Origin of the sequence: Rheinheimera metallidurans (assembly GCF_036983985.1) — a bacterium.
Classification (GTDB): domain Bacteria; phylum Pseudomonadota; class Gammaproteobacteria; order Enterobacterales; family Alteromonadaceae; genus Alishewanella; species Alishewanella metallidurans.
In genome coordinates this window covers 1-57,671 of the sequence record NZ_JALAHQ010000005.1, presented here as the reverse complement: position 1 = coordinate 57,671, position 57,671 = coordinate 1, and the positions used below count along the sequence as shown (strand labels likewise).

Genomic DNA, 57,671 nt, shown 5'->3' with positions numbered 1-57,671 from the left:
TAGCCAAGCTGGCATATAACAATAATGCTGGCTCACCTTGCTGAGTTAACTCAAACCAACCCTGACGCAGTGATAAGCCATTACTGTTATTTTGCTGCTCTAAGCGCTGCTGGGTAAGCAGCAATGGGTCTTGTGGTAACGCATTGGCTAATAGTGGTGCCGGGCTATATAGCCGTTGCCAAGCGGCATCAACTAAGGGTTGATACTGGCCTCTGCGCAGCAGTTCTAACTGCTCTGGGCTAGCTAATAATGCTTGATGTTGCTGATACAAATTTTGTAATTGCTGTAATGCCACGCCAGGTTCAAGCCAATGCAATTGCGGTGGTGGCTGTGCTAACAGTTGCGCAGCGGCTTGTTGTAACTCTGGCAAGCTAGCACCGCTAAGCAAGAGGCTGACATGACGGCTACTATTGTTTTGTTGTATTAACTGCTGCTGCCACGCTGTACCTGTACCCGGTATGGCCGCAGTAATGTTACTGCTCCAATGTGCCGCGGGTATTGCCATTACTAAGTATGCCAGTACCACAACGCCGGCTAGCAGCCACAAGTATAAATAACCCTTATTTGCTAAACGACTCACTGCGCAACTGCTTCTGCTTGCAGCGTAATAACTGTGCTATTGCCATTTTTTTCTTGCAGGCTAAGCTGACTAAGTTTGGTTTCGCCGCATAAGGCTATATAACTAAATAACTGATCTAACGGCGCCTGCTTTGGCTCTAATAGGGTGCAATGTGCGTCACCCTGCCGTAAGTTAAACTGCTGTTGAATAAACTCTAAGTTTTGCTGCAATACCGCCAACATTAACTGGCCAACAAACTCACTACCAGTAACAGCGATATATTCTTGCTGCTGCCACTGACTTACGCCCATGGCCGTAATCAACAATTTGCTTTCTACTGGTGTAGTGGTGTGCCACAACATTTGCGCAGGTGCAATATCCAGATAACCACTACTACGCAGCGGTACCGGCAAACCCTGTAGCATTTTAGCTTGGCTAAACATTACTTTGCCTTGTAACGGCGGCCACGGCAGTAAATTTGCACTAGCCTGAGCTAGCGCAGCAAACAATCCGCATAGCAACATCACAACAAGACGCAGGGTAATCATGGCTTAGCATATCCAAGCTTTTCAAACAGTATGGCTGGTGATTCAAAACACATTTGCCGCGTTGCTATATCAATAGCTACCTGAATAGTGCTGGCTTTAGTCAGTTTTTTACCAGTAGCAATATCAGTGATTAAATAATCAATACGTAAGCGGTTTTCCCACTCTTTTAGCGTTGCGACCACTTTAATTTTATGAGCAAATAACGCTGAGCCCACGTATTTTAGTGACATATCAACAATAGGCCACATATAGCCAGAGTCTGACATGTCGGTGTAGTCATAATTAAAACTGCGTAATAACTCGCAGCGTGCTACTTCTAAATATTTCACGTAGTTACCATGCCAAACTACCTGCATGGCATCAACGTCAAAAAACGGCACATCAATAATCACTTCAGCCTGCTTTAAGGCGACATTATGCATCTGCAGCCTCCTGATATAACGACCACTGTTGCTGCTGGATCTGGCCAATTAGCTGACGCAAGCTGTGCTCTAAAGGCCGGTCTTCTTGCAGTAATGGATAGTCGTGCTGCAACTGCTTTAGCATCTGCTGTATGTCAGCCGTTAGGCTAGTATTGTGTAACTCACCTTGGTTAATTCTTAACTGCACGCCTTGCTGTACCGCCAATAATGAGGCGGCTACCACTTGCTCGGTTAACTGTAATACCCGCAAACAATCGCGCGCCGCTATCGTGCCCATACTCACTTTATCTTGGTTATGACATTCGGTTGAGCGTGAAAACACACTGGCTGGCATAGTTAATTTCAACGCTTCGGCGGTCCAAGCACTACAGCCTATTTGTACGGCTTTAAAACCATGATTAATGTAGCGGCGGTCTTCGGTTGCGCCCGACAGGTTTGATGGTAAGCCGTTGTTAAATTTAGTATCCATTAACAATGCCATTTGTCGGTCATGTAAATCTGCCAAGTTAGCGACGGCCGTTTTCATGCTATCCATGACCATAGCAATATGGCCGCCGTAAAAATGGCCACCGTGCAACACACGCTCGCCAATACCGTCAATAATTGGGTTGTCATTGGCACTATTTAGTTCATTTTCGATGGTTTGTTTAAACCACGGTAAGGCGTCACGCAACACACCAATAATGTGCGGTGCACAACGAATAGAATATCGGTCTTGTAAGCGATCTGAGTTACGCGGAAACTCATGATGGTTTAGATCAGTTCTGATCCAACTAGCCACTTCATTTTGGCCCAAATGCGGCTTTACACTAAATAGTACTTCATCAAAATGATTACTGTTACCCTGCAACGCCAAACTAGCTAAGGCAGTAATACGACTAGATAAACGGGTTAAATATTCAGCACGTTGGTAAGCCAAGCATGCCAATGCTGTCATAACAGCAGTGCCATTCATAATGGCTAAGCCTTCTTTTGGCCGTAATTTAATGGCCGTTAAACCCTGCTCTGGTAATACCTCGGCTATCTGGCGCACTTCACCTTTGTAATACACCTCGCGCTCGCCAATTAGGCTGGCTGCAACATAAGATAAGGGTGTTAAGTCGCCGCTAGCACCAACACTACCTTCTTGTGGGATGCGCGGTATAATATCTAAATTCAAATAGCTGGATAACTGACGCAACAACGGCCAACTAACGCCCGAGTAACCTTGAGTTAGTGAACATAAGCGTGTGGCTAGAATAGCTCGCCCCTGCTCTGGGGTAAAATAATCACCTAAACCGCAGCCATGAAAGCGCGTTAAATGAATAGGTAACTCATGCACTTGCGATAATGGTACTTTTACCGTGCAGCTGTCGCCATAACCTGTAGTTACGCCGTAAATAACCCCATCTTCTTGTAGCAATTTATCCAGAAATGCGACACCAGCATCAATCTTGCTCTGAAACAGTGGGTCATCACTTAAGGCAACACTTAAGTGATGTTGGGCTACGGCGTTAATTTGTTCAATACTAATTCGACCATTGCCAAAGATAACCGCAGTGGAGGATAAATACTCAACAGGGTCAGTTACTGCTGTTGTCACCAGAATGTTCCTTGTATTGTTCGGCACCTGGAAGCTGCCAGAAATCATAAAAATTAAACCATTGTAATGGGTAGCGGCATGCTATCCGCTCTAATATTTTGGCATAGCGTTGTGCGTGTTCAGTAATAATAAGCTGCCTTTGCTTACGCGGCATACTAATACACTCAGAAAAAGGTTCAAACATAAGGCTATAACCATCTTGTTGTTTTAAGCAAAACATCAGATGCACAGGGCATTGCAGCACACTGGCTAGCACCCAAGGGCCAATCGCAAACGGAGCGGGGTTACCAAGAAAGCTTGCCCACACTGTGCGATCTGGCGCTTGTGCGGAAATACGGTCGCCAACAATAACGACTAATTCACCACGCTCAATACAATCACTTAGCATTACACTAACTGCTGGCGTTAACTCGGTTACTTCAATTAAGCGCAAATCAACATCGCTACTGCTTTCTTTTAAAATACGATTAAATGCTGCAGTATGCTGGGTATGTGCCAAAATATTAATACGGATAGGATACTTACTGCGAACCAAAGCCCGACACACTTCTTGGTTGCCCAAGTGGCTACCAATTATCAACGCGCCTTTGCCTGAATGTGCAATATTTTCAAAGGATAAACTCCCTCCATAGGTTACACTGCTTTGCGGGATACGGCCTAACCAGCCATCAATCTTATCCAGTGCCGCCAACGCAAATTGCCAAAAATGCTGATAACTTTGCCAATAACCAGGTTTACGCTTAAACGGGCTTTCTACGCCTTTGAATTGATGAACTCGCTGCAAAAACTGCATTGAAGCGTTGCGGGCACTGCAGTCTTTCAGAAAAAAATACGCCAGTACCGGAGCCAAACACACTACGATTAACCATTTACCACCGAAGCGATATAAGATTAATAATATGCGGATGGCCATGTAACTACCGTTTTCGGTCTTTTTCGCCCAGTGCGTTTGCTTAGCCTTCATATTTTACCCGCTGCTTACGCGTTAACAATTGAGGCACACGCCTTAACATGCCGAAAAACAATCGGGTATGCATCTTACTAATCAGCCAATTGTCACGCAGCATCTTAAAATTTGAACGGCCGCCAAGCGGATAAATAACCCTTGTGGCAATAAAGTATACCGGTACATCGTGCCAGAATAGTCGCACCATAATATCGGTGTCAAAGTCCATTCGTTGGCCAATAGTGTAACGCTGCATAATATCGACGCAGTGTTTTAGCGGGTAAACGCGAAAACCGAGCATGGAGTCTTTAATTTGTAGTGATAGCGTTTCAATTCGCACCCAAAAATGCGTAATTTCTCGGCCAATTTTACGCCCCAACGGCATTGAGCTGTCGTATATGGGGGCGCCACTAATAAGCGCTTCTGGGTGCTGCGCCGACTTTTGCCAAAACAGTGGAATATCGGCAATATCATGTTGGCCATCAGCGTCAATTTGCAAGCCATGGCTAAAACCACGCTGGTAGGCATGCTGAATGGCTGTACACATTGCCACACCTTTACCCGAGTTGTACGGTAGCGTTATCACCTCAACCAGCTGATGCTGCGACGCTAATTCAGTCAACACCTGTTTCGTTATTGTATCCGAACCATCATCAGCAATAATAACAGCATAACCAAATGGTAATAGCTGCCGCACCGTATGCGCTATGGTGTCGTGGTGGTTATAGATCGGAATAAGAAAACAGTTATGCATTGCCTTTAAGCGCCCACTTCAAGCGGCCAGATGCCACTTTTTGCTGTTGCTTAAAATAACTAAATTGCGTGGTGCTTTCGCCACTCAATTCAAGTAACAAGGTTAAGCTATCGTGCGGGCGAATCATCACCTGAAACTTTAATACTTCAACAGACACTATATCGAGCAACTGAGGAAAATATTGTTTGCAATATTCTGCCACCCAATGCAGTTGAGTAACACCAGCTAACACCGGAGCTTGCGGAAAATGGCCATCAAAATAAACAATATCGGGGCTAATGCCCAATTGCAATTCAATCTTGTTATCGCTGTGTTGTAAAACTTGTACCGCAGGAAATAAGTTAGTCATGATAAAACAGGGCTTCCAGTTGCATCAGCGGTAATTTACCCAGCTGATTGTAGGGTAACGCCGACACATAGCGAAATTTTCTCGGTAGCATTACTCGCTCAAAACGTTGTAGCAAATGCTGCTTAAGTTGTTGGTTTATAGCAATCTTACCCTGCTGTTTTAACACCCTATCACCAACGTCTGTTAGCACTACAGCCAACGCCAGCTGAATTTTGGGCTGCTGTAAAACTACAGCAGCGACCTCTGCTACCAAAGGGCTAGTAAGGCAGTATTGTTCAATTTCAGGTAACGATAAACGTTTTTCTTCAATTTTAACAATGCGGTCTAACCGGCCTAACAAACGAAAGGTATTATCGCTTATTAACTGAACCTGATCAGATGTAGTAAAGCTGCCCGTGCCATCAAGATAGGGCGATGCAACCTGTAACGCTTGCTGATCATTCTGGCTGATACTAATACCAGAAAACACTTGCCAAGGCGCATCAACAATATTACGTTGGCGAAAAGCAATTCCACCGGTTTCAGTACTACCAAATACCTCAGTCGGTGCTTGTTGTATGGCTTGAATATAGCGTGACGGAATATCATCTGCTAATGGGCCACCCGAGCTAAATATGCGTAAACAGCGTTTAGCAACTGGAGCAAGAGTTGCAATGTCATCAAATCGCGCTAAATGAGCGGGGCTAGCAATAAACACCAGCTGATAACGCTGCAGCAAATCCTGCCACTGCTCTAAATAACTTAGCTGCTGCCGGTATTGTAAGTAGCCAAAACATAATGGCCAGAGCATGCGAAATAGTAAGCCGTATATATGTTGATAAGATACGGTACCAGCAAACAAGATGTGCGGGTGAAAGTTAGCGGCAAACTGCGTTTGCAACGTTTGTACTTCAAGTAATAACTGCGAAAGCTGTTTAGTAACAAGTTTAGGTTGGCCGGTAGAGCCTGACGTAAAAAAGCTAACTTTAGTTGCACTACTTAGTTGTATTGCACAGCTTAGTTGTAATGTGCTCTGAATTGCGTCGTTAGCCTCGCTAGGCTCAGGATAAGAACTAGGTGCTTGCCAATCACAATGCTGCATTGCCAACCGTAACGTAAGCGCCTGGTTATCTGGCGCCAGCACAATATGCTTACCCAGCTGGCACAACGCCATAAACCACAATGAAAATAGTACGCTATCGCCCTGATACAGCAAAACTGTATCGCCTTGCTGAGTCGCTATATAGGCTTTAACTTGCTGTAGCTGCTGCTGCCACTGCTGTACAGTGATAATATCAACACCGTTGGTAAATAGCGGGTGTGTTATTGATGGCCAGCTTAACTGCCAATCACTATTTTGCTGTTTTAACAACGCGCCGCACCTGCCATTCAACAAACATCAGTAAACCCATTAATCCGTATGAAATACCACCATTATATAACAGCCATAGATCCCAATTACCCAACATAGCGGTTATAAAAGCTATACTACCATTCAGTAGAAAAAAACCGCACCACACTTGCGTTACTTTTCGAGTATAAGCAATGGCTTTTTGATCAAGTTCGCCATCCATCAGTCGAGCAATTCGCTCAACGACGGTTGGCGGATAAAACAATGAGTAGCCAAACAGCATCAGCATTCCGGCATTCATCCACACTGGATAATACAACAATACGTGCTCAGACTGGCCCAGCAACATTGCCAACACTAAACCAATACAGGTTAGCGAAAAAAAACTGCGAGTAGCTAACCCAGCGCCACCGGTAAATGATTTAAGCAGTGCAATACCAGCAACAGGCAACAATGCCGCTGCCGGATGCCAATGGCTTATTGCCCACCAGACGTAAACGGGGTAAAGCAGTAATGCGAGTTTTAAACCATTATCTAACAATGCCTTTAGACGCATTACGCCTCAATTAAAGCGTAAACTGCATCAACCACGTCGCCAACTGTGCGTACAGTTTTAAATGCTTCAGGTTCTATTTTCTTACCGGTTAATTCTCGCAGTTTTACCACTAAGTCTACGGCATCAATACTGTCTAAATCTAAGTCTTCATATAGGTGTGCATCTAAGCTAATTTGCTCAGCATCAAGCTCAAACTCTTTTACCATCAACTGCTGCAGCAGATTAAACACATCTTGTTTAGTTTTCATTGTTTGCTCCAGTTACTGCTGTTGGCTAACATACAATGCCAGCTTATTCAGGCTGGCAAAATGCTGTTTATTTTGTTCAGAGTTTGCATCAGGTTTAATGTTATATTGTTTTTTTAATGCTTGGCCTAATTCCAGCGCATCAATTGAATCTAGCCCTAAGCCGTCAACAAATAACGGTGCGTCATCATCTATGTCATCTGGAGTAATATCTTCTAACTCCAATGTAGTAATAATCAGCTGCTTAAGTTCGAGTTTCAAAGAGTTCATGTTGCTTTACTGCCTGTTGATAAAAAATTTGTAAATCCCTAGTAAGCTGACGTGCAGCTAACGAAGGGGACTGAATAGTTTCTAAATTATCGTCTAGTTGAATATCTTTCAAATACTGAATGCTCAACCTAGGCTTTGTTGCCGGTACCTGGTACCACTTTTCTTGTTTGGTGAGGGTACTTGGCTGACAACAAATATACAATGCTAGATATCCACGCCTTGCTCGCAGCCCGATATTGGCTGCCCCGCGTTGAAAAAACAACTCAGCTCCTGGTGTAGTACGCGTGCCCTCTGGAAAAATAATTAAATTATTGCCTTTTTGCAAAGATGCAGCGCAATCATCTAATAATTTATCCGGATCGGAGTTACTAATATAGCCAGTGCTAGTAATCACACCTCGCATAAACGGGTTACGAAATAGCTGCGCTTTAACCACGCAGTCGGCTTGCGGAGTCATCGCAATTAATGCAACCACATCAATTAAGCTAGGATGGTTAGCAATAATAATCTGACCACGTGCCTCACGCAGTTTAGTTGCCGCAGTTAAATTAAAATTAAAAATGCCAACAAACCGCATTAAAGCAATAAAGCCTTTAAAGGTAATATGCACGGTATTGCGGGCTTGAAATTTACGTTGCTCCACATCGCGAATAAACAAACGCTGTAGCGGAAATACCGTGATAGATAGCAACACGCCGCCAACACCAAAGGATACAAAGCAAAAGCCCGTAGCTAAAATACGATACCAGTGATTTAATCTTTGCATTAGCTCACCTTACGCCACAACCATTGCCGCAGATGCCCAGCCAACTCTAATTGATTTTGTTCACCTTGTAAAAACGGCACTAATTTAAACGCTTGATCAGACTCAGCTTGGCTAGCTGCATTACTTTGCATAATAAACTGCACTAATTGCCCTTCGCTACGATGCAATAGCAGTGCTAGCGCAATTGGCATTGACGGATCTTGGCAAAATTGCTGATAAGGTTCTGGCACAGGCTCATCAGCATACACAACTAATAGCTGGGTTAAATCTGGCTCGCTACTAAAGCGCGCTGCTGCTTCTAATACGGCATAATGCAAAGTATCTGCGCCTGCTGCAATCGCATTACTGTCAGCTTGATTCTGGCTATACATACTAAATTGACCACTAATAGCGTTATGTACCGATAAAGCAAACTGTGAGGGCGATAATTCTTCTTGGCGACCAAGCTGCTGCAGCAACATTAAGGTTTTATGTAAATCGCCATGGCGCGAAGCAAAAATAGTGGGTAGTGCAGCTTTATCTTGCTGCGCACTGGCTTGCAGAGCAACATCAAATGCCAGCTTGGTTAGCTTACTTAAGCGTCGTCTAGCCATAGCAGGAACCTGAGTTAATGCAGGCTGTGTAGCTGTATTTGAATTGGCCTCATCGGCATCGTTGTTTGGCGACGGCATCCAAATTGCCCACGATTTTATATATAAATCCATATAAACTTCTGCCTTACAGAAAACAACACCATCAAAAACGGCGTATCATATATAAAGTACTCATAAAAACAAATTAAAAATATTCTATATTGATTGAGCCATAGGGCAGTTAACGTGCAAAATCCGTAGCCTTATAAATTGAACGGACCAGCTTAACAAACTGGTTTCTTCGGTGTGCGATCCCTGACAACAGGCTGACAACATTCAGGTTGATTGTCTTGCTGTAAAACCTGTTACACCCTATCCATTCCCTTGGCCTTTTGTCTGCTTTTTTACGGCTTTCCAGAAACAGTATTACAAGTTCCGCAACCATTCCTCGTTTTTTGCAAAGCCCATTGGCGCAGCAGTTGTTGCATAATACCCCTGTGGACACCTTAATTGGCTGCCGCTTTATGTGGTTAATAGCGCAAGAAAAGGTTAAAACTCATTTAGAATAACTACAAGCCAAATTGATCGAACTCTATCGCAGCAACAAACCATTGTCACGATTGGTAACAGTTAATCTATAACGTATAATTTTAATTAGTTTGGCTATACAAAACAGGGTGTAAATATGATTTGGCTAGGTTACCGGTTACAACTACTGCCCTTAATGCAGTGCCGCGAGTACCTAACTGATATTGAATGGCAATATGCGCAAACACTAAGCACCAAAAGAGCCCAGCAATTTTGCAATGGTCGCGCCCTAGTTCGCAAGTTATTGCAGCAGTATCATGACATTAGCTGTGACAACATAATAATTGTTCTGCCAACCGATAAAGCGCCAACTTTAAGTATTTTAGGCGAACCATGGCAGCTATCTATCAGCCATTCAGCACAGGCAGTAGCGGTGGCAGTAAGCCAAAGCAATCAACTGGGCGTAGATATTGAGCAAATTAAAACGCGAAACATTATTGAATTTTCCGCTGAATATACTGCACTGTCTGGGGCCGAAAATTTAACTGAATTTTATCAACGTTGGACAACAGCAGAGGCTTACAGCAAGTATAGCGGTGAGCCGTTACTCAACCTATTGCAGCAATCAGCTAAGCTACAGCAGCCACAGCATCACTTATCATTACAAGGTTATATGTTGTGTTTAATGTATCAATATGTTGATGCTAAACTAGAAATAAACGAACAAAAATAGGCTGGAAATTAAATAGTAGCTTGGTATTTTAATGACTTAATACTAGGCTTGAGCTAACTTATAACCAACCACGTTTATAATAAAAAGGATGTTTTATGAATTTTATTTTGTTTTTAATTATCGGTGCAGTAGCTGGATGGTTAGCAGGGCTTATTATGAAAGGCCGTGGCTTTGGCCTTCTTGGTAATATGGTTGTCGGCATTGTTGGCGCGTTTCTCGGTGGCTTTCTTTTCGGCATACTGGGGTTAGCATCTTACGGCTTAATTGGCTCTTTAGTAACAGCAACTGTTGGCGCTGTAGTGTTATTGTTTTTAATTAGTGTAGTAAAAAAGAACTAATAATAACTACCCATCTAACCTCAAAATAAATCTAACGACTCGCCAGCTTGTGGTGAGTCGCTATCTTTTTTACTTTTCGCATTTAACCTAGCTCGGCGCTGCGACAATAATTTTAAAATATGTGCTCGCTCAGCAACTGGCTTTTGGTGCCAGTTAAATCGCTCGTCGCGTGAACGCAAGCAGCCTAAACAGTAACCACGGCTATTGCTTTGGCACACGCCAATACAAGGGTTTGGTAGATCAAACAGTTCTAACTGATCCACACCACTAGGCTCACTAATTTACACATAGTGTAAGTGTACGCTGAGAACTCTTTACCACGCAAACCCAGAGCAGAAACTGACTATTTTTTGTCTAATTGAAAAAACTGTTTGACTTCGGATTGATAGACGGCTATTTCTAATAGTCATTCGGTCTGTGTTGCAGACTACCTAATTAAAAAATATCTAACTAAGTAAATAGGTCAGAATAATATTATGCGTTTAGCTGCCATTCTTAACATTATTGTCCTCGTCGTGGTGATTATTAGTCGCCGCGGGGGCGCGTGTTTGGAAAAAATAAAGTAGCTTAGGCGAATTCCAACCAACCCCCGCTCCGAAAGGACCGGGGGTTTTTTCGTTTTTGGGCATTAAAAAAGTTAACCAGAGCAAGAGGATAAAATAATGAAAGGCGCAGAGTTGGTAATACAGGTGCTGCAGCAACACGGAGTGGATACCATTTTTGGCTATCCCGGCGGCGCTATTATGCCGATTTACGATGCCTTGTATCAAAGCAACGTAAAGCACTATCTGTGTCGACATGAACAAGGCGGCGCGTTCTCAGCTATTGGTTACGCCAGAGCATCGGGTAAAGTGGGCGTTTGCATGGCCACCTCTGGCCCTGGCGCAACCAATATCATTACCTCGCTAGCCGACGCGTTATTAGACTCAGTGCCGGTAGTAGCAATAACCGGGCAGGTGTCGCAAGCGGTAATGGGTTCTGATGCCTTTCAAGAAGTTGACGTTTTAGGCTTAAGTTTAGCCATAACTAAACACAGTTTTATGGTGCGCAGCGTGCAAGAGCTAGAGGCTACCTTGCATCAAGCCTTTGCTATTGCACAAAGTGGCCGGCCGGGACCTGTGTTAATCGACATTCCTAAAGACGTGCAATTAGCCGAGATTGACTACCGACCCAGCCCATTTACCAAGCACAGTGCCACAGCAATCAGCACCTCGTTAACTAATGCAGCTAAAGCGCGCCAGTTAATTGCGGCAGCAAAAAAACCGATGGCCTATATCGGTGGTGGCGTGCATATGGCCGGTGCCATGGCGCAATTACAGCAATTTTTAGCCGACAATCCTATGCCATCTGTTACCACATTAAAAGGCATGGGCTCGGTAGCCAAAGACAACCCACATTATTTAGGCATGCTGGGTATGCACGGCACGCAAGCGGCAAACTTCGCGGTGCAGCAGTGCGACTTGCTGATTTGTTTAGGTGCACGTTTTGACGACCGCGTAACCGGCAACCTGCAAAAATTTGCCCCTGAAGCCAAGGTTATTCATGTTGATATTGATCCGGCCGAAATTAATAAAGTACGCTTTGCTGATGCGGCTTTGTTGGGCGATATGCAACAAATTTTACCGGCAATATCATCTAGCACTAACTGCCCAAACTGGTTGGCACATTGCGCAATGTTAAAGCAGCAACACGGCTGGCGTTATGATCACCCGGGCGAGCGTATTTTCGCGCCCTTAATGTTAAAGCAATTAAGCGATCGCATGCCAGATAACAGCGTAGTGTGCTGTGATGTGGGCCAGCACCAAATGTGGGTGGCGCAACATATGCGTTTTAATAACCCGCGTAACCATTTATCTAGCGGCGGTTTAGGCACTATGGGTTTTGGTTTACCAGCAGCCATTGGCGCTAAATTAGCGCGGCCGCAAGACACCGTTATTGCCGTATCAGGCGATGGCTCTTTTATGATGAACGTACAAGAGTTAGCCACCATTAAACGTTTTCGCTTGCCAGTAAAAATAGTCATTATCGATAACCAACGCTTAGGCATGGTAAAGCAATGGCAGCAGTTATTTTTTAACGAACGCTATAGCGAAACCGATTTATCTGACAACCCCGATTTTGTTGCTTTGGCCTCAGCTTTTGCCATTCCAGGCCACAGCATTACCCGCAAAGATGAAGTAGAAAGCGCGTTAGAAGCCATGTTTACTTGGCCTGGGCCGTACTTACTGCATGTAAGTATTGATGAAAAAGACAACGTTTGGCCATTAGTACCACCAGGTGCCGCCAATGAAGATATGATCACGGAGCAAAAAGCATGAACCACGTATTAAATATCACCACCAACAACACACCGGCCATAGTTGAGCGCTTGCTGCAGGTTACGCGCTATCGCGGTTACGAGTTAGCCGGCTTAGAACTGGCAAGCCACGCTGATGCCAGCAGCTTATGTATAACGTTAACCGTTCGCAGCGATAAACCTATTCAGCTGCTAACTAACCAACTGCATAAACTGTATGACATTCAGCAGCTAGAGCTGGTGTCTGCTGACTTAGCCATGTTAAGAGCTTAAAGCTATTTACCTTTTATTTTATTAAATACACGGAGTACCCTAATGCCAAAGTTAAGATCCGCCACCGTTACTGAAGGCCGCAATATGGCGGGTGCGCGTGCACTATGGCGCGCCACTGGCGTAAAAGACACCGATTTTGGCAAACCTATTGTTGCTGTCGTTAACTCTTTTGTTGAATTTGTACCAGGCCATGTGCATTTACGTGATCTGGGTAAGCTGGTTGCGCGCAGCATTGAACAAGCCGGTGGTATTGCCAAAGAATTTAATACTATTGCCGTAGATGACGGCATTGCCATGGGCCACGGCGGCATGCTGTATAGCTTGCCTTCACGCGAGCTGATTGCCGACTCGGTTGAATATATGATTAACGCGCACTGTGCCGATGCCATGGTGTGTATTTCTAACTGCGATAAAATTACCCCCGGTATGTTAATGGCGGCGCTGCGCTTAAACGTTCCGGTAGTATTTATTTCTGGCGGGCCAATGGAAGCCGGTAAAACCAAGCTGTCAGATCAAATTATTAAGCTAGATTTGGTAGATGCGATGGTATCAGCCGTTGACCCAAATGTTAGCGATGCCGACAGCGAAGAAATTGAGCGCAACGCTTGCCCCACTTGCGGCAGTTGTTCTGGCATGTTTACCGCCAACTCAATGAACTGCTTAGTTGAAGCCCTAGGCTTAGGCCAACCAGGCAATGGCTCGTTATTAGCTACGCATGCCGATCGTAAAAGCCTATTTGAGCAAGCCGGTTTTCGTATTATGGAACTATGCAATCGCTGGTACAAACACGACGATGCCAGCGCTTTACCACGTAATATTGCTAACAAAGCCGCTTTTGAAAACGCCATGATGTTAGATATCGCCATGGGCGGCTCTACCAATACCGTGTTGCATTTACTAGCCGCGGCAATTGAAGGTGAAATTGATTTTTGCATGGCCGATATCGACCGTTTATCGCGCATTGTGCCGCACCTATGCAAGGTTGCGCCGTCAACACCACAGTATCATATGGAAGACGTACACCGCGCCGGTGGCGTAATGGCTATTTTAGGCGAGCTAAACCGTGCTGGTTTATTAAACCCCAACGTACCGCACATTGCCGGTAGCAGCCTTGGTGCAGTATTAGAACAATGGGACATCACCACCACCGCTAATCAGCAAGCTAAACAAATGTATTTAGCCGGCCCAGCCGGTATTCGCACCACCCAAGCTTTCTCACAAAGTTGCCGCTACCCAACACTAGATGATGACCGCGAACAGGGCTGCATTCGCAGCAAAACCCATGCCTATTCGCAAGACGGTGGTTTGGCTGTGCTGTTTGGTAACTTAGCGCCAAACGGCTGTATTGTTAAAACCGCAGGCGTAGAAAAAGAAAGCCTAGTGTTTAGTGGTCGCGCACGTATTTTTGAAAGCCAAGAAGAGTCCGTTTCAGCCATTTTAAAAGGCCACATTGTTGCTGGCGACGTGGTAATTATTCGCTATGAAGGCCCTAAAGGTGGCCCAGGCATGCAAGAAATGCTGTACCCAACCAGCTATTTAAAATCGATGGGGTTAGGTAAAGCGTGCGCGTTGATCACCGATGGCCGTTTTTCTGGCGGCACCTCTGGCTTGTCTATTGGCCACGTTTCACCCGAAGCCGCCAGTGGCGGTGCTATTGCCCTAGTGCAAGAAGGCGATACGATTAATATCGATATTCCACAACGCAGCATTAATATTGCCATTAGCGAGCAAGAGCTGGCAGAGCGTCGCAGCGCTATGGAGGCCAAAGGCAAGCAAGGCTGGAAACCAGAAAACCGCCAGCGTAGCGTAAGCACTGCGTTAAAGGCGTATGCCTTATTAGCTAGCAGTGCCGACAAAGGTGCCGTACGCGATCTAACCATGCTGGAGCAGTAATGAGTAACCTAGCACTAGCACAAGATGACAATACCGATAGCGAGCTAATGCAGCACTATCTGCGCGAAATATTACTCTCGCCAGTATACCAAGCCGCGGTTGAAACACCGCTTGATGCCATGCCCAAGTTAAGCCAACGCTTAGGCCATAACGTGCTATTAAAGCGTGAAGACAAACAACCGGTGCACTCGTTTAAACTGCGCGGTGCCTTTCATAAACTACATAAAGTACAGCAGCAAAACCCAGAGGCGCGCATAGTGTGTGCATCCGCAGGCAACCATGCCCAAGGCGTAGCGCTATCGGCCAGTAAGTTGGGTTTAAACGCCACCATTGTAATGCCTATTACCACGCCAGAAATAAAAGTTGCGGCAGTTAAAGCCTTAGGTGGCAATGTAGTGCTGCATGGCACCGCGTTTGATGAAGCCAATAGCTATGCTATTAACCTCGCTAAAACTGAAGGCGCACAATATATTCCGCCGTTTGACGATGCCGATGTTATTGCCGGGCAAGGTACAGTTGCCAAAGAGTTATTAAGCCAGCATAACCAGCTAAACACGGTGTTTATTCCGGTTGGCGGCGGCGGTTTATTGGCTGGCATGGCGGTATATATCAAAGCCATACAACCTAATGTACGCGTAATAGGCGTTGAACCAGAAGATGCCGCCTGCTTAAAAGCGGCGTTGCATGCTGGCGAACCGGTAACGCTGGGGCGAGTAGGCTTATTTGCCGACGGCGTGGCGGTAAAGCGTATCGGTAACGAAACCTTTAACCTTGCCAAACGGTTTTGCGATGACGTTATCACGGTAACCAGCGATGAAATATGCGCGGCAATTAAAGATATTTTTGATGATTTACGTGCTGTAGCTGAACCCGCAGGCGCTTTAGCCTTAGCCGGTTTAAAAAAATACAGCCAACAACGGCCAAGTAGTGTGCTAGCCAAACCACAACAACTGGCCGCAGTGCTAAGTGGCGCTAACCTTAATTTTGATACGCTACGTTATGTGTCAGAGCGCTGTGAGCTAGGCGAGAAAAAAGAAGCGGTTTTCGCGGTAACGATACCCGAAGAAAAAGGTAGCTTTCGTCGCTTTTGCCAAACCTTGGGTGGCCGCGCAATCACAGAATTTAACTACCGCTATGCTAGTGATAATAAAGCGCATATTTTTGTTGGTATAAAACTACGTTATGGCCAGCAAGAATTAAATACCGTAACCACACTGCTTGCTGAAGCCGGCTACGATTTTCAAGATCTATCCGACGACGAACTTGCCAAGCTGCATGTACGCTATATGGTCGGCGGTATGCCGCCTCGGCAACTAAGCGAACAGGTATACCAGTTTAATTTTCCAGAATACCCGGGCGCGTTAATGAATTTCTTAAACACCTTGGGCGAGCACTGGAATATTACCTTGTTTCACTATCGCAACCACGGCGCCGCTACTGGCGATGTGCTAGCCGGGTTTGAAATAGCCGAGCATGCTGATATTAAACCGCACTTAGAAACACTTGGTTACCAATACCAGCTGGTTAGCAATAACCGCAGCTATCAAACATTTTTAACGGCAGTTTGAAAACTTAATATTAAGCGCTCGGCTTTAACGGCCAGCCGTAGCTTGTTGGTAGTAAGTCTGATTTTGCTACTGAGAAAAAATAGCTAGCGGCAAATACCGCCGTTAAATACCCGTAACCAAAAAATCTATCGCGGTAATAATTTCACCTCGATAAGAGGTTATTGAGCATTCATGTATTTTTAAAAAGCTCGCAGATACACTGGTGATCTGGTGCGTTAACACAGCGTAATCCTTATGCTTTATTTTGATAACCGGGCAAAGATTATTAGGGAAGCTTTTATCTGATGTGCCTGCTGGGGTTAGCGGAATTACAACTCTGCTATTTAATGTATCAAGTAGGCCAGTTTGGATATTAATAAAATAAGGGTACGTTTTATTTGTACCCTTATCAGTATTCACGTATACGTCAAACTGTTTCATTAAAAGGCTCTGTGCTTATCAGCAAAAAGGCCACTATTCTCAGCAAGCTCATTGCAAGCATCGATAGCGTGCTGGTTGTCCTCTAGCCATTGTTTACGCCGCTCGGTACGTATCTTCTCGGTAAGCGCCTGCTCTAGCGTTGCAGATAAATTTATTTTCAAAGCACGAGCCTCAGCCAACAACTCTTTATTGATACTAAGGTTCGCTGGCTTTTTAGCGGTGTGTTTATCAGTTATCGGTTGCATCAGCTTTGCTCACAACATCGGTTATACGCATTGATCATGCGCACTAGCCTAGTAGCGTGCATTTAACAAGTCAAGCAAACCAAGGCATAAATATTAGGTTTTGCTATTGCTCGGCCTTCACCGAGCTAGTTACGCTTTTACGCCGCAGTTTGCTAATTAACAAGTACATTGCTGGCGTAGTGTACAGCGTTAAAAACTGACTTAATAACAAGCCTCCGACAATAGTAATACCTAGCGGCTGGCGCAGTTCTGAACCCTCGCCACTGCCTAATAATAACGGCAATGCGCCTAATAGGGCGGCAAAGTTGGTCATTAAAATTGGCCGTAACCGTTGCTGGGCGGCCAAGGCTACTGCGTCTTTGGCCGACAAGCCTTGTTGGCGCTCGGCTGCCAGTGCAAAGTCGACCAGCAGAATTGCGTTTTTCATTACAATGCCTATAAGTAAAAATAACCCGAGCAAGGCAATTAAGCTAAAATCACTATTGGTAACATACAAGGCTAATACCGCACCCAGCGCGGCACAGGGTAAGGTAGATAAAATAGTTAACGGTTGCAGCAGGCTTTCGTACAATACACCAAGCAGCAAATACACCGCGACAATAACACCGACAACTAGCCAAGTTTGGTCGCTAGAGCTAAACATAGCATTACGCTGATTTGCGCCACTAATTGCGTGTATTGCGCCTGGCACCATTAGCTCGGCTAAAGCTTGGTCTATGGCAGCAGACGCTTCATCTACTGTAACGCCGTCAGCTAAACCATAACCAATATTTACCGAGGCAAACTGGCCGTCGTGCTGCACGCGGTCTTGCACTAAACCATATTGATAACTCGCCACCGCTGATAACGGAATTTGATTGCCGTTTGCCGTTATTATTTGCAGTTGCTGCAACACCTCTGGCTGCGCGGTATAACCCGGCATTAGCTCCATTACCACACGGTATTGGTTTTGCTGATCATATAAGGTAGCCACTTGGCGCTGTGAAAATGAGTTATTCAGCAAGGTAGCAATAGTACGCATATCAACACCTAAGCGCTGTGCGGCTTCACGGTCAATATGCAGTTCTACTTGCTGCGCATCTTCACCACCGGGTGTACTAACGTCGACAAGCTGCGGTATTTCTTGCAGTTTTTCGCCAACTTTTTTCCCCCATTGGCGCAACAAGGCTAAATCATCTGACAATAGCTGCACTTCGTAGTCGCTACGGCTAAATGGTGATGACAAGCGAATATCTTGGTCGACGTTCATAAATAAGATGCCACCGGGTTCTTTCGGGGCGGTGTTGCGCAGGCGATCGACCACGGCACGCGCTGAAATTTTTCGCTCGGCTAATGGCTTTAACCTTACCCGCATCCACGAGTTACTTACGCCGGTATTACCACCCGCAGAGCCGGTAACATCGGCAACCGCTGGGTCTTTAAGCACATGCTGGCGGAATATTTCTATTTTTGGCTGCATCATTTGATAAGAGGCACCATCGTCGCCACGAACAAAACCGTTTAGCTGCCCAGTATCTTGCTCGGGCAATAGCCCCGACGGCACCTTGCTATACAGCCAACCGCCAGCGGCAAATAGCAGCACTAGCAGGAGTAACAACCAACGATAATGGTTAAGACCAATATCGATACTACGCCGATAAGCATTACTTAACCGTGAAAACAGCCCTGGCGATTGCTCAGCTTGCATCGGTTTTAGCAATAAAGCCGACAAACTTGGCGTAAGGGTTAACGATACCAGCAGCGAAATAACCATAGCCGCCACTAAGGTAATAGAAAACTCGCGGAACAAGCGTTCAACCAAGCCACCCATAAATAAAATAGATAAGAAAATAACAATCAGTGCTAGGTTCATACCCAATAAGGTAAAGCCAACTTCAGCCACACCTTGCCTTGCCGCCTGCAATGGCGTTAAGCCACGCTCTAAATGGCGGCGTATATTTTCAACCACTACAATGGCATCGTCGACTACTAAACCGGTAGCGACTATTAGTGCCATAACCGATAAGTTATTTAGTGAAAAATCGCACAGATACATTACGGTAAAAGAACCAATTAGCGCGATAGGTATAGTTAGGCTTGGTATTAACGCACTGCGTAAATTACCTAAAAACACCCATACCACTAACACCACTAAACCGACCGAAATAATTAAGCTTACTTGGGCTTCTTCTAGCGTGGCACGGATCACTGGGCTGCGGTCCATCACTACGGCTAAATCGGCACCGGCCGGGGTTAATGACTGCAATAGCGGTAATTGGGCATAAATTGCATCTATGGTTTCAACAATATTAGCGCCACTACGGCGGCTGACCAGCAAAATAACCGCATCTTTATCGTTATGAAAACCAGAGCTATAGCGGTTTTCAGTAGAGTCGGTAACTAAGGCAACGTCAGATAAACGAATGGCTGCGCCAGCAACGTATTTCACCACCAGATCTTGATAGTCTGAGGCTTGGCGTTGGGTTTCACTGGTGGCTATTTGCCAGCGATGTACGTCAGATTCTAATACGCCAAGCGCCACTGAAGCGTTAGCAGAGCTAATAGCAGAGCGCACTTCGTCTAACGCCACGCCATAGTGCGCTAGCATGCCGGGGTTTAGTTGCACCCTTACCGCAGGTAACGACGAGCCACTAACTTCAACTTCACCAACGCCAGTAATGCGTGATAATTTTTGTGCTAATACCGTAGTGGCGTTGTCATACAGCAGGCTGCCCGACAGATGACCAGAGCTTAACGCTAACGCCATAATAGGGGCTTGTGACGGGTTAAACTTGCGATACACCGGGTTACCGGGCATGCCCGACGGCAGCTGGCCGCGCGCTGCGTTAATAGCCGCCTGCACTTCACGCGCCGCATCGTCAACGTTACGGTCAAGCTCAAACTCTAGCCGTACTTGGGCAGAACCTTGGCTACTTGATGAACTAATACGGCGAATGCCCGAAATACTGCCCAAAGCCCGCTCTAATGGCGTAGCAACTGTTGCCGCCATACTTTCTGGGCTAGCACCGGGTAAGTTAGCACTAACCACAATCATGGGAAAGTCGATAGCTGGCAGTGGTGAAACTGGCAATAGCCGCCAGCTGAGCAAACCCAGCAACATAATGGCAATGGCAATTAGCGCGCTAGCGACTGGCCGCTGAATAAAAGGCTGCGCTAGGTTCATACCGCGCTTGCCTCTGTATCTACTAGCGCTGGGCGCTTGCTTACCAAACGGTCAAACCATAAATACACTACCGGCGTGGTAAAGAGTGTTAGCACTTGGCTAACTAACAAACCACCCACCATAACTAAACCTAGTGGTTGGCGCAGTTCGGCACCAGAACCACTAGCTAGCAACAGTGGCAAGGCACCAAACAATGCCGCTAGGGTGGTCATTAAAATAGGCCTAAAGCGCATTAGTGCGGCTTGATAAATAGCGGCTTCAGGCGTCATACCTTGGTTACGTTGGGCGTCTAGGGCAAAGTCGACCATCATAATGCCGTTTTTCTTAACTAAACCAATTAGTAGCACTATGCCGATAACCGCAATTAAATCGAGCGGTTGGCCAGTAATAAGTAAGGCCAATAAAGCGCCCACCGTTGCTGATGGTAGCGTAGATAAAATAGTTACTGGGTGAATTAGGCTCTCGTATAAAATGCCTAACACGATATACATAGTAACAATGGCCGCTAGTACTAACCATAACGTATTACTAAGCGAGGCACGAAAGGCTTCAGCTGCGCCTTGAAAGGTAAGCTCAACTTCTGGTGGCATTTGTAACTGGTGCTGCACCGCTTCTATTGCCTCAATTGCCTCACCTAAGGAATAACCCTGCGCCAAGTTAAATGACAAGGTTACGGCCGGAAATTGGCCTTGCTGGTTAATAAGCAACCGTGCCGGTCGTTGCGATACGGTAGCCACTGAAGATAAAGGCACACTGGCACCGCTGCTGGTGGTTAAATACAGCTTGTCTAAGGCATCTAGCCCTTGCACCTGCGCTGGGTCAACCTCTAGCACCACCCGATACTGATTCGACTGCGTAAATAAGGTTGAAACTTGCCGTTGGCTATAGGCACTTTGTAACACCGAGCTAATTTGCGACACACTTAGCCCTAAGCGTGCGGCCGCAGTGCGGTCAATATCAATGTAGGCTTGCAAGCCTTGCCATTGTAAGTCGTGCGCCACCTCAGATAATTCAGGCCGCTGTTGCAAGGCATCAACTAATTCTGGCAACCACTGGCTTAGCACCGCATGCTCTGGCGTGCTTAACGTAAACTGATACTGAGTACGACTAACTCTATCTTCAATACTCAATTCCTGCACCGGCTGAAACCAACCTTTAATGCCAGGCACTGCTAGCACCTGCTGTTCAAGCTGGCGAATAATTTCAACCACCGACTGCGAACGCTGCTCGTGTGGTTTTAAATTAATAAGAATACGCCCGCTGTTAATACTGCTATTGCTGCCGTCGACACCAATAAACGACGATAAGCTGCTTACGGCATCATGAGTTAGCATATTTGCGGCAAGCTCTTGCTGGCGCACTGCCATAGCGGCAAAAGAAATATCCTGCGGCGCTTCGGTAATAACCTGAATTACACCGCTGTCTTGCACCGGAAAGAAGCCTTTGGGCACCGCCATATATAAACCAGCGGTTAATGCTACTGTGGCTAGCATGGTTGCCATAGTTAAGCGCTGATGCTGCAACACCCATTGTAATGCTAACGCATAGCGGTTAATTACTCGTTGCATCAGGCTGTTTTCTTGTTCATGTGCCGGCAGTGTAGTAAGCAAGCGCGCACAAAGCATTGGCGTAAGCGTTAATGACACCACCAACGAAATTAAAATAGCCACGGCTAAGGTAGCCGCAAATTCAAAGAATAAACGCCCCACCACGTCGGCCATAAATAACAGCGGAATAAGTACGGCAATTAAGGAGAAGGTAAGTGAAATAAGCGTAAAGCCAATTTCCTTTGCGCCTTTAAACGCTGCTTCATGCGGCGATGCGCCTTGCTCACGGTGCCGTGCAATGTTTTCTAACATCACTATGGCATCGTCAACCACAAAGCCGGTGGCAATAGTTAGTGCCATTAATGTTAGGTTATTAATAGAAAAATCGAGCAACAACATAACGGCAAAGGTGCCCACTAACGATAAAGGCACGGCTAAGCTGGGAATAATAGTCGCCGGAATAGTACGTAAAAAAGCGAAGGTAACTAAAATAACTAAGAAAATAGCAAACAGCAGCTCTTTTTGTACGTCGCGTACTGACGCGCGAATACTGTTGGTACGGTCGGTTAATACCGTAACATTTACCGCGGCCGGCATAGTAGCCGTAAGCTGCGGTAATAAAGCCTGAACTTGATCAGCCACGTCAATAACGTTAGCACCAGGTTGGCGTTGAATATTCAGTAACACCGCAGGTTGGCTATTGGCCCAGGCAGCTAAAAAGCGGTCTTCTGCGCCTTGCTCTACCGTAGCTACATCTTGCAATCGCACGGGTGCGCCGCCACGCCACGCAACCACTAAGTTTTCATACTCGGCCACATCGCGAATTTGATCATTAGCATCTAGCATGGTTGAGCGAAACGGCCCGTCAAAGCTACCCTTTGGCTGATTAGTATTCGCCGCAGCAATAGCCGAGCGTAAGGTGTCTAAACTTAGGTTCATATTGGCCAGTGCCGCAGGGTTAGCCTTAACCCTAATAGCAGGACGTTGGCCACCTGCGAGGCTAATCATGCCAACACCGGGCAACTGCGCCAGTTTTTGCGCCATACGGGTATCAACAAGGTCATATACCTGCGGCAATGGCAGCGTATCTGAGGTTATTGCTAAGGTAAGAATAGGTGCATCGGCTGGGTTAACTTTGCGATAAATTGGCGGTGTGGGTAAGTCAGACGGCAATAACGACGACGCCGTGTTAATAGCGGCTTGCACTTCTTGTTCAGCCACGCCCATTTCAACCACTAGCGCAAACTGCAAGGTAATAACCGAGGCGCCAGCTGAACTGCTAGACGACATTTGCTTTAAACCGGGTATTTGCCCTAAACGCCGCTCTAGTGGCGCTGTAACGGTGCGCGCCATAATGTCGGGGCTAGCGCCGGGGTTAAAGCTAAACACCTGAATAATGGGGTAATCAACTTGCGGTAGCGCCGCAACTGGCAGCATACGCCAGCTAAGAATACCCGCAATTAAAATAGCCAGCATCAGCAAAGATGTGGCAACGGGGCGCATAATAAACGGGCGAGACATGTTCATCGTCTGTTCCTTATTGCGCTGACGCTGCGGAGTCGCTTATTACTTCTACCGCGCGACCTGGCCGTAACCGATCTAGCCCTTCTAACACCACTTGCTCACCACCGGTTAAGCCGCCGGTTACCGCAATCACGCCATTATCTGCCGCGCCCAGCTGTATTTGGCGAATTTGCGCTTTGTTTTGCTCAATAATATAAACATAGGTACCGGCCGAGCCATATTGCACTGCATCTTGCGGTACAGAAATAACACCTTGCAACTGGGCAATATTCAGCCTGACGTTAACAAACTGGTTTGGAAACAGCTCTTCCTGCTGATTAGCAAACTCGGCTTTTAAGCGCAAGGTACCAGTGGCAATATCAATTTGGTTATCCAGTGTTGTTAGCACACCACGGCTTAATAACTGCTGCTCATCTCTGTCCCACGCCTCTACCGTTAGGTTATTGCCCGCGCGCACGGCATCGCGCACCGCAAGCAGTTGCCGCTCTGGAATAGAAAACACCACGTTAATTGGCGCGCTTTGGGTAATGGTAACTATACCTTCGCTGTCATTGGCTTGTACTAGGTTACCTGCGTCAACCCGGCGCAGGCCCAAACGGCCACTAATTGGCGCATGAATACGGGTATAAGACAGCTGTAATTTAGCCGCGTCAATTTGCGCTTGGTTACTTTTTAACGCGCCAGTAAGCTGGGCGACTAAAGCTTGCTGCTGGTTAAACTGTTGGGCAGATATAGAGTTTTGTTTACGCAAGGTGCTGTACAGCGCTAAATCTTGTTCAGCGTTTTTAAGCTGGGCTAAGTTTTGATCTTGCTGGCCTTGGGCTTGGGCTAATTGTATTTGATAATCGGCAGCGTCTATTTGCGCCAGCAACTGGCCTTGCTCAACCTTATCGCCTTCTTTAAAAGTTAGTTGCTGCAACGGCCCAGATACTCGGCTGCGCACTACCACAGTATTAATTGGCGTAACCGTACCTATGGTTTTAACTTGTACGCGTAAATCAGCAAGCTCAGCCTTTACTACCCGCACCGGCACCGGCATGGCCCAAGGGCTCATTGGGCCTCTGGGCCGTTTTGCTGCTGTTGTCGGCTCTGCCGCCGGCCAAAACCAATACGCTGCTGCCACTACAATAACCAAGCCAGTAACCAGTAAAGGTTTTTTTAACGCTGCCATTTGTACTTCCTGTCGCATAAACTAAATTTGTGAACACTATAATGCCATGCTAACCCAGCCTCAACGCAGTAACTGTCAAGATAAGGTAAAGATTGTCGCAGTATCGGCAAAGAGGGGAAATATAGCGGTGAATGGTAAAGCTTAATACACAAATATGCGGCTACGAGATCACAACTCTATACAATTTATAACTAAGAAAATTGCTAAGATAACTCAAAATAAACTTGGCCTATGCATCAGAATTTTAACGAAATGCTTTGCTGCTCGTTTTAGCTATTAGGTAAATATACCACTATCATTCATTACTATATTCAGCCAGTAAGCTTGCTCAGTGGTAGGCTAAACTAGAACTCTCACCCCTTCAGGAGGGAAAAACATGTACAACTCGACAGACTTTACACTACATGGACAGGTTGCCAGTAGTTACTGGCGCAGGTGCGGGTATTGGTCGCGCCATTGCTGAAACGTTTGCTGCAGCGGGCGCCGCGGTAATGGTTAGTGATCTTAAACAAGAAACAGCTAATGCTGTTGCAGAGCAGATTATCGCTAACGGCGGTAAAGCCGCCGCCATTGCTTGCGATATTACGAAAGAAGATGACTTATCTCGTTTAATTAATGAAACAGTTAGCCAACTAGGTAAGCTTACTATTCTGGTTAGCAATGCAGGTGGCGGCGGGCCTAAGCCATTTGATATGCCAATGGCTGACTTTAAGCGTGCATTTGATTTAAATGTGTTTTCTTTGTTTCGCTTAGCGCAACTTGCCGCACCAGAAATGGAAAAAGCAGGCGGTGGCTCAATCTTGGCCATTACCTCTATGGCAGGTGAAAATAAAAATGAACATATGGCGTCGTACGCCGCATCTAAGGCGGCAACAAATCACCTTATTCGCAATATTGCGTTTGATCTTGGCCCGAAAAATATTCGCGTTAATGGCATTGCCCCAGGCGCAACCCGCACCACCGCGTTGCAATCTGTACTTACGCCAGAAATTGAACAAAATATGCTGAAGAAAACTCCGATTCACCGACTCGGCGAACCGCAAGATATGGCCAACCCGGCATTATTTCTCTGCTCGCCTGCCGCCAGCTGGATCAGTGGTCAAATTCTTACCGTATCAGGTGGTGGTGTGCAAGAACTTGAGTAATTTATGCTTTAGGCAAACAGCTAATTTTAGCTGCTGATTAATTCTGCCGCTATCTGATAGCTGGTTTGCCGCGCTATAGGGTTGTGCATCATACTAGTTAACATCAATTCGTCCGGATTATGCTGGGCAATAAAATCGGCAATACCTTGTTTCACTAACGCTGCATCACCTACCACAGAGCATGCAAGCGCAGTATTTACATAGGCTTTTTCATGCGGCTGCCAAATGCTGTCCATGTTAGCCACAGGCGCCGGCAGTAAACCTGGAACACCGCGAGTGAGGTTAACAAACTGCTGCTGTACCGAACTAAACAAGCGTTTGGCTTCAGCCGTGGTGTCAGCGGCAAACACGTTCATTGCCAGCATAAGGTAGGGTTTATCTAACTGCGCTGATGGTTTAAATTGCTGACGATATAACGCGGCGGCTTGTGTCAGCATACCGGGTGCAAAATGCGAGGCGAAGGCATAGGGTAAACCAAGTTGAGCGGCCAATTGAGCGCCATACAAGCTGGAGCCCAGTATCCACAACGGCACATTTAACCCTTGCCCCGGCACGGCCTGCACTAGCTGATTCGGCTTAACCGGCGCAAAATACTGCTGCAACTCAGCGATATCAGCAGGAAACTGCGCTTCGGTTTCAGCCCGATTGCGGCGTAGCGCTCTAGCAGTAGCCTGATCACTGCCCGGTGCGCGGCCTAAACCTAAGTCAATACGGTTAGGATATAAGGTTGCTAACGTCCCGAACTGCTCGGCAATCACCAGTGGCGAATGGTTGGGCAGCATAATGCCGCCAGCACCTAAGCGAATGCGCGAAGTGGCAGCCGCTAAATGACTGATAAGTAATGAGGTAGCCGCACTAGCAATACCCGGCATATTATGATGCTCGGCCAACCAATAACGATGATAACCAAGTGACTCGGCAAGCTGAGCTAAGGCTTTGCTACTAGCAAAGCTATCAGCAACCGTGCTACCAGCCGACACTGGCGCTAAATCTAAAATGGATAAAGGGATCATTAGGGCTCCGCTATGCTTTAAATACACCAATTACATATCAACTGGCATACAACTATGAAGTAGTGGGGCTTAACCACAGCGGTTTCAAGGCTTAGATAATTAGCAATAAAAAAAGCCCTTAATATAAGGGCTTAGAGAGCATTCTTTACAAAAAGAATCTCAGGTGAAAACTATACTTTTGATCAGAACGGGACTATTACACTTCCCGATATGTAAAGACAATTATCTAATAAAATCAGTACGTTTACCAAGAATTACTTCCCGCCAAGCTCAAAATGTAAAGACGCGCCAAAAACCTCAAAACGACTTTACATTTACCTGTAAAAGGCGCAAGAATGCTTGCTGACTTGATATTATCAAAGTGCATTGAATGACATTTTTCAGTCATTTTAAGCTACAACATAACCAAGCGCCCTTAACTTTGCGTTGGCCGGCAGCTACACCAAATATGAAAAAAGGGTAGTTCATTCTCCCAGAATATCACGCTGGCAAAGCATATTTTGATAAGGAAACATGTCAGTTTTTTTAGAAGCTACAGCACATTTCTTGCTTGATACCTTAACTCTAAAACCAATTTTTCTTTAACATTTCGATCCATAATACAGTTTATTTTTGCCAGTTCAGATGAAATCTGATAGAAGAATGAAAGCAGTTTAAGTTGTTTTTTTAGGGAATTCAGGCTCTGAATTGAGCTTAAGTAAATACTCCCGACCATCATAAGGATAAGAAAATGGAATTCGTGATAGGGGCTGTTGTCATTTATTTTTTATATAAACTCGTATCCGGAAAACCTAACCCCAAACCGACTAGACGCGCCACCACCAGCAAACCATCCAAAACTTATACTCAAAGCAGCTACTCAAATAGCAACCGTCCTTCGACTATTCCGACGGACAACAATGATCAGGATGATAATTTTGCAACATTCACAGTCTATACGAGCTATGGCAGAGATGCGGAGAAATCGTCCAATACGCAAAAAGGTCGATGGGTTGAAGAAGGTGAACAATTAACAGTTAACGGTAGGCAAATATCCAAGGGACTGTTTTATTTTGGAGGTGTTTTGAACTCCCTCTCAGGGTATGGGATCGAGCCTTCGTTAGTTGATGAAAGACGTCCTGCAGTTGCCATGTCCGCGTCCATCGGATCTGAATTGTATACTGATGAGTCACTTGGGTACTGGCCAAGTTATGCGACTTTATCTAAAGGTTGTAGAGGCGCCTACCTTGATTTTTTAGCGTCCGATCGCTCTGACTCAACGACACCTATCGGCTATGTATTCATATACTTTTATGGATTTGAGAGACGGATTATTGAAAACCAAGCAAACAAGTTGGTTTCAGACCAAGAGTTTCTTACCATTTTTGACGAGGTGTTGCGCCTTAATAACGTGTTCAGCGCAAACCGTTCTTTTAGGGGATATTCGGCTAACTTCCTCGAACTACTGGCGTTACTCAGACCAGCAGTGCTTGAGCATAGAACGCAAGAGATACCGGAAACGAATAACAGTTTGTCATTCAAAGTTAAACTTGCAACCACTATAGCAAATGGCCAACCTGTTAGCGCAGACTTGGCACTGGACTGGTTAAAAAATACGTTCGAATACTCTCTGAAGACACCCGCCCGCAGGTGCGAAGACGAGTTCAGAAGGCTATTTAAGATAAGGTTTACTGAAAAATTTGGTAACGGCATATCGGTGAAACCAAATAAAACTAAGCTCACGTTGTCTTACCACGCCGCAAGCAATGGCATCCATAATGTTGATTTAAATTTAGAAGATTTACCAGATCCCAGCGTTCTTAAAGCGCCTATAAACAAACTTATTCCTATCGCTGAACAGTGTACAGATGAGTTGAATAGTTACAGCCGATATTTAGGCAAAGCAGATACCTCCAAGCACGATATAGCAGCATTAATGTTGTTGCCCAAAGAGTTGGCAAACGAATCTGACTCACCTGTTATCGAATCATTTAAGCGTTGGGCTGAACAAGTTATCTCTAATGAAAAAGGACTGACAACAGTTAAACAGTTTTGGTCTCACACAGGGATGCCGCTACCAAAAAACCTTAACAAAAAAGAGATTGACCTGCTTACTAATCTCGCGGCGAAGGCGGATATAGGTATTGCACCAGACCAACGCTTTCACCTAACCAAATTCAAAGTTGATGGAAATATCGTCTTGTTTTCGCCAGGTCATGGAGAGTTTTTTGAGTCTAGCCCTGCGTTCCATCAGGTAATGCTCGCATTAAGACTTGGCGCAATGGTGGCAAATATTGACGAGGTCGTTGCTCATGACGAAGAAATCACACTGCGTAGACTCATCGAACATGATGACAAGTTGTCACCAACTGAAAAGAACTCCTTATCTGCATATTTGACATGGCGGTTAAATAGTCCGGCGAACACCGTGGGGCTGGGGGCAAGAATAGAGTTGCTAAACACCAACCAAGTTGAGTTTTTGAAGAAGTTTATAATTTCAATTGCCCTTGCTGACGGTAAAATAGAGTCATCCGAAATAAAACAAATTGAGAAGCTCTACACCTCTTTAGGTTTAGATAAATCGCTCGTCACAAGCGACATTCATCAACTGACTACTACCAGAAAAGCCAATCAGTCACCGGTAGCAGATGCAGAAAAAAGTAACGACGTATTTCAACTGGATGAAGACATTCTTGCGATGCACGAGAGTGACACCAGTGACGCGAAATCAATGTTAGAAAATATTTTTGCAGTGGATGATGAGCCTGAATCAGAGCAAATAATTGCTTCATCCCCTCAGCAAGATAGCCTTGATAAGTCTCATAAAGCGTTGTTTGATGCATTGATAACTAAAACGATATGGCCGCGTAAAGAAGTGCACGAGCTCTGCAGCAAATTTAATTTAATGGTTGATGGTGCAATCGAAACTATCAACAATTGGGCGTACGAAAAAGTTGATGCACCGGTGTTAGATGACGATGGTGAAATCTATGTTGATCTCGAAATTGTTGAAGAGTTAAAGGGGTAAATGATGATTGCTAAGAAAATCCGAGCAAAAGAAAAAGACGCAATTATCCAGTCACTGAAATCAGGTGTGACACCCAAAGTTGGGATCCAACATATTCAGGTGGGCCGGGTGAATGAACTCAGAGCCATGATCCAAGATATTGAACGGATATCCGATGGTGGTTCTGCCTTCAGGCTTATCATTGGGGAGTACGGATCGGGTAAAACGTTTTTCTTGAGTGTTGTCAGGGCTATTGCGCTGGAAAGAAAGCTGGTTACCGTAAACGCAGACCTATCACCAGACAGGCGGATCCATGCCTCTGCTGGCCAGGCAAGAAACCTCTATTCAGAGCTAATGCGCAACATGTCTACTCGTAATAAGCCCGACGGTAATGCTCTAACAAGTGTGGTTGAGAAGTTTATTACTGAAGCTCGCATGGAAGCTGATAGCACTGGAAAGAGTATCAATGCCGTCATTCATGAAAAGCTATCCTCTCTGTCAGAGCTTGTTGGCGGATATGATTTTGCCAAGGTTGTCGAGGCATATTGGAATGGCCATGAGGCTGATGATGAGGCACTCAAAGCAAACGCTATCAAATGGTTACGTGCGGAATACTCAACTAAAACCGATGCTCGTAACGACCTCGGTGTAAGAACCATCATCTCTGATGCGTCATTTTATGACTCGCTCAAGTTGATGAGTTTGTTTGTTCGGCAAGCAGGCTATCAGGGACTATTAGTAAACCTTGATGAGATGGTGAATCTATACAAACTGAACAACACCACTGCCCGAACGTCAAACTACGAACAGATTTTGCGCATTCTTAATGACTGTCTTCAGGGTACAGCAGAGCATCTGGGCTTCTTGCTTGGCGGAACACCTGAGTTCCTTCTCGACCCCAGAAAAGGCCTTTATAGCTATGAAGCGCTTCAATCCAGGCTGGCCGGCAACACCTTTGCTAAGCAAGCCGGTGTCATTGATTACTCCTCCCCTGCATTACATCTAGCAAGTTTGACCCCGGAAGAGCTCTACATCTTGCTTAAGAACTTACGCCATGTACATGCTGAAGGCGATGAAAGTAAGTATCTTGTCCCTGATGAATCGCTAAAGGCGTTTTTGAAACACTGTAGCCAAACTATCGGTGATGCCTACTTTAGAACGCCCAGAAACACCATTAAGGCATTCCTAGATATGCTGGCGGTTATCGATCAGAATCCGAATATTGCTTGGAATAATCTGGTTGCTTCTGTGGCTATTGAAGAAGAAAAACCTTCCGATGTAGAGCTTGATATCGAAGACACCGAGGATGATCTGGCCGACTTTAAGCTATGAGGGACGAGCACGAGAAGCTGGACATCAGAGTTCGGCGTTGGATTTTTCAGCAAGGTTGGTCTGAGCTCAGAGAGATCCAAAGTCTTGCTATAGAGCCAATTTTATCTGCCAAAACGGATGTTCTAATCAGTGCATCAACTGCTGCAGGGAAGACCGAGGCGTTTTTTCTCCCGGCAATAAGTGCTATTGCAGAACAACAGAAAGGGGTTGGTATTCTCTATATCAGCCCCCTAAAAGCCTTAATCAATGACCAAGACAGGCGCCTAGAAAGCCTATCAGACTTACTTGATATGCCGGTTACGCCCTGGCATGGGGATAGCCCTCAGGGCAAGAAAAATAAGCTGAAAACCTCTCCTGCCGGCATTGTCTTAATCACGCCGGAGTCACTTGAGTCACTACTCATTCGTGATGCCGGTTGGGTCAAATCAGCTTTTTCTCTTCTGAGATACGTTGTTATTGACGAATTTCATGCCTTTTTAGGATCAGAACGTGGACACCATCTGCTCTCATTGCTCCATAGGCTTGAACACCTTCTCGGACGATTAAAGTCACCCATTCCAAGGGTGGCGTTAAGTGCTACACTTGGTGAAATAGAGAAAGTCCCTTTGGCTTTGCGCCCTAATCAATCATTACCATGCAAAATCATCAGGGATACAAATGCTGTATCGACACTTAAAGTCCAGGTCAAAGGCTACGTTAATCCTGCTCAGGTAGACATCGAAGAACCCATCGATGCTGAATATAAAATTTGCCAGGATCTCTTTAAATTTTGCCGCGGTGGCAACCACCTTGTCTTTGCCAACAGTCGCAATAGAACGGAAATTATCGCGGCAACGTTAAGCGACATGTGTGATCAACAACATGTACCTAATGAGTTTTTCCCTCACCATGGCTCGCTGTCCAAAGAACTGAGAGAAGGCCTCGAAAAACGGCTTCAACAAGAACATTATCCTACAACAGCGGTATGCACCATGACCCTGGAGCTCGGTATTGATATTGGGAAAGTTAATTCAGTTGTCCAGGTTACGGCCCCTCACTCCGTTTCAAGTCTCCGCCAGAGAATGGGGCGCTCAGGACGCAGGGGCGGCGCCTCTATTCTCAGAATGTTGATTGCTGAAGATGAACTGACTAAAGATTCAAACCCGATTGATAAGCTGCGTTTGGAGTTAATCCAGTCCCTTGCCATGATAAGACTGCTTATCAGTAGTAAGTGGTATGAGCCGGCCGATACATCGCTTTATCACTTTTCGACACTACTGCATCAAATCCTCGCAGTTATTGCACAGTGGGGAGGTATTAGAGCAGATCAGTTGTACAACCTGCTCTGCAAAGAAGGGCCATTCCAAAATATTTCTGCAGCCGACTACAAGGCTATTCTTCTGCATATGGGTAGCTCTGAATTAATTACTCAGCTTGGTAGTGGAGAGTTGGTTTTAGGTGTTTTAGGCGAACGAATCACCGGGCATTACTCATTCTATGCCGTGTTCAAAACCCCTGAAGAATTCAGGATTGTCAGTGGTACCAAAACGCTTGGTACGTTGCCTATCGACTCATTGGTACTCGTTGGACAACACATTATTTTTGGCGGAAAAAGGTGGATAGTCAAAGATATCGACAGCGACAAAAAGACGATTTATGTTGAACGGGCAAAGGGAGGAAAGCCCCCAAAGTTCGGCGGTAGCGGTATGTCAGTGCATGACGTGGTGCGCCAGGAAATGTTCAAAATATTAAGTGATGGCGACTACCGGATCGCTGTTGCTGACCAGAAAATTGACTTTGCTGATGCCAACGCGAGAGAGCTGTTTAGAGAGAGCGTGGCTTTCTTTAACGAGGCAGAGCTGCGACAGAATTCATTACTTCAACACGGCAATGACGTATACATATTCACATGGCATGGTGACAAGGTTGTCAATACGATAGCTGCACTACTCATTATGAATGGGTATGAAGCAGGAGTATACGCGGGTGTTATAGAGGTCAGCAAAACGTCCTTAACCGATGTTGCGGCTTCATTGCGCTCTCTATCGTTGAGAGCATACCCAACCGCGGCAGAGCTCGCTGACAGTGTACTGGAGAAAAGAGTAGATAAATTTGACGAGTTCTTGCCTGAAGAAGTTATCTCGCTGGGATATGGAGCAAAGGTATTTGATATGAATGATGCACATTGCTGGTTGAAAAAGTTCTCATAAATTGGATTAGTCATAATTCCATCTGACACTTTTTATGATCGAGCTTGATCAATTCTGACAGTCAACCCTGTGCCAAAAGCGGACATTTTGCGTTGTGGAAAATGCCTGCTCATCACTCCCTTTATGAGCCCAAACCACTGGTTAAAATTCCATATATCCAGCTTGAGTAAATTTAAGAACAACTAGCGTACTGCCTGTATAAATTTTGTCTGACGCAAATTTACTGATTTTAGAAAAATCTGTTGAAATAGGGGTACATGAACGTTAGTTTGGTATGAGTTGAATTCAGGAAAGAAGGCGTAAAAATTCCGACTTGCGGACGTTTTGCCTTCTATTAGAAAGTTAACTGTAGGGAGGTAGTGTGAAATATTTTGCCTATGGGTCAAACATGTCTCTTCCTATGTTGAGGGACAAAGAGGTCATAGTGAGTGACGTACAAGGCAATTCCTTTGAGGCCGTCACTTACTATGCAACTAACACTGCCCCATCCTTATTGCCTTACTCTTGGTATCTATTCCACGTAATCTACGGAGCAAAAGAAACAGGGGTTCCTTCTGATTATCTTGAAGCACTTGAAGCTACCAAAAGCCAGGAAGACCCTGATAAAGAAAGGGATGCAAGAGAGCGTGCCATATACAGTTAACAAGCGCAGGCGTCGGGACAAAATTTCCGCTGCGCTTCAATTTTTCCCGTGCTGTTGGCATTATAAGCCGATGGAAGTTATGGATAAATTTTAATAGCTATGAATTTTTTTAAGTATTATAGTGCAAATCCTAAAGCAAGCTCTGAAGAGATATTTGCCCCACTTAGATACCATTCTTTGAGGTATGTTTCAGCAGACCAATTTAATGATCCGTATGACAGCAAGTGTTTTTTTGAAACACTTGATGGTAATAGGGATGATTCGTTATCGGATACTATTAACCGGCACCTTAGAATTGCCTGTATGAGTCGAAATCCACACTCTCCGATAATGTGGGCTCATTATGCTACTCATCACGCAGGTTACGTTCTTGGTTACAATTTGGAAAACCTACCAAATAAAGCAGTTGAATATGAAGATATAGAACCATTTTGTTATTCAACAAGTAAAATTAGAGAGGCCATTCTGAAAAAATACCCAGACGTATCATCATCGGAATTGGGTGATGTTATGAAAGAGTATTTACTATCGGATGACTCATATATGCAATACTTAATGGATGCAATTTTTACAAAACACTTAGATTGGAAGTATGAGGAAGAACATCGATTTATTGACTTTAACCAAGAGGGAATGTCTGATAAATATATTGATATAGACATTGGAACAACAAACGTTGAATCAATTCTACTTGGATATAAGTTTGATCATGAAAAGTTAGATTATGAACTTAAGTCAATCATTAAAGATGTTTTTGGCGGCTCTATAGATGTTTATAAGGCTGAGCCTAGCCTTGAAAAGTACGCTATGAAGTTTAAGCCGTATAAACTTTGATAGTCGGCTTATAACAAATAATTGTAGTCGCCAGCAAGCGGGCTGGGACCTCCACTGCTACGCAGTTCCGCCCCCTAAATTAAGCGTTAGATGTCTGCAATTCGCTCATAACTTACTGTCGGGTTGGATTGGAACCTTTCGGCTAAACTGTCAGATCAGATATGAGCCACTACACATAAATACAACTCATTCGCTAATTGAGCTCTACTAGTATTTGCATTGTTATTAAGTACGTTTTAATACCATTAATATTTTCCTTATTCATACAAATACGAATTCTGCCAAGGAATATATTTATAGAGTACATCCTCATCAAAACTGAATGAAAATGTTGCTTCTTCTAAATTTGAAACTTTAATTACTTGCTTAACAATTACGTCCCCCAGCTTATCCCGATATGCAATCATTAGCTTATTTTTGTCATCTTTGTTAATAAAAAAACGAACTAAATTATCTGTATCAAATGAACTTAATTGTTGATTGTCTGCAAACTCAATCTTCGCACGCTTGCTAATTCTAGCGTTCACACCGACTATATTTTCCCCTTTATCTGACATTTCAAAAAAAGATACCAGCCTACTTATCCAATTCAAATTATTAGGTTCTTGAGCCACAAGCCAATTGATAAGTTGAGGGTTTTTATAAATATGATTCATATCAGCTCTAAGAAGTTGATGAATATATGAATCCTCTGAACGAAAGTGAATTCTTTTATTGTGATACTCTGATAATTCAATTTCCATATTTGATTTGACTGCTTGTAGGAAAATTTTATTTGCTAGCAAATTTCTTTTTTTTATCTGAATTTCATCTATTTCTGTCCACCCAAGCCCACTTTCACTTTTAGTCCAAGCTATTGTAGACCACAGGGTTAAATAGTCAGGAAGCCATCCTCTATTAATATTTCTTGAATCGTACAACCTTTGCAAAAACGAATTAAGAACTGGTGATAGAGGGTCTTCATTGGCTACATATTTTGCGAACTTTATTAAATCAATCGAAGGAGTCTGGCTGAGCTTATCTTGTGCAAAGTTTAAGGCGAAAGGTTGTCTTGTGTTTGCTATTATATCAAAAGCCTCTTCTTCTAAACTTGGGATGCGCTGATCTAAAATATGCTTTGCAACACCAACAAGAGAGGTATCATTGTTAAAGGTCGATAGCAGCATTCTTTGCTTTTCAGCTTGGTCTATAAAGCTCAATTTTGCTGTGAATATCTCCTGCAAATCAATTCCCCTATAGTCTCCAGGGAATGTACTCAGTGAAAATGCAAGGGCAGACCTTCCCATCTTGAGAAGATTAAGAATATCTTGGTAATCTTTGAGTGAAGTTTCTGGAGTATTAGCAATCCTAATTAAGTCTGCTTGCTCATTTTTTGTCAGTTTAAATGGATAACTGCGTTCATCCACTCTAGCTTTTAGGTATCGGATAGTTAACGCATCAATAAGATACCTATCGCGAATAGACTTTAGTTCTTTAGTTGCTAAAGAGCCATTTTCTTCAGACAACCATAAGTTAACTCTATTATTCACGAACTGTTTGACCGTCGTTTGCATATCCGAATAGCCAGCAACTGTTAACACTGCAATTAGGAGAGTAATCAGCCCCCCCAATGGCACCAAAATTTTGAAAGTTTTATCAATAGCTCTCTCACTTATACGGCTATTTTCAACTTCAAGTTTTTGTTTTAGCTGCTCAAACTTTAGTTCATACTCCTGTTTGAGGGCCTCTTTTATTAACAAGTTTTCCTTTTCGTCCATCAAAACCTAACCCCCTTCAGAGTATCTCTTTGCGTGCATTTCGGCATACGTTTGTACATTATCCATAAGAGCTTCTAATTTTGACATTCACTATGCCTACTCAATGTACATTTGAGCCGATAACTAAATACTTTTATGCAAAAGCTTACAGCTCGCCTTTCCGTTCCATATGACCCCATATGGGCTCATCATCTTGCCACCAAACCAGGGTTAAAAATTCGTCTTCAAAGTAGTGAAATGCATGTTCGTGTACCACAGTATCGCTGGCTAAATCGTCTCTACACCAAATATTACCGTCAACAATTGTTGGCCCGAGATCCCTGTTTTGGCTCAATAAAGTATGTATTGCCGACCCTACCGGAGCAGTTCGCGGAGGAAAAAAGTCGCCTGGCAAGCTTGGAGAGGCATTAAAATAATTTCTGTTTCCGTTACGATTATAAGATGCAAAAAAGCCCATATAGGTGTCCATCGTTATCAATCTTCTGAGTGTTACGATAAAACTTCCACAAAACTGACTTTTGATATCTCGAACAGTATCAGAGGTGAATGGCCGCCCCTGGATGAGTGTTTTCATCATGAAGCTCGGCATTATCAACTCTGAGGCAAAGCTGTTTGCGACCTTTTCATTGTGCTTAATCCTCTGTCCGCAGCTTTCATCCATATCAGACTTTGAACAGAGATTACCGATTTTGCCTCGGTCTTTAAACCAATGCCCAAGTTCATGGCCTATAGAAAAGTTTTGTCTTTCCTGTGGTGATCGCTCATTAACAGTAATAATAGCCTTACTATCAACGCCTATTATCCGGGCCTCACAACCGCTTAACGGCTTTCGCTTTACGATCGCGTCTTTGTAAAAAGCTATCGCCTCAAGGTCAATTTCACCTGGCTCTGTAATACCTAATTCATAGTAGAGCTTGAATACTTCATTTTGAACTGCCGGACTCGTCATCCTTTACGACCCCCAAATTAATCAGATCTTCCAATATGCTCTCTGCTTCGTCGTCACTGATCTCCTTACCATCTCGAAATGCCATAGTGATCTCTGCTGGCATCCGACCACTATAAACAAGCTCAGCGAGTACCGATCTGATGTCTTTTCCTGCAACTTTTAAACTATCGATAACAGCATTCGCCGAAGACTTTGCGTGGCCTATTTTCTGAGATCCAGCTTTGGCATTTCTTAAACGGGTTTTACGATACTCAAGCGATGGGGCATCCACAAGCTGGCGAAACTCGCTAACTTTTTCATCCACATTGATCCCCATAATCTGCAATTCTGACTCAATCTCATCGTCACTTAACATCAGAATATCGTCGATAATGAAGTCACTGAGGTTTTCATGTGCGCTTTTCCTGCTCATATCTCTGCTCCTTCAACCTTCATTTTAGCTATCCCTCTCATTAACCTTTTCCGCGTGGTATCGTATTTGCCTTGGCTACCACCAAAAGTGTCCTTCACTATGTCCTTTGCTTTAAGTCCCTTCGTTATCGAACGAAGAAGACTCAAGACTTCAGCATCATGTTCAAAAAACAAAAAGATTGCCTTCACTTTCTCGCTAACAGCGGCAACCTCTTGCTCTTCCAGCAATTCGTCTTCAGGTGATGCCGAAAAAACTAAGACGTTTGGCATATCTCCGTCTATCTCATCGGAAACAACTTCTAATTGCCAAGATCTATTAGACGCCGAGTTTACGAGATCGTTTGCAATGCTCTTTATTACATTAGCGATCCCGACGACCAGCGAAACATCCTCCGGAATTCTGCGATCACTCCCAATTATCCTCGTAAGCGCCTCTTGCATTAAATCTTTGGGTTCCAACTGCAAGCGGTAGACATTACGAAGACTGTAGCAAACTCCAACGAGCCGCCTTATGTCTCCATCAGTTAATACCTGGTAGCCCTGTAGAAACTGATCAACAGATAAATACGAATATTCCTTACTCACTACTCATTCCTTAATGACGCAAAAAATTTATTTTCAGGACAATGTCCAGAAAATAAATAACCTCAGTCTTTAGTTAATAAGCACTGATAAAAAAGCTCAGTGCTTATCAATTGATAGTAATCAACTTATATGAGGACACCACAATGTCAAAACGTTTTGAAGTTTTTTTGGGGACGAACAGCCAATATTATTTCCGCCTGAAAGCAGCCAATCATGAAATTATCCTGGCAAGCGAAGGGTATACAACCAAAGCTAACTGCCTTAATGGCGTGCAATCTGTTAAAACGCATGCGCCGTATGATGTCTATTACAGCAAAAAAGTAGCGCGTAATGACCAATACTTTTTCACTTTAAGTGCCAGCAATGGACAGGTAATTGGTGTCAGTGAAATGTATACCACCGAAGCAGCCAGGAACAACGGGATTGCTGCTGTGAAACGTGATGCACCGGACGCGCCGGTTGTCGATTTAACAACTCACAGAGCGTTTAGCTAAGGCTTTATGCCTTAGCTTACTTTGGGGGTTGTATGTTAGAAGTTTTCTCAAATTCCGTGCTGCAAAGTTTTCTATTTTCTCCGCTTATGGGAGTTGTCTTTGGTGCTCTATTCGCCGGCCTGTCAGCGAGACCATCAGCCGCTGCAACGATCACGGTTGTAGAGACTCGCAGAGTTTTTATTGAACGCACCAGGGTCAATAGAAGGAGCCAAAGCGATGGAGGCGAGGTTTTTGGTGTCGCCATTTTAATGGCTTTTGTTGTCTGGAAGTACCTGCAGTTCGCTCCAGAGGTTCTTGCTTATATTCAAATGGCTCTGATTTCGATGACTGCTTTCGGCTTAACGTGTTTCTTTATGTCAGCAATCAAAGGCCATTTTACAAGTAGTGACTGGTTTGTTCGAGTCGCCGTACCAACAGCAATTCTTGTTTTGTGCTTAATGGTTTTGGCTATCGCTAAACAAAAAATAACCCCTGATTTAGTTGCGTTAGCACAGAATAACCACATCACTAAATTCTTTACCTCGTTAACACAATATGGGAGTTACTTAGTCATCTGTCATGTACTAGGCGTGTGTTTGTTGGTCCTTGTGGCGATTATCAACACTCTCAATTTACTGCATTACCTCTCGTTAATGAATCAGCGTAATTACCGCTCCACATCTAACGTGTGGTTTTTTCTAACTCGCATAACGTTTAGGTTTTCCGGTAAAGGGGCTTATATCGTCACTGCATTATTTTTTACTTTATCGTTTTTGCTGGTAAGCGGAAAAATTGCTCTGTGGGTTACTCAGTAACCCCCCTTTAATAGTAGTGAGGCGTGCTTCACCTCAGAGAAATAGATCTAAGGTGGCACACGCAGGACGCAGTACTTTTAAAGTAAATCGTGCCTCGACATGATTTACCAGAAAGATGAAAAATAAAAAGCTGCCAACAAAACCTGTATAAGTATACAGTTTGGTATTCATTAAGGAGCAGGACATAACATGCAAAGTGATGACTATAAAATCAAAATCCTGAGCCTTAACGGCGGCGGTGTTCGTGGATTGTTTACGATTAGCGTATTGGCTGAAGTTGAGCGGATCATTGAAGACAAAACGGGGGCAACCAATGTCAAGGTTGGCGATTATTTTGACCTCATCACTGGCACGTCTATTGGAGGCATTCTGGCCCTAGCTTTAGCATGCGGTAAAAGTGCACGTGAGCTGGAAACTGTTTTCAGAGAAAAAGCTCCTCTCATTTTCCCAAAACGTAACCGTTTCTTTGCTCCAATTAAAGCAATCTTTAGTGCTCGTTATGCGAGTAAGCCGCTAAAGGACACCGTAGAAAGCATGATTGGAGAATCGGTTACATTTAATGACTTAGAGCGGCGGGTGATGATACCGGCCGTCAATTTATCTACCGGTAAGCCCCAGTTTTTCAAAACACCACATAACCCTCAGTTTAATAGAGATGGTCGCCTAACACTAATTGATGCGGCAATGGCCACGTCAGCAGCGCCAACGTATTTTTCTCCGCATTATTGCGCCGATTTAAGTTCTTATTTTGCAGATGGTGGTTTGGTAGCGAATAACCCCAGCTTCATTGGTTTGCTGGAAGTGTTTTTAGATATGCAATCTGATTTTCCAGACGCAAAGATGGAGAACATTCACATACTTAATATCGGCACGCTAGGTGAAGAGTACACAATCAGTCCTTCTTCACTAGAAGCTAAAGACTCCTGGTGGAGAGGTGGTTACTTTGGCCTATGGGGTAAAGGCGAGCGGTTGGTATTGGCGACAATGACTGCTAATCAAATATTACATAAAAGCATGCTAATCAGAGAGCTTAGAACCAGAGGTAATCCTGAAAATTACGTTTATTTGGATGACACTGTTCCAAATGAAGCTGCATCGGATATCACGCTTGATAACGCCAGCGAAGCCAGCCTTAAGAATTTATCAAGTCGTGGTAAACAGCTAGCGACAACAGAGTACACAACTAACACTAAACTGAAGAAATTTTTTGCAAAACCTGCAAAACCCTTTATCCGTAAATCACTATAAATCGCGCGAGGAGTTGAGTTATGACATGGGATTTTCACAATTACTATAACAATTCGAGCGATGGCCTAGTCGCTAAATTAAAGTTAAGCGATGCACAGCATAGCGGATTGAAAGAACTCAGAAAGACGGTTCGTGTACGGATCAGAGATGTATTTGACGAAGCTAAGGCTGTCGTAAAAACGACGTTCGTTATGTCTCTATCAGTTTTTGAGATAAGGCAAAGATTAGCAAACACGAGATTTAGATATTTAACGCCGGCTTCGCTACAAAAGGTAGCAGAGCTGATAAGCAGTATGGATGAGAATCAGCGAAAAGCCTTTCAGAAGTTATCACCTCGTTTTTGGACTCAAGGCAGTTTTGCGTACGACACCCTTAATCTACCGTACACAACTCCACCGCAAGAAATGGACATCGACGACGGCACATATTTGCCGATGGAAATTTTTAATGATCAGCCCGCTATAGGGCATAGCTTGCTTATATTACTTGTCGATACAGCTCTGGAGTCATTGGTAGCAGAAAACAAGGGTTGGCAATTTGAGGCCAAGAACACATGTGGTCGCATCCGAATTCCGTCAATGTATGTCCACATTGATGTGCCTATGTACGCAGTGCCCGAAGACAAGTTCATGATAAATGAAGCTGCGTTGAAGGCGATTCATTTCAACAGTGATATGTATCAAGACGCTCTGTTTTCAGAGGCGAGGGCTAAGCGAGACTACAATTTAGATCCCAAAAGTGTTCACCTTGCCATCCGGGATGGTGTAGAAGCCTGGCGAAAGAGCGACCCTAAAATTGTTGAAAATTGGTTTAATGATGCCTGTATCAGGATCGGTCCGCATTTACGGAAAATATGCCGGATTATTAAGGGATGGCGAGACGCCCAGTGGCCAGAGAAAGGACCATCATCAATATCCTTAATGGCTGCCATTGTAGACATCCTCGATAAACATCCGACTAAAGGCAACGATTTGAATCATGCCTTGAAGGTTGTCACAAACCACCTGCCACAGAAGTTCTTAGCGGGTATTGAGAGTCCAGACAATACAGATAAAGACCTATTGTTTCCTAGCCAGGTAAATCATGGACCAAGGGAAGAAGAAATTGTTGCAAAGCTCTTAGATTTACGAAGTGTGTTATCTACAGCAGAAAGTGCTCATAGCAATACCTATGCGCTGATAGTGATTAATCAAGCCTTTGGGCAGCGTGTAACGAAGCACGAGCTCATTGTGAAGAAGGAAGCTGCGCCCGCATTTTTGCATGAACCACGCAAAGATCCAGCGCCGGCAACTATCAGTTCAACGCTGAGAAGTGGTTAACTAAATTGCAGGAAGATCTTCATTACCATTTACTATGTTTAGGGTTTGAACGCACCAAAGCACAGCATATTCCAGCTGATTCCCCCCTGCTGAAGCATGATAATTCATCAGGCTTTTACGTAAAGGTGTACTCAACCTTAGGGGGAGATTTCAGGGTTGCTCTTCGGTTTTCCGGCGACCCGCATATTCAGTTGCCATATGCCTATGTAATATCTTATCCCGAGCAGTACTCCGGCAAATTAATACCGCATATTAATCACGGTTACTATCTTTGCTACATACAAGAGATGGAGGCTGACTGGAACCCAAACGATCTACAAGGGACTCTGCAGGTTGTCGATCTTCAAATCCAGCAAACACTCGACAGCGCAGTAAATCAAATAAGCGCAACGGCGTTACCCGGCGCAGAGCTTGAGGGAGAATTTGCAGCCTATTGGTTAGCTAGTGAGTCGCTTTATCTGTTGACCGATGAAAACTCAGGACTCATCTGTCGGATAGCGAAAGCCGAAAGCAACGACATCAAGAATACTCAACCAGAGTGGATTGTATCCGCCAAAGACCAGCAGAACGAGCTTAGTCGCTGGATGGAACAGAGAAAGCTCAGCTCAAACGGGAATACTTTTGTAACAGCCCGTATCAAGGTTAAACCGAATAAGCTTTCAGGCGCAGAGTGGCCTCCAAAAACTTTTAAATCGCTGTTGGATTGGCTGTTTCACGTCGATAACGGCGCCTGGTCTCAAGTTATTAGCCATTTTGTTAATGCTCCGGTTAAGAAGCATGCCATTCTTCTGGATGTTCATAATCAGGCCATAATAGCAGCATACGTAGAGCTTGATATAAACGCTATCTCACTTGAACGATTTAAGAATAGGCCTGGAAAAGCACGCAAATCAACTAAGTACAAAGATCTAGCTGTTCTCTTGGGTGGAAGGCAAAGTGTTAAAGCTTTTAAGAGACTCTGCGTCACCAGTGCGGACAAAGGAACAATCCTAAGCCGGAACCGAAAGCGTCCTGAAATTGGAGATCTGGGTAAACTACGCATAGCGTTAGTTGGCTGCGGCACTATTGGCGGTAACCTGGCACCATTATTAGTTCGAGCGGGAGCAGGCTGCGGATCAGGTAGGCTTGACCTTTTTGACGGCGATACTTATATGCCCCACAACTTTAGCCGTCATAGCCTCAATACTGAGCATTTTGGCCAGAATAAAGCGACCAGTCTGAAAGAAGTTCTGCAACGCTCGACTCACTTTGACACTAAGATCCAGGCTAAAGAAGATTGTTTTCCTATCACGCCTTGTGAGCTCGCAAAATACGATATCGTGATTGATGCCACTGGTCGTCCACCAGTATCCAAGAGATTGGCTCATGTTGTGCGCATATTGAGTAAAGAGAAACGACCTGTTCTGATCCACGGTTACAATGATGGAAATGGGCGGGTCTCAAAAGTCTTTGTTGACGATAGCTGCGCCTGCTACGAATGTTTACATACTGATCCGGCTTTTTACCGGAATGGCACTGACTCGAGATTTGTTGGAGTTGATTTGCAATCAGAAAAACGACTGAGTTGTGGTAGTACATTCGTACCATATGACGCATCGGTTAGTGTCATGACAGCTGGACTCATGCAGGATGCAGTGCTTCAGACTTTGGAAAATAAAAGACTTTGGACTTATAACGAGGTTAGACTAGACGGTGAACGCTCTCGGCGCCCTTCAAAAATAAAGGCTGCGACTAACTGTCGGATCTGTAATAGCCATGTCTGAGATAACATACATAGATGATAACGGCCACTTAGTCGTCATCATGGCTAACGTAATAGAGAAATTACAGTCCTACCGGCAGTTATCTCCTGTAAGCCGTGAAGCTGCCGGAGTATTAATCGGTGAAAGACGAGAGAATCATATTGTAATTCATGCGATCTCAGAACCAGGCCAGGGTGACATTCGGAGTCGATTTACCGTCGTCCGAAAAAGTCCCCATCATCAAGAATTGGTCAATGAGTTACACCACACCTCTGACGGAACGATGAACTATGTGGGAGAGTGGCACACTCATCCGGAGAGATTTCCTGTCCCATCTGGTATAGACAAATCCAGCTGGTATAAAGATATAAACTCCTTAGAACCAATGATATTGGTCATTGTCGGGCAATGTGCGATGTGGTGTGGGAAGATAACAGGTAGCAAAATATACGTTTTGAGAGAAATTGAGGGCTACCACTGCTTGAGCAATATAGAGACAAAACCCTTCAATAGTAATTAAGCGTCAGAGTTCCACTATTGGACATCTACCTGCCTATTGAATATATAATTGAACTGGATTTTAGTAAAAAATAAAACCAAGCTACGGCCATGCTACGCCAAGTTTGAGATCAATTGAAGGTTGTTTTCTAAGCCAAAATTACTAACACGGCCATGACAAGCCAGACTTCAAATCAGGATGTCGCTGCTCATCTATTGGCCTCCCAAACTCCAAACGCCAACATTCTATTTGGCCTAGAAGTTTATACGCCGACTTTTGTCTTTTTTTGTCCTTAACTGCAATCCTAAAAAGTAAGGCCCGAAGCTCATTTGATTGACGCGAGTGCAATGTGAACATTCCCGAACTCTGCTCATAGGGCCGACGCTCAATAAACGCTGATTTGAATTGATCCAAAATCCCCTGAGGGACTGGTATGTCTCTAGCGTCGTTGATCAAGTAAAGATTAGCTTGCTGCGCTTCGAACGTTTCAATCGACGCCATAACTTTCGACAAAATTTGCCGGTTTGGCTCGGGTAAATCTCGTTGGCATAAGTCTATAAGACGCGAAAGGATTTCTGCTCTACCTTTAGTTAATTCCTTTAAACGGAAAACCAAAGCATCATGGCGTTGAAGGCGATATTGCGGCTCAAAACCTTTTATATCTGAATCTACAAAGCTTAAGAGAAGTTCACGAGCATGTTGTGTATCAAGAATGGCGAAAGAATTGATGAAGTATTGTTCGAACTGCCTGAAAATCTTTGAATCACATGCCAAATCGTATAACAGGGTAACGGCTGAGTCGGATTTGCTCTCACCAAGAGCGACAATGAGCTCTCGAAGCTCATGTCCTATCAATCTTCTTTGGTCAAGCACTTCGCGTATTTTAGCGACGCCTACTTCTGGAGTTTCGACGAACAGACAAATTATCATCGCCCGCGTTAAAAGTCGTTCATCTCCATTTTGCTTCCATCTCGTAATTCGATCCAAGACAGAATCAATTAGTGTGAATGCGACTGCGGTAGGAAAGATGACCCCTGACATTAGTAGCCGCTCTGCGGTTTCCAAGCATATATAATGGTCCCACATCCCAGGGGTAGAAATAACATCTAGTATTACTTTAGCAGAGCCATAACCGTCAATTGCCGAGAGTGCTTTTGCCAGCTCTTTTAACCCTGCAATGTGCTTCCCTTCGTCATTTAGCTCAATCCGACGGCTGATTTCAGTACAGAGTGCAGTTTTAAACTTGCTATACCGGTGATTGTCACTAGTCCGTTTGGCCTGTTGGGCACGTGCCTCCCAGATCAAATCATAGTGGAACGCTTGGGCAAAAGGATTCTCCGGCTTTAGAGCAAAGTCGCATGCCATTGCCTCCGCTACTTCGACACAATATTCAGGCTCTGGCAAAAGGTCAATGAGCGCCTGAATGGTGTTTGGAGAATCAATATGTGTTAGAGCGTTGATGTGCCGACGAGCACAACTTATCGCGCCACTATTGCCAAGAGGACCATGATCCCCAGCTGCACGCGCAGCTCGACCTCGGCGCACCCGTTCAATATCTGCTCGGAGAAGCCTGATCAGATCAATCAGATCTTCAGGCTTCCCAATCAATGCGATCGCTGAAGCCAGATTGGCTTTTTCCTCTCCAGAGAAGTCTTCAATGCGCAGAATAATATCGATACTATTTTTAAGGTAGTCACGGAGGCTCGCTTTCAAAGCATTATCCGCAATGTTCAACCCCCGAGCATTTGAGTTAAAGATGTTGCTGAGAAGCGAAGTAGTAGCTTTAATATCGGGGAGGTTATCACTTATTTGGGAAGATATAATACCTGTCATGGTTATGTCACAAGGGAGTCGGTTGAATACGGATTCTATCCGGTGCATCGTCTTCGATTTGGTTCCTTTACTCTCAACATCTCGTTGAAGCTCACACAGTCTCTTAAACATTCGTTCAGCAAGTTTGGTGTCTGTAAGTGCAGCGATAACGGCTATTAAGCTGTTACAGCTCCCCCCATCAGGATCTTTAGTTTCAAGCAGCTGAATGTATTTTTCACTCACTTCTTCGGGAAGATCAGTTAAGAATGAAAACCAGAGTTCTCGCTCGTAAAGCGCGCCTTCAGCCATTTGCATAGCGACCCATTCGCCTACCCATACAGGATCCGTTTGGTGCAAAAGCTCAAGAGCCGGTTTTATGTAGTTGAACTCCAAGTCTCGCAAGTTCTCTCTTTTAATTGCGGACAATACATTTTTAACAACACCATCTTCAACTGTTTCAGCTAACTCTATTAAGTAGAGTAGATTCCGCAAACGGGCGTAGTTGTCTTCAGTTGTGTCGACGACCTTTCGAATTGCTGCAATGATTCTGGTTCTGAAAACTGACGGCATACGTTCAGCATACTCGCGCCCGACCTCGTCAAATGCCTGTTCATCCATCGACTCAAGAATAGGGATCAGTGCATCGTCAGATCCAGTCCATATTAATCCGGAGACCGCCGCTTTCTTCACAGCAATGCTGCGATCTTCAGCAGCAAAAGTCGCAACCTTGCTGTCGAAGCGATGATGAAGGATTTCAGAAACGAAATCCTGGCGGGCTTCTTCTCTCCAATTTTGAACCAGTTCAGACCAGTTTTCGCCAACTGACACAGCTTGAATATCTGGCCAGAGCCGATAGGTGCTAAGCCGAGTTTGTTGATCTTCAGCCGACAAAAGCGGTAAAAGGATATCACTGAAATCAGTCTTCCCTGTAGCTAACATTGCTGCAATAGCATACTGCCGAAAGCTACCGTTGTGGCTATCGTAAACCGCTCGGATACCGTGATTAACTGAACCGCGCACTTCACCCCAAATAACCGGCCCACAAAGCTGCGAGAGCTCAGCTGCAAAAACAACATCGACTTCAAGAGCCATCTCAACCAGAGCTCTACCTGCATATGTGTTTTTCTGAGTTAATTCGCTGTCACCCGCCGGCTCGGAAAACATCGCAGCAAGCATACGTAATGGCTCGGCCCATTTCGAAACGTTAATGTAGTCATCAATAAAGTTAGTGTAAGACTCGCTGTTACTCTGAAAGTCAAAGATTCGTGAATGGAGTTCTTTCGCAGCGTAATGTTCTTGCAATTGCTGATGGCCGAACCGATAGGCCTTGTGAGGATATTCAATATGCTCCAGAACATGATGGGCTGCAAGAGTTGCCAGAACCCGTGGAGCAGCAACTTGCTCTATTCGTCCGCGCTCCGTAAGTGCTCTTGAAACAGCTGCGACAACACCACGCGCATCGTTCTCTGATAATATTACATTGCCGCAACGTGTCATCTCAAACGCGAGAGCTTTTAAGTACTCTACATGCTCACCAAAAATGGGGGCTGTTTGAAGTGCGTTTCTGTGTTCGTTCATTTGCTCATGCAATTGGAGAACTTTCTCGACAATACCATTTTTGGTTGACGGAATCTCTATACCAGCTTCTAACAATGAGGCAACTTCTGATAGAACAAGTGGTGTTCTAGTTAAATCATCTAATACGGGATCAATATTAATACGGTGTTTAAACACAGAGTAAAGCTGACCAAGGCGGGACTCTATGTAACTAGCTCTTTGAGCTGGCTGAATTCGCAACAATTTCAGTCTTACGGCACCAGATAGCGGAGGCATTAAATGGTGCGTGCGTGTAGTGATAATAATCCCTGTATTAGGAAAATCACGCTGAAGTTCGCGAACTGCACTGTTCACCTGGGACACATGCGATTCAGCGACTTCATTCCAACCGTTCAATAAAAATACGAAAGGTTCAACCTGCTGAACGCGTGCGAGATCAGATGCAGTAAGTCGCTCAGCTAAAAATGAGGGATTGCATGCAATGTAGTCGAAGATACTCCGGCCAGAAGACATCCATGCGGATAACTCGATAATAAAAGGTGTTGTACAATTAAGCATTCTGAGAGCTAATTGTGCAAGCGTAGTGGTCTTTCCCCCGCCAGCCGGCGCTTCGAGAAAAAGACAGGTGCACTGTGATAGCAGCAGGCCGATATGCTCAAGCGACATAACATCTGTAGACTCGGTGCCATTTGCTTCAAGCCTCACAGCACTCAGATCGATAAGAGATATTCCTTTTGTCTTTTCTAGCCAGCGTTGTACGGTGTTGCTGGCGGCCTTTTTTGTTCTGACATTTAGATCAGTAATAGATGGTTCATTATCAACATAGATGTTGAGAAAGCTTGGCAAGAGCGACTTATTTTCCGGTCTCAACATCTCTATGATGATGTCTTCCCGCTCGATAATATGAAGTACAACGCCGTACTTTTCTGAAATAGTCTCTTCCCATAACTTACGGTAAGCATTACCGATCTTAGCTGGGGTTACGAAGAGTAGCATTCCGAGATCTTGAAAATGTTTCTTGGCAGTTTCTACGTCATCTGAAATCTTCTTCAGCGTTGGCGTGATTGAGGCAGCGAGTCCTTTGCCAATCCTGTCATGCGTTAAACTGGCTGGGATGTAAGCATCAAGGCCGAGATCCTTTTTGCGCTGGCGAGCAGTTAGCTCAGGCCAACGGTTCTTGCCCAGCGCGACCGCCAGCCCCTGAAACCTCATACCCTCTTCTTGAGATATGAGTTCGTCGAGCCCCCTTTCTATGTCAGTTCTCAGAATAGTCATTCTGCGCATGCCTTGATGGTAAACTCCAAAGTCTTGAATGCACACTCTACTCGCTCCTGCCGGAGCGGCACTAAGTTCGGATTATTACACTCAACATGCTAAATCTGGCTTAGTTCATGTAAAAACTGCACTCCATGTTCTTTTCTTCATAAAATACTTCCATGAACTTGAGCCTCGCGTTACTTAGTAGTTCATTTTGATTTAAATAGTCGCCACTGTATCTTCCTGATTTAGCATTAATAGCCCATCCGTCAGTAGTTCTGTGTAACTCACCTGAAATCCTAGCAAATTTATACCCAGTTAAAGTGGGATGCCCGAGCTCTCCTACTTCATGTCCAATTAGAAGTGCTCCTTCTATGCTTATCGCCCAGATCAAATGCTGCCCAACCCCTAGGTCTGGAAACTCCTGCTGAATTAACGGGGAGCTTCGCCCAAAAAATATTTTTCTTAAATTACTGGATTGAGTATGTAGTTGACCATTAAGAGTCTCCTCTGGCTTAAGCCGCAATGGAGCTCTTGCTGCCCCATAAGTTTTATTTAAGTACTCTTCAAATTTAGGAATTTCAGGTTGCAAATAGCGAACAAAGTTGGGAAAGAAATTATCCACACTATTGGCCGGAATAATACTTCCTTCCTTTAAGTTCAGTACGACATTTTTGACAATTTCGAAGTCCTCTTTCTCCAAAACTACTAAGTGAGCAATAGCCTCACCTTGAGGTATATCAGTTGCGTCAAAAGCTATTTCAAATATTGAGTGCGAACTTCCATCCCCAAAAAACCGTGCAACCCACAGAAATCGAGGAGAATTTTTTGTTAGTATTTCGTACCTATTATCTATGCGTGCATCAGAAATAATTCTGTCCCTGAATTCCGCTAATGTAATTAACTTAATGTCAAAAGATATTTTTTCTTCCCTAGAGTGAGTCTGCATATAGTAATGAGAAAACTCTTCAGCAATAATGTCACAAGTGTTAATTATCTTGTTTAATGGTAACCTAATTTTTGGATTTGTTGGGATAATTAAACTGTCTGGAACAAGCATTTCAATAGGCTCAGACCAATGACCTTCTTGGTTCTTATGATGCAGGGTTATAAAAATAGAAGGAAAAATAATGACTCCTTCTGGGTCAGAAAAGCTAAATTTTTTTTCGTTAGTATGAATTATTGCTTTTGCATATGGACCGAACCGATCATCATGGATGTATATAGCCTTCTCATCTGGTGAATTTTTGTAACCAAGAATTGTAACCGCATGACTACCATCAAAAGAATATCCTGATTCAGAATTTGACTCAGATTTAGAATAGACATCACAACCTAACAGCATCGGTATCCCACTATCCAAGTATGGCTTTAATATCTCAAAAAATTTACCTGGGCTATACCTATTTTTATTATTTCCAATTTTATCGAAATCGAATTTATGATTTCTGTAGCTCTGAACATCAATTGCTCTTAGTATTTGTTTATTAGACAACCCTTTATTTGGGAAGCTGTTTGATGAGTTATCTATATGATTGATAGCAGACAGTGTAATTTCGCTTGATGACGGTACTCCATATCTGTCGGTATGCTTTTGGGCGTGAAGTAAGCTCCAAATAGCTGTTGTTGCACATGCAGATACAACTTTATCTTGCTCTTGGAAAGGAATTGAGTTTACAGAGAGCTTTAAGCCAAATAAGTTTACATTGTAGGGCTTGTGTAAAATAAATTTATTTTTATCCTCACATACTCTTGGATATACCTTCAAGCAGGTCTTACCGATGAATGTTTTTGGCAAAGGTTTAATAACCATAAAACCGAGATAGCTATTTTGCAATTCACTTTCGAGATTTTTAGGATCCTGCATTAACCCTTTTTCGATTTGAGAGTGGAGTATTTCGCTAGAAAAAAAATGCAAACGAGCGCATCGTTCACCATAGCGATTAAAACATTTCACATAGTACCTTGAGTAATCCTCAAGATAATCTCTATCTACATATTCAGATTCTAATAGAATGGATGTTGCGTTAAGTTCTTTTAAATAGTTGTATATAAATCCAACTTGCTGCTTTTTTACAATATCAGGGAAGTTGTCACCAAATCGCTCACGAACAAGATTGCTTAAAGTCTCTTTTGCAAACTGACAGATTAGAAAAGGTGAATGCATTCTTAACCCTCATTTAAAATTTGAGTATAAAAAAAGGCAGCCTATGCTGCCTCTTTTGGCTCGTTCAAACTACTATAGATTGTAGCTTCTCGAGTAAAATTTTTCTGACGGAGCCAACTGCTTAGACTCTTCAACGAACTTTTTCTCATAGGCCTTAAGACGATTCTCAAAGCCCAGTGCAGCTTTCTCTTTCTGCTCTTTGGTTTCGGAGAGTTTTCTCAAATCTTTAAAGCTCATGACGGTTCCTTTTTTTTGGCGCGCGTATTTTAATCTGTTTTAGCTATTTCTCAAAGCTATTTTAGCTTAAATTACAAATTCAAGTCTTACTAAAACGGACTAAAATTTAAACTAACATGCTCTCAGATGTTAATTCAAGCTTTCCTCTCAAAAATTTATTAGAAATATATTTTTTTAGAGGGGCTAGAGATTCGTTTTTAAGAGAGTGTTGATTTTAAGTCGCCGATAATCCATCAATTAGAAATTTTTTCTCGCATGAGTGAATTATTTAACGTTACTCTGCTAATACCAAAGTGCTTTGCAACCTCGGTCTTCGTTATCTTAGGATCCAACAACATTGCCGCCGCCTTCTGGATATCGGAATGGCTCATAGAGGGTTTGCGCCCACCCTTGCGTCCTCTCGCTCTTGCAGCAGCTAAACCAGCCAGTGTGCGTTCGCGGATCAGGTTGTGTTCAAATTCTGCCAATGCACCAAATATATGGAACACTAACTTGCCGCCCGCGGTAGTGGTATCGATAGCCTCGGTAATAGAACGAAAGCCTACCTGCTTTGCTTCAAGCTCAGTAATGAGTTCTACCAGATCTTTGAGTGAGCGTGCCAGGCGGTCGAGTTTCCAAACAACCAGTACATCACCTTTACGAAGCATCCGCAGGCAGTTTTGCAATTCAGGCCGCTCTCGTTGCTTACCAGTGATCTTCTCACTGAAAATTTCATCACAGCTGGCCGTTCTTAATGCATCGCTCTGGAGATCAAGTGATTGGTCTTGAGTACTCACCCGGGCATAACCAACAATCATTGCACACCTCTGACAACAGACCCACCTCCTGTGATTTTAGCTCAAACGCATAGAAAAGGTACCTAACCTTTACATAGATTTCTTTACAGAATTTATTTACACGTTTTGAGGTTGAAGTGAGTTGATTTGAGTGTCGGCCAGGAGTGTAAAGAAAACGGTGGTTTGGCTCCAAACGAAACCGAGCGCAGATATTGGCTTGGCTATAAAGATGTGGCCAAAATTAGTTGACCACTACAGATGTAGCCGAGGCCAAGTTGAGGGATTAGAGCTAATTTATGTGGAGTACTTCTTAATGACACTATCCAATCTGGCTCGGGTAAAGTATGTAAGCTCGTCAGTCCACTTCATTTTTTTACCCGCAATATTGCACTCAGGGGATGCGCCAAATTTCTCTCGGCACTCTTCTCTCGTGACACCGGTTATACTCTGAGTATCAGATACAAATGCAGAGCTTATTTACAATAAGCGATTAATTCAGTTTGTTTTCGGTAGTCAGTGGCTCCAAAAACGTCGACAACCCATCATGGACTTTCTCCACCCTTTCCAGCTTTGGATATCGAAGCGTGCCTTTATAATTTATCGTCACAAAGCGTCGTTGTTTGTCTTGCTCAACTTCTAATTGAATCGGTGTTCTGTGGGCGTCTCGTACAGCGCTAATGATGACATCTCGACTGTATGGTTTGCCTGCAACATTCAGGGGTCGTCTCAGAATTCGGAAAATAAAGCACGCTAAGGCGTAGTCACCCCGTGACTCCCCCGCGCCGATGCAGCGAGCTTCGTTCCGTCTTGCAGTGACGCAATCAGCGGGCAGGAAACGTTCCCTTTCCGCGCATGGCAGGCGCACACCAGTTCAGACAGCACGGCCTCCATGCGTGCCAAGTCGGCCATCTTCTCGCGCACATCCTTGAGCTTGTGCTCGGCCAGGCCGCTGGCTTCCTCGCAATGGGTGCCATCCTCCAGCCGCAGTAGCTCGGCGATTTCGTCCAGGCTAAAGCCCAGCCGCTGGGCCGATTTCACGAACCGCACTCGTGTTACATCCGCCTCGCCATAGCGGCGAATGCTGCCATAGGGCTTGTCTGGCTCCGGCAGCAGGCCCTTGCGCTGGTAGAACCGGATGGTCTCCACATTGACCCCGGCCGCCTTGGCAAAAACGCCAATGGTCAGATTCTCAAAATTAATTTGCATATCGCTTGACTCCGTACATAACTACGGAAGTAAGCTTAAGCTATCCAAACCAAATTTGAAAGGACAAGCGTATGTCTGAACCACAAAAGTCTGAACCACAAAACGGGCGCGGCGCGCTCTTCGCCGGTGGGCTGGCCGCCATTCTTGCGTCGGCCTGCTGCCTGGGGCCGCTGGTTTTGATCGCCTTGGGATTCAGCGGCGCTTGGATGAGTAACTTGGCGGCATTGGAACCTTACCGCCCCATCTTTCTCGGTGCGGCATTGATAGCAATGTTCTTTGCCTACCGCCGCATCTTCCGGACTACGCAAGCATGCGAGCCTGGCGATGTATGCGCTGCCCCACAAGCCAAGACGTCGTACAAAGTCATCTTTTGGATTGTGGCTGCGCTAGTTGTCGTTGCACTAACGTTCCCGTATGTAATGCCCCTGTTCTACTAATTGAGGAAAAATCATGAAAAAACTGCTTACCGCTCTTGCCCTTGCCGCTACCTTCGCTGTCCCTGCCTGGGCCGCCACGCAGACGGTCACGTTGTCCGTTCCCGGAATGTCCTGCGCGACTTGCCCGATCACCGTCAAAATGGCGATTTCCAGGATTGAAGGCGTTGATAAAGTTGACGTTACCTTCGAACCACGCGAAGCGGTTGTCACCTTCGATGATACCAAGACCAGTGTGCATGAGTTGATCAAGGCGACGACGGACGTGGGCTACCCTTCTGAACTGAAGAAATAAGGCATCAAATGACGGCGGCGTCGCCAGAGCCAGATAGAGATGTTGTTCTGGCGATTCTACTGTCAGTCATTCCGTGCACAACCTGTAAATGACGTACGGAGCCTGTTCGCTGATGCGAAAAACTGATCCAGTTACCGAGGCGTTGTACGAGTCGGCTTGGGCATAACGGATGAAAGAGAGAGCAAAATGCAAGAATTAAACGAAGTTGGTCTGAGCGTGGCGGGCATGACTTGCCCAAGTTGCACAAAGCACGTTGAGGACGCGCTGCTGGCGGTTCCCGGCGTGATACGAGCGTCTGTCGATTATCCGGCGAACAGGGCGCAGGTCACGGGCAATAGGCTTGACGTATCGGCACTCGTGACGGCAGTGGGGGCACTTGGTTATCGTGCTAAGCCTGCAGACGAAGTGGAAAGCAAAAGGCGCAGTGCTGAACGGCCAGGACTTCTTGGCAGAGCCGCCCAGTGGCTGAGCGGTGACCGCGCGGTGGAGGAGCTGGCCGGTCAGTTACATGTGGCGGTTATCGGTAGCGGCGGAGCCGCTGTGGCGGCTGCGCTCAAAGCGGCGGAAAACGGTGCCCGGGTCACGCTGATCGAGCGCGGGACTATCGGCGGCACCTGCGTCAACGTGGGTTGCGTTCCCTCCAAGATCATGATTCGGGCAGCCCATATCGCTCATCTGCGCCGTGAAAGTCCTTTTGACGTGGGGCTCACTGCGACGCCGCCTGTTGTCTCGCGTGACCGTTTGCTTGTCCAGCAACAGGCGCGCGTGGACGAGCTGCGAATTGCCAAATATGAAAGCATCCTCGAAAGCAATCCGTCAATCAATCTGGTACGAGGCAGCGCCCGTTTCAAGGATGGCCACACGCTTATCGTGGAAGCTGCAGAAGGGGACTGGCACGAAGTGGCGTTTGACCGCTGTCTCATTGCTACCGGCGCGAGCGCAGCCATTCCGCCGTTGCCTGGTCTTGCAGAAACCCCCTATTGGACTTCCACCGAAGCGCTGGTTAGCGAGACCATTCCGAAACGGCTCGCAGTAATCGGTGCCTCAGTAGTAGCGCTGGAACTGGCGCAGGCGTTTGCACGGCTGGGCAGCGAAGTCACGATCCTGGCGCGGCGCACGTTGTTTGCGAGCGAGGACCCTGCCATTGGCGAGGCCGTTACAGCCGCGTTCCGTGCCGAAGGGATCAAGGTATTGGAACACACGCAAGCCAGCCAGGTCGCGCATGTTGACGGCGAATTCGTGCTGACCACCGGGTACGGTGAAATACGCGCCGACCAGCTGCTGGTCGCCACTGGCAGGGCACCGAACACGCGCAGCCTGGCATTGGAAGCGGCGGGAGTCGCTGCCAATGCGCAGGGGGCCATCGTCATCGACAAGGGCATGCGCACCAGTACGCCACACATTTATGCGGCTGGCGACTGCACCGACCAGCCTCAGTTCGTCTATGTGGCGGCAGCGGCCGGCACCCGTGCTGCGATCAACATGACTGGCGGCGATGCGGCCCTGGACCTGACCGCAATGCCGGCCGTGGTGTTCACCGACCCGCAGGTCGCCACCGTGGGCTACAGCGAGGCGGAAGCACATCACGACGGGATCGAGACCGACAGTCGCACCTTGACCTTGGACAACGTGCCGCGTGCGCTTGCCAACTTCGACACACGCGGCTTCATCAAGCTGGTCATCGAGGAAGGTAGCGGACGGCTCATCGGCGTGCAAGCGGTGGCCCCGGAAGCGGGTGAACTGATCCAGACGGCGGTGCTCGCCATTCGCAACCGTATGACCGTGCAGGAACTGGCCGACCAATTGTTCCCCTACCTGACCATGGTCGAAGGGCTGAAGCTCGCGGCGCAGACCTTCAGCAAGGACGTGAAGCAGCTTTCGTGCTGCGCCGGATGAGGAAAAGGAGGTGTTCAATGAGCGCCTACACAGGGTCCCGGCTGGCCCTTGATGCCGAGGTGAGCGTGCATATCGTGCGCGACTACCTGCTGCGCGGATTGCTACGGCCGGTCGCGTGCACCACGGGCGGCTACGGCTTGTTCGATGACACCGCGTTGCAACGGCTGCGCTTTGTACGGGCTGCCTTCGAAGCGGGTATCGGCCTGGACGCACTGGCGCGGCTGTGCCGGGCGCTGGATGCTGCGGACGGTGACGGTGCGTCTGCGCAGCTTGCCGTGTTGCGGCAACTCGTCGAGCGTCGGCGCGAGGCCCTGGCCAGCCTCGAAATGCAACTGGCCGCCATGCCAACCGAACCGGCACAGCACGCGGAGAGTCTGCCATGAACAGCCCAGAGCACTTGCCGTCTGAGACGCACAAACCGATCACCGGCTACTTGTGGGGCGCGCTGGCCGTGCTCACCTGTCCCTGCCATTTGCCGATTCTCGCCATTGTGCTAGCCGGCACGACGGCCGGCGCGTTCATCGGGGAGCACTGGGGTATTGCAGCCCTCACGCTGACCGGCTTGTTTGTCCTGTCTGTGACGCGGCTGCTGCGGGCCTTCAAGGGAAGATCATGACCGCTTCCCAGCCAGCCGAGAGTGGGCAGCTTTGAGCTTCGCTACCAATCTGGAGGAGTACCACCATGAACGCAAACGCCCCGAACACTGCCAGTTGCACCACCTGCTGCGTATGCTGCAAAGAAATTCCGCTCGATGCCGCCTTCACCCCGGAAGGCGCGGAATTGTATAGGCGTAGGTGTCAGTCAGATCCATCCGGCTCGGCATTGGTGTTTGCTTTTTTACCCAACAAGCTGCTGGAAACGAAAAGTAAGGCACCGAGGACAATTGCAATATCAGCCAGGTTGAAGGCCGGCCAATGCCAGTCTCGCCAATAGAAATCAAAGGAATCCACAACATAGCCGCGAAAGACCCGGTCAATCAGGTTGCCCATGGCGCCACCGAGGATAAGACTGTAAGCGATGGCTTCTCCTTTATGACGATTTTCAAGGATCAGCTTGATCAGAAAAATCGAGACCACTACCGCGATTCCGATAAAAAAGTAGCGCTGCCAGCCTCCACCATTCGCAAAAAGACTGAATGCGGCACCGGTGTTCCATAGGTGCACCCAGTTAAAGAACGGGGTCACCGAAACATACTCGCCATAGGCCATTGATTGCTGCACCAGCCACTTTACAGCCTGATCAGACGCTGCCAGCAGGCCCGATATGGACAATAGGGCATACGGCGAGAGCTTTTTGCCAATAATGAGCATTATTTAACCCTTCAACGCCAAAATGCGTCTGGCACCGTTAAGTACAATGCCCCCCGCGATGGTGCCGATAATCAGATCCGGATAATTGGAACCGGTCCACGCGACCAGGGCGCCGGCGGTGATGACCCCCAGGTTGATCACCACGTCGTTGGCCGAGAATATCCAGCTTGCCTTCATGTGCGCCCC

General features: G+C 45.5%; 53 protein-coding genes and 2 pseudogenes (1 of these 55 running past the window's edge). 24 read left to right on the top strand and 31 right to left on the bottom strand.

Features of this window, described 5'->3' with window-relative positions; translation table 11 throughout:
• The 13 genes in view from MN199_RS12975 to MN199_RS12915 are tightly spaced (at most 12 nt apart) and all read right to left on the bottom strand, a layout consistent with a single transcriptional unit that may run on beyond the window.
• A protein-coding gene (locus MN199_RS12975; RefSeq protein ID WP_335739710.1) for an MMPL family transporter crosses the window boundary here: on the bottom strand, window positions 1-580 show its start. 1,688 nt of this gene lie to the left of the window's left edge; 580 of the gene's 2,268 nt are visible here — the first part of the coding sequence; it begins with the start codon at window positions 578-580; the stop codon falls past the left edge of the window.
• A complete protein-coding gene (locus MN199_RS12970) occupies window positions 577-1,107 on the bottom strand; it encodes an outer membrane lipoprotein carrier protein LolA (protein ID WP_335739709.1) in 531 nt (176 codons plus the stop codon). The genes MN199_RS12975 and MN199_RS12970 overlap by 4 nt, the downstream gene beginning before the upstream one ends.
• Entirely contained in the window at window positions 1,104-1,529 is a 426-nt protein-coding gene (locus tag MN199_RS12965) for an acyl-CoA thioesterase (RefSeq protein ID WP_335739708.1), read from the bottom strand. Before MN199_RS12965 ends, MN199_RS12970 begins: the two co-directional genes overlap by 4 nt.
• On the bottom strand, window positions 1,522-3,111 hold the full coding sequence (locus tag MN199_RS12960) for an HAL/PAL/TAL family ammonia-lyase (RefSeq protein ID WP_335739707.1): 1,590 nt from the start codon (window positions 3,109-3,111) through the stop codon (window positions 1,522-1,524). The genes MN199_RS12965 and MN199_RS12960 overlap by 8 nt, the downstream gene beginning before the upstream one ends.
• Window positions 3,092-4,075 carry an LpxL/LpxP family acyltransferase gene (locus MN199_RS12955; RefSeq protein WP_335739706.1) on the bottom strand — a complete coding sequence of 328 codons (984 nt, stop codon included), beginning with the start codon at window positions 4,073-4,075 and terminating at the stop codon, window positions 3,092-3,094. The genes MN199_RS12960 and MN199_RS12955 overlap by 20 nt, the downstream gene beginning before the upstream one ends.
• Window positions 4,065-4,811, bottom strand: a complete 747-nt coding sequence (locus MN199_RS12950; RefSeq protein ID WP_335739705.1) for a glycosyltransferase family 2 protein — start codon at window positions 4,809-4,811, stop codon at window positions 4,065-4,067. Before MN199_RS12950 ends, MN199_RS12955 begins: the two co-directional genes overlap by 11 nt.
• A complete protein-coding gene (locus MN199_RS12945) occupies window positions 4,804-5,160 on the bottom strand; it encodes an ApeI family dehydratase (RefSeq protein ID WP_335739704.1) in 357 nt (118 codons plus the stop codon). Before MN199_RS12945 ends, MN199_RS12950 begins: the two co-directional genes overlap by 8 nt.
• Window positions 5,153-6,511, bottom strand: a complete 1,359-nt coding sequence (locus tag MN199_RS12940; RefSeq protein ID WP_335739703.1) for an AMP-binding protein — start codon at window positions 6,509-6,511, stop codon at window positions 5,153-5,155. Before MN199_RS12940 ends, MN199_RS12945 begins: the two co-directional genes overlap by 8 nt.
• Window positions 6,492-7,046: a COG4648 family protein gene (locus MN199_RS12935; RefSeq protein WP_335739702.1), complete on the bottom strand. Its 555-nt coding sequence runs from the start codon at window positions 7,044-7,046 to the stop codon at window positions 6,492-6,494. The genes MN199_RS12940 and MN199_RS12935 overlap by 20 nt, the downstream gene beginning before the upstream one ends.
• Window positions 7,046-7,294: an acyl carrier protein gene (locus MN199_RS12930; protein ID WP_335739701.1), complete on the bottom strand. Its 249-nt coding sequence runs from the start codon at window positions 7,292-7,294 to the stop codon at window positions 7,046-7,048. Before MN199_RS12930 ends, MN199_RS12935 begins: the two co-directional genes overlap by 1 nt.
• A 12-nt stretch (window positions 7,295-7,306) precedes the next feature.
• Window positions 7,307-7,561 (bottom strand): phosphopantetheine-binding protein, encoded by a 255-nt coding sequence (locus MN199_RS12925; protein ID WP_132586347.1) that lies wholly within the window; start codon window positions 7,559-7,561, stop codon window positions 7,307-7,309.
• Window positions 7,536-8,327 (bottom strand): lysophospholipid acyltransferase family protein, encoded by a 792-nt coding sequence (locus tag MN199_RS12920; RefSeq protein WP_132586350.1) that lies wholly within the window; start codon window positions 8,325-8,327, stop codon window positions 7,536-7,538. The genes MN199_RS12925 and MN199_RS12920 overlap by 26 nt, the downstream gene beginning before the upstream one ends.
• The gene (locus MN199_RS12915; RefSeq protein WP_335739700.1) at window positions 8,327-9,031 is read right to left on the bottom strand and encodes a beta-ketoacyl synthase chain length factor; all 705 of its coding nucleotides are present in this window, start codon (window positions 9,029-9,031) and stop codon (window positions 8,327-8,329) included. The genes MN199_RS12920 and MN199_RS12915 overlap by 1 nt, the downstream gene beginning before the upstream one ends.
• Before the next feature lie 553 nt (window positions 9,032-9,584).
• Here MN199_RS12915 and MN199_RS12910 point away from each other — a divergent pair.
• Both MN199_RS12910 and MN199_RS12905 read left to right on the top strand, forming a co-directional pair.
• Window positions 9,585-10,160, top strand: a complete 576-nt coding sequence (locus MN199_RS12910; RefSeq protein WP_335739699.1) for a 4'-phosphopantetheinyl transferase family protein — start codon at window positions 9,585-9,587, stop codon at window positions 10,158-10,160.
• Between the two features lie 95 nt (window positions 10,161-10,255).
• Complete coding sequence (locus MN199_RS12905; protein WP_335739698.1) at window positions 10,256-10,498, top strand: GlsB/YeaQ/YmgE family stress response membrane protein; 243 nt, start codon at window positions 10,256-10,258, stop codon at window positions 10,496-10,498.
• Window positions 10,499-10,518: 20 nt separating this feature from the next.
• Here MN199_RS12905 and MN199_RS12900 read toward each other — a convergent pair whose 3' ends face one another.
• Window positions 10,519-10,761 (bottom strand): DUF1289 domain-containing protein, encoded by a 243-nt coding sequence (locus MN199_RS12900; protein WP_335739697.1) that lies wholly within the window; start codon window positions 10,759-10,761, stop codon window positions 10,519-10,521.
• A gap of 399 nt (window positions 10,762-11,160) precedes the next feature.
• Between MN199_RS12900 and ilvG the strand changes: the two genes are divergently transcribed.
• From ilvG to ilvA, 4 genes are read left to right on the top strand one after another with little or no spacing between them, the layout of a single operon-like run.
• On the top strand, window positions 11,161-12,816 hold the full coding sequence (ilvG, locus tag MN199_RS12895) for an acetolactate synthase 2 catalytic subunit (RefSeq protein ID WP_335739696.1): 1,656 nt from the start codon (window positions 11,161-11,163) through the stop codon (window positions 12,814-12,816).
• Window positions 12,813-13,067, top strand: coding sequence for an acetolactate synthase 2 small subunit (ilvM, locus tag MN199_RS12890; RefSeq protein WP_132586398.1), 255 nt, complete (start codon window positions 12,813-12,815; stop codon window positions 13,065-13,067). The genes ilvG and ilvM overlap by 4 nt, the downstream gene beginning before the upstream one ends.
• Before the next feature lie 42 nt (window positions 13,068-13,109).
• Window positions 13,110-14,960, top strand: coding sequence for a dihydroxy-acid dehydratase (gene ilvD, locus MN199_RS12885; RefSeq protein ID WP_335739695.1), 1,851 nt, complete (start codon window positions 13,110-13,112; stop codon window positions 14,958-14,960).
• Complete coding sequence (gene ilvA, locus MN199_RS12880) at window positions 14,960-16,528, top strand: threonine ammonia-lyase, biosynthetic (protein WP_335739694.1); 1,569 nt, start codon at window positions 14,960-14,962, stop codon at window positions 16,526-16,528. The genes ilvD and ilvA overlap by 1 nt, the downstream gene beginning before the upstream one ends.
• Window positions 16,529-16,630: 102 nt before the next feature.
• Here ilvA and MN199_RS12875 read toward each other — a convergent pair whose 3' ends face one another.
• The 5 genes from MN199_RS12875 to MN199_RS12855 form a co-directional block, all read right to left on the bottom strand.
• Window positions 16,631-16,948: a CcdB family protein gene (locus MN199_RS12875; protein ID WP_335739693.1), complete on the bottom strand. Its 318-nt coding sequence runs from the start codon at window positions 16,946-16,948 to the stop codon at window positions 16,631-16,633.
• Window positions 16,948-17,193 carry a type II toxin-antitoxin system CcdA family antitoxin gene (locus MN199_RS12870; RefSeq protein ID WP_132586411.1) on the bottom strand — a complete coding sequence of 82 codons (246 nt, stop codon included), beginning with the start codon at window positions 17,191-17,193 and terminating at the stop codon, window positions 16,948-16,950. The genes MN199_RS12875 and MN199_RS12870 overlap by 1 nt, the downstream gene beginning before the upstream one ends.
• A gap of 103 nt (window positions 17,194-17,296) precedes the next feature.
• On the bottom strand, window positions 17,297-20,356 hold the full coding sequence (locus tag MN199_RS12865) for an efflux RND transporter permease subunit (protein WP_132586414.1): 3,060 nt from the start codon (window positions 20,354-20,356) through the stop codon (window positions 17,297-17,299).
• Window positions 20,353-23,430, bottom strand: a complete 3,078-nt coding sequence (locus tag MN199_RS12860; protein WP_335739692.1) for a multidrug efflux RND transporter permease subunit — start codon at window positions 23,428-23,430, stop codon at window positions 20,353-20,355. Before MN199_RS12860 ends, MN199_RS12865 begins: the two co-directional genes overlap by 4 nt.
• Before the next feature lie 10 nt (window positions 23,431-23,440).
• Entirely contained in the window at window positions 23,441-24,598 is a 1,158-nt protein-coding gene (locus tag MN199_RS12855; protein WP_335739691.1) for an efflux RND transporter periplasmic adaptor subunit, read from the bottom strand.
• Window positions 24,599-25,002: 404 nt separating this feature from the next.
• Between MN199_RS12855 and hdhA the strand changes: the two genes are divergently transcribed.
• The gene (hdhA, locus tag MN199_RS12850; RefSeq protein ID WP_335739690.1) at window positions 25,003-25,743 is read left to right on the top strand and encodes a 7-alpha-hydroxysteroid dehydrogenase; all 741 of its coding nucleotides are present in this window, start codon (window positions 25,003-25,005) and stop codon (window positions 25,741-25,743) included.
• Between the two features lie 26 nt (window positions 25,744-25,769).
• Here hdhA and MN199_RS12845 read toward each other — a convergent pair whose 3' ends face one another.
• Window positions 25,770-26,756, bottom strand: a complete 987-nt coding sequence (locus MN199_RS12845; protein WP_335739689.1) for an LLM class flavin-dependent oxidoreductase — start codon at window positions 26,754-26,756, stop codon at window positions 25,770-25,772.
• Window positions 26,757-27,486: 730 nt separating this feature from the next.
• On the opposite strand from MN199_RS12845, the gene MN199_RS12840 reads away from it, so the two are divergent.
• The 5 genes from MN199_RS12840 (at window position 27,487) to MN199_RS12820 (ending at window position 34,740) form a co-directional block, all read left to right on the top strand.
• Window positions 27,487-29,763 (top strand): tellurite resistance TerB family protein, encoded by a 2,277-nt coding sequence (locus MN199_RS12840; protein ID WP_335739688.1) that lies wholly within the window; start codon window positions 27,487-27,489, stop codon window positions 29,761-29,763.
• A complete protein-coding gene (locus MN199_RS12835; protein WP_335739687.1) occupies window positions 29,764-31,074 on the top strand; it encodes an ATP-binding protein in 1,311 nt (436 codons plus the stop codon). It abuts the gene before it with no gap.
• On the top strand, window positions 31,071-33,263 hold the full coding sequence (locus MN199_RS12830; protein WP_335739686.1) for a DEAD/DEAH box helicase: 2,193 nt from the start codon (window positions 31,071-31,073) through the stop codon (window positions 33,261-33,263). Before MN199_RS12835 ends, MN199_RS12830 begins: the two co-directional genes overlap by 4 nt.
• Window positions 33,264-33,624: 361 nt before the next feature.
• A complete protein-coding gene (locus tag MN199_RS12825) occupies window positions 33,625-33,906 on the top strand; it encodes a gamma-glutamylcyclotransferase (protein ID WP_335739685.1) in 282 nt (93 codons plus the stop codon).
• Window positions 33,907-34,005: 99 nt separating this feature from the next.
• Window positions 34,006-34,740: a DUF2971 domain-containing protein gene (locus tag MN199_RS12820; RefSeq protein WP_335739684.1), complete on the top strand. Its 735-nt coding sequence runs from the start codon at window positions 34,006-34,008 to the stop codon at window positions 34,738-34,740.
• Window positions 34,741-34,997: 257 nt separating this feature from the next.
• Here the strand turns inward: MN199_RS12820 and MN199_RS12815 are convergent, their stop codons facing one another.
• The 4 genes from MN199_RS12815 to MN199_RS12800 all read right to left on the bottom strand — a co-directional run bounded on the left by MN199_RS12815 (window position 34,998) and on the right by MN199_RS12800 (window position 38,442).
• Complete coding sequence (locus MN199_RS12815; protein WP_335739683.1) at window positions 34,998-36,497, bottom strand: hypothetical protein; 1,500 nt, start codon at window positions 36,495-36,497, stop codon at window positions 34,998-35,000.
• A gap of 145 nt (window positions 36,498-36,642) precedes the next feature.
• Window positions 36,643-37,446, bottom strand: coding sequence for an ImmA/IrrE family metallo-endopeptidase (locus MN199_RS12810; protein ID WP_335739682.1), 804 nt, complete (start codon window positions 37,444-37,446; stop codon window positions 36,643-36,645).
• Window positions 37,421-37,858: a hypothetical protein gene (locus MN199_RS12805; RefSeq protein ID WP_335739681.1), complete on the bottom strand. Its 438-nt coding sequence runs from the start codon at window positions 37,856-37,858 to the stop codon at window positions 37,421-37,423. Before MN199_RS12805 ends, MN199_RS12810 begins: the two co-directional genes overlap by 26 nt.
• Window positions 37,855-38,442, bottom strand: a complete 588-nt coding sequence (locus MN199_RS12800) for an RNA polymerase sigma factor (protein WP_335739680.1) — start codon at window positions 38,440-38,442, stop codon at window positions 37,855-37,857. Before MN199_RS12800 ends, MN199_RS12805 begins: the two co-directional genes overlap by 4 nt.
• 143 nt (window positions 38,443-38,585) lie before the next feature.
• On the opposite strand from MN199_RS12800, the gene MN199_RS12795 reads away from it, so the two are divergent.
• The 6 genes from MN199_RS12795 to cap3 all read left to right on the top strand — a co-directional run bounded on the left by MN199_RS12795 (window position 38,586) and on the right by cap3 (window position 44,559).
• A complete protein-coding gene (locus MN199_RS12795) occupies window positions 38,586-38,936 on the top strand; it encodes a YegP family protein (RefSeq protein ID WP_335739679.1) in 351 nt (116 codons plus the stop codon).
• Between the two features lie 32 nt (window positions 38,937-38,968).
• A complete protein-coding gene (locus MN199_RS12790) occupies window positions 38,969-39,730 on the top strand; it encodes a hypothetical protein (RefSeq protein ID WP_335739678.1) in 762 nt (253 codons plus the stop codon).
• Window positions 39,731-39,919: 189 nt separating this feature from the next.
• Entirely contained in the window at window positions 39,920-40,978 is a 1,059-nt protein-coding gene (locus tag MN199_RS12785) for a CBASS cGAMP-activated phospholipase (RefSeq protein WP_213997626.1), read from the top strand.
• A gap of 20 nt (window positions 40,979-40,998) precedes the next feature.
• Window positions 40,999-42,297: a CBASS cGAMP synthase gene (locus tag MN199_RS12780; RefSeq protein ID WP_213997625.1), complete on the top strand. Its 1,299-nt coding sequence runs from the start codon at window positions 40,999-41,001 to the stop codon at window positions 42,295-42,297.
• Window positions 42,298-42,302: 5 nt separating this feature from the next.
• Window positions 42,303-44,060, top strand: a complete 1,758-nt coding sequence (locus MN199_RS12775) for an E2/UBC family protein (protein ID WP_213997624.1) — start codon at window positions 42,303-42,305, stop codon at window positions 44,058-44,060.
• Window positions 44,053-44,559: a CBASS system CD-NTase/cGAS isopeptidase Cap3 gene (cap3, locus tag MN199_RS14800; protein WP_418338097.1), complete on the top strand. Its 507-nt coding sequence runs from the start codon at window positions 44,053-44,055 to the stop codon at window positions 44,557-44,559. The genes MN199_RS12775 and cap3 overlap by 8 nt, the downstream gene beginning before the upstream one ends.
• Window positions 44,560-44,700: 141 nt before the next feature.
• Here cap3 and MN199_RS12770 read toward each other — a convergent pair whose 3' ends face one another.
• The 5 genes from MN199_RS12770 to merR form a co-directional block, all read right to left on the bottom strand.
• On the bottom strand, window positions 44,701-49,182 hold the full coding sequence (locus tag MN199_RS12770) for an NACHT domain-containing protein (protein ID WP_261259881.1): 4,482 nt from the start codon (window positions 49,180-49,182) through the stop codon (window positions 44,701-44,703).
• Between the two features lie 109 nt (window positions 49,183-49,291).
• Window positions 49,292-51,331: a hypothetical protein gene (locus tag MN199_RS12765; protein WP_261259882.1), complete on the bottom strand. Its 2,040-nt coding sequence runs from the start codon at window positions 51,329-51,331 to the stop codon at window positions 49,292-49,294.
• Window positions 51,332-51,403: 72 nt separating this feature from the next.
• Window positions 51,404-51,568: a hypothetical protein gene (locus tag MN199_RS12760; protein ID WP_261259883.1), complete on the bottom strand. Its 165-nt coding sequence runs from the start codon at window positions 51,566-51,568 to the stop codon at window positions 51,404-51,406.
• A gap of 233 nt (window positions 51,569-51,801) precedes the next feature.
• Entirely contained in the window at window positions 51,802-52,365 is a 564-nt protein-coding gene (locus tag MN199_RS12755) for a recombinase family protein (RefSeq protein ID WP_335739677.1), read from the bottom strand.
• A gap of 729 nt (window positions 52,366-53,094) precedes the next feature.
• The gene (gene merR, locus MN199_RS12750) at window positions 53,095-53,550 is read right to left on the bottom strand and encodes an Hg(II)-responsive transcriptional regulator (RefSeq protein WP_001166628.1); all 456 of its coding nucleotides are present in this window, start codon (window positions 53,548-53,550) and stop codon (window positions 53,095-53,097) included.
• 71 nt (window positions 53,551-53,621) lie between these two features.
• Here merR and merT point away from each other — a divergent pair, with 71 nt between their 5' ends.
• The 6 genes and pseudogenes from merT to MN199_RS12720 form a co-directional block, all read left to right on the top strand.
• Window positions 53,622-53,987, top strand: a complete 366-nt coding sequence (gene merT, locus MN199_RS12745) for a mercuric ion transporter MerT (RefSeq protein WP_008985551.1) — start codon at window positions 53,622-53,624, stop codon at window positions 53,985-53,987.
• A gap of 13 nt (window positions 53,988-54,000) precedes the next feature.
• Window positions 54,001-54,279, top strand: coding sequence for a mercury resistance system periplasmic binding protein MerP (merP, locus tag MN199_RS12740; protein ID WP_008950835.1), 279 nt, complete (start codon window positions 54,001-54,003; stop codon window positions 54,277-54,279).
• Between the two features lie 186 nt (window positions 54,280-54,465).
• Complete coding sequence (gene merA / locus MN199_RS12735) at window positions 54,466-56,175, top strand: mercury(II) reductase (RefSeq protein ID WP_001157002.1); 1,710 nt, start codon at window positions 54,466-54,468, stop codon at window positions 56,173-56,175.
• Window positions 56,176-56,192: 17 nt separating this feature from the next.
• Complete coding sequence (merD, locus tag MN199_RS12730; protein WP_335739676.1) at window positions 56,193-56,558, top strand: mercury resistance co-regulator MerD; 366 nt, start codon at window positions 56,193-56,195, stop codon at window positions 56,556-56,558.
• On the top strand, window positions 56,555-56,791 hold the full coding sequence (gene merE, locus MN199_RS12725; protein ID WP_001087807.1) for a broad-spectrum mercury transporter MerE: 237 nt from the start codon (window positions 56,555-56,557) through the stop codon (window positions 56,789-56,791). The genes merD and merE overlap by 4 nt, the downstream gene beginning before the upstream one ends.
• Window positions 56,792-56,856: 65 nt before the next feature.
• Window positions 56,857-56,961, top strand: a pseudogene (locus MN199_RS12720) (DUF3330 domain-containing protein); the annotation flags it as partial.
• An 11-nt stretch (window positions 56,962-56,972) separates the two neighbouring features.
• Here the strand turns inward: MN199_RS12720 and lspA are convergent.
• On the bottom strand, window positions 56,973-57,485 hold the full coding sequence (gene lspA, locus MN199_RS12715; protein WP_004863699.1) for a signal peptidase II: 513 nt from the start codon (window positions 57,483-57,485) through the stop codon (window positions 56,973-56,975).
• 3 nt (window positions 57,486-57,488) lie between these two features.
• A pseudogene (locus tag MN199_RS12710) lies at window positions 57,489-57,671 on the bottom strand (cation transporter); the annotation flags it as partial.

Bases quoted from the DNA above. Each gene is read 5' to 3' on its own strand.
- MN199_RS12925 (WP_132586347.1), bottom strand. From the start codon at position 7,561: ATGAACTCTTTGAAACTCGAACTTAAGCAGCTGATTATTACTACATTG.
- MN199_RS12935 (WP_335739702.1), bottom strand. From the start codon at position 7,046: ATGCGTCTAAAGGCATTGTTAGATAATGGTTTAAAACTCGCATTACTG.
- MN199_RS12780 (WP_213997625.1), top strand. From the start codon at position 40,999: ATGACATGGGATTTTCACAATTACTATAACAATTCGAGCGATGGCCTA.
- MN199_RS12875 (WP_335739693.1), bottom strand. From the start codon at position 16,948: ATGAAACAGTTTGACGTATACGTGAATACTGATAAGGGTACAAATAAA.
- cap3 (WP_418338097.1), top strand. From the start codon at position 44,053: ATGTCTGAGATAACATACATAGATGATAACGGCCACTTAGTCGTCATC.
- MN199_RS12760 (WP_261259883.1), bottom strand. From the start codon at position 51,568: ATGAGCTTTAAAGATTTGAGAAAACTCTCCGAAACCAAAGAGCAGAAA.
- MN199_RS12965 (WP_335739708.1), bottom strand. From the start codon at position 1,529: ATGCATAATGTCGCCTTAAAGCAGGCTGAAGTGATTATTGATGTGCCG.
- MN199_RS12970 (WP_335739709.1), bottom strand. From the start codon at position 1,107: ATGATTACCCTGCGTCTTGTTGTGATGTTGCTATGCGGATTGTTTGCT.
- MN199_RS12815 (WP_335739683.1), bottom strand. From the start codon at position 36,497: ATGGACGAAAAGGAAAACTTGTTAATAAAAGAGGCCCTCAAACAGGAG.
- merP (WP_008950835.1), top strand. From the start codon at position 54,001: ATGAAAAAACTGCTTACCGCTCTTGCCCTTGCCGCTACCTTCGCTGTC.
- MN199_RS12870 (WP_132586411.1), bottom strand. From the start codon at position 17,193: ATGCAACCGATAACTGATAAACACACCGCTAAAAAGCCAGCGAACCTT.
- merT (WP_008985551.1), top strand. From the start codon at position 53,622: ATGTCTGAACCACAAAAGTCTGAACCACAAAACGGGCGCGGCGCGCTC.
- MN199_RS12930 (WP_335739701.1), bottom strand. From the start codon at position 7,294: ATGAAAACTAAACAAGATGTGTTTAATCTGCTGCAGCAGTTGATGGTA.
- ilvG (WP_335739696.1), top strand. From the start codon at position 11,161: ATGAAAGGCGCAGAGTTGGTAATACAGGTGCTGCAGCAACACGGAGTG.
- MN199_RS12955 (WP_335739706.1), bottom strand. From the start codon at position 4,075: ATGAAGGCTAAGCAAACGCACTGGGCGAAAAAGACCGAAAACGGTAGT.
- MN199_RS12820 (WP_335739684.1), top strand. From the start codon at position 34,006: ATGAATTTTTTTAAGTATTATAGTGCAAATCCTAAAGCAAGCTCTGAA.
- MN199_RS12770 (WP_261259881.1), bottom strand. From the start codon at position 49,182: ATGACTATTCTGAGAACTGACATAGAAAGGGGGCTCGACGAACTCATA.
- ilvM (WP_132586398.1), top strand. From the start codon at position 12,813: ATGAACCACGTATTAAATATCACCACCAACAACACACCGGCCATAGTT.
- MN199_RS12950 (WP_335739705.1), bottom strand. From the start codon at position 4,811: ATGCATAACTGTTTTCTTATTCCGATCTATAACCACCACGACACCATA.
- MN199_RS12855 (WP_335739691.1), bottom strand. From the start codon at position 24,598: ATGGCAGCGTTAAAAAAACCTTTACTGGTTACTGGCTTGGTTATTGTA.
- MN199_RS12840 (WP_335739688.1), top strand. From the start codon at position 27,487: ATGGAATTCGTGATAGGGGCTGTTGTCATTTATTTTTTATATAAACTC.
- merA (WP_001157002.1), top strand. From the start codon at position 54,466: ATGCAAGAATTAAACGAAGTTGGTCTGAGCGTGGCGGGCATGACTTGC.
- merR (WP_001166628.1), bottom strand. From the start codon at position 53,550: ATGCAAATTAATTTTGAGAATCTGACCATTGGCGTTTTTGCCAAGGCG.
- MN199_RS12805 (WP_335739681.1), bottom strand. From the start codon at position 37,858: ATGAGCAGGAAAAGCGCACATGAAAACCTCAGTGACTTCATTATCGAC.
- MN199_RS12795 (WP_335739679.1), top strand. From the start codon at position 38,586: ATGTCAAAACGTTTTGAAGTTTTTTTGGGGACGAACAGCCAATATTAT.
- MN199_RS12910 (WP_335739699.1), top strand. From the start codon at position 9,585: ATGATTTGGCTAGGTTACCGGTTACAACTACTGCCCTTAATGCAGTGC.
- ilvD (WP_335739695.1), top strand. From the start codon at position 13,110: ATGCCAAAGTTAAGATCCGCCACCGTTACTGAAGGCCGCAATATGGCG.
- MN199_RS12915 (WP_335739700.1), bottom strand. From the start codon at position 9,031: ATGGATTTATATATAAAATCGTGGGCAATTTGGATGCCGTCGCCAAAC.
- MN199_RS12755 (WP_335739677.1), bottom strand. From the start codon at position 52,365: ATGATTGTTGGTTATGCCCGGGTGAGTACTCAAGACCAATCACTTGAT.
- MN199_RS12945 (WP_335739704.1), bottom strand. From the start codon at position 5,160: ATGACTAACTTATTTCCTGCGGTACAAGTTTTACAACACAGCGATAAC.
- ilvA (WP_335739694.1), top strand. From the start codon at position 14,960: ATGAGTAACCTAGCACTAGCACAAGATGACAATACCGATAGCGAGCTA.
- hdhA (WP_335739690.1), top strand. From the start codon at position 25,003: ATGGACAGGTTGCCAGTAGTTACTGGCGCAGGTGCGGGTATTGGTCGC.
- MN199_RS12865 (WP_132586414.1), bottom strand. From the start codon at position 20,356: ATGAACCTAGCGCAGCCTTTTATTCAGCGGCCAGTCGCTAGCGCGCTA.
- MN199_RS12835 (WP_335739687.1), top strand. From the start codon at position 29,764: ATGATGATTGCTAAGAAAATCCGAGCAAAAGAAAAAGACGCAATTATC.
- MN199_RS12830 (WP_335739686.1), top strand. From the start codon at position 31,071: ATGAGGGACGAGCACGAGAAGCTGGACATCAGAGTTCGGCGTTGGATT.
- MN199_RS12845 (WP_335739689.1), bottom strand. From the start codon at position 26,756: ATGATCCCTTTATCCATTTTAGATTTAGCGCCAGTGTCGGCTGGTAGC.
- merE (WP_001087807.1), top strand. From the start codon at position 56,555: ATGAACAGCCCAGAGCACTTGCCGTCTGAGACGCACAAACCGATCACC.
- lspA (WP_004863699.1), bottom strand. From the start codon at position 57,485: ATGCTCATTATTGGCAAAAAGCTCTCGCCGTATGCCCTATTGTCCATA.
- MN199_RS12785 (WP_213997626.1), top strand. From the start codon at position 39,920: ATGCAAAGTGATGACTATAAAATCAAAATCCTGAGCCTTAACGGCGGC.
- MN199_RS12810 (WP_335739682.1), bottom strand. From the start codon at position 37,446: ATGACGAGTCCGGCAGTTCAAAATGAAGTATTCAAGCTCTACTATGAA.
- merD (WP_335739676.1), top strand. From the start codon at position 56,193: ATGAGCGCCTACACAGGGTCCCGGCTGGCCCTTGATGCCGAGGTGAGC.
- MN199_RS12905 (WP_335739698.1), top strand. From the start codon at position 10,256: ATGAATTTTATTTTGTTTTTAATTATCGGTGCAGTAGCTGGATGGTTA.
- MN199_RS12765 (WP_261259882.1), bottom strand. From the start codon at position 51,331: ATGCATTCACCTTTTCTAATCTGTCAGTTTGCAAAAGAGACTTTAAGC.
- MN199_RS12920 (WP_132586350.1), bottom strand. From the start codon at position 8,327: ATGCAAAGATTAAATCACTGGTATCGTATTTTAGCTACGGGCTTTTGC.
- MN199_RS12860 (WP_335739692.1), bottom strand. From the start codon at position 23,430: ATGAACATGTCTCGCCCGTTTATTATGCGCCCCGTTGCCACATCTTTG.
- MN199_RS12790 (WP_335739678.1), top strand. From the start codon at position 38,969: ATGTTAGAAGTTTTCTCAAATTCCGTGCTGCAAAGTTTTCTATTTTCT.